58 protein-coding genes (2 of these 58 running past the window's edge) are annotated in these 57671 nt (G+C 39.4%); 44 read left to right on the top strand and 14 right to left on the bottom strand.

Going from position 1 to position 57671, the window contains the following annotated elements; genetic code table 11:
• On the bottom strand, positions 1 to 498 hold the 5' portion of the coding sequence (locus COE25_RS03340) for a spore coat protein (protein ID WP_098931256.1). The gene continues 168 nt to the left of window position 1, outside the view; the window shows 498 of its 666 coding nt (coding positions 1-498); its start codon is at positions 496 to 498; the stop codon falls past the left edge of the window.
• Between the two features lie 438 nt (positions 499 to 936).
• On the opposite strand from COE25_RS03340, the gene COE25_RS03335 reads away from it, so the two are divergent.
• From COE25_RS03335 to COE25_RS03225, 23 genes are all read left to right on the top strand, one after another.
• Positions 937 to 2109, top strand: coding sequence for an iron-containing alcohol dehydrogenase (locus COE25_RS03335; RefSeq protein WP_098930966.1), 1173 nt, complete (start codon positions 937 to 939; stop codon positions 2107 to 2109).
• Positions 2096 to 2854 (top strand): SDR family NAD(P)-dependent oxidoreductase, encoded by a 759-nt coding sequence (locus tag COE25_RS03330; RefSeq protein WP_098930954.1) that lies wholly within the window; start codon positions 2096 to 2098, stop codon positions 2852 to 2854. Before COE25_RS03335 ends, COE25_RS03330 begins: the two co-directional genes overlap by 14 nt.
• 21 nt (positions 2855 to 2875) lie before the next feature.
• Positions 2876 to 4117: an ABC transporter substrate-binding protein gene (locus tag COE25_RS03325; RefSeq protein WP_098930952.1), complete on the top strand. Its 1242-nt coding sequence runs from the start codon at positions 2876 to 2878 to the stop codon at positions 4115 to 4117.
• A 21-nt stretch (positions 4118 to 4138) separates the two neighbouring features.
• On the top strand, positions 4139 to 5380 hold the full coding sequence (locus COE25_RS03320; RefSeq protein ID WP_098930950.1) for an ABC transporter substrate-binding protein: 1242 nt from the start codon (positions 4139 to 4141) through the stop codon (positions 5378 to 5380).
• A gap of 173 nt (positions 5381 to 5553) precedes the next feature.
• The gene (locus tag COE25_RS03315) at positions 5554 to 6438 is read left to right on the top strand and encodes a branched-chain amino acid ABC transporter permease (RefSeq protein WP_098930946.1); all 885 of its coding nucleotides are present in this window, start codon (positions 5554 to 5556) and stop codon (positions 6436 to 6438) included.
• Positions 6435 to 7448 (top strand): branched-chain amino acid ABC transporter permease, encoded by a 1014-nt coding sequence (locus COE25_RS03310; protein ID WP_098930944.1) that lies wholly within the window; start codon positions 6435 to 6437, stop codon positions 7446 to 7448. The genes COE25_RS03315 and COE25_RS03310 overlap by 4 nt, the downstream gene beginning before the upstream one ends.
• Positions 7432 to 8154 (top strand): ABC transporter ATP-binding protein, encoded by a 723-nt coding sequence (locus COE25_RS03305; protein WP_098930942.1) that lies wholly within the window; start codon positions 7432 to 7434, stop codon positions 8152 to 8154. The genes COE25_RS03310 and COE25_RS03305 overlap by 17 nt, the downstream gene beginning before the upstream one ends.
• Positions 8147 to 8851 (top strand): ABC transporter ATP-binding protein, encoded by a 705-nt coding sequence (locus tag COE25_RS03300; protein ID WP_098930940.1) that lies wholly within the window; start codon positions 8147 to 8149, stop codon positions 8849 to 8851. The genes COE25_RS03305 and COE25_RS03300 overlap by 8 nt, the downstream gene beginning before the upstream one ends.
• Positions 8852 to 8862: 11 nt before the next feature.
• The gene (locus tag COE25_RS03295; protein ID WP_098930938.1) at positions 8863 to 9864 is read left to right on the top strand and encodes a zinc-dependent alcohol dehydrogenase; all 1002 of its coding nucleotides are present in this window, start codon (positions 8863 to 8865) and stop codon (positions 9862 to 9864) included.
• Positions 9865 to 9898: 34 nt separating this feature from the next.
• Positions 9899 to 10636, top strand: coding sequence for an NADPH-dependent oxidoreductase (locus COE25_RS03290; RefSeq protein ID WP_373605337.1), 738 nt, complete (start codon positions 9899 to 9901; stop codon positions 10634 to 10636).
• A 27-nt stretch (positions 10637 to 10663) separates the two neighbouring features.
• A complete protein-coding gene (locus COE25_RS03285) occupies positions 10664 to 11437 on the top strand; it encodes an acetoin reductase (protein WP_098930934.1) in 774 nt (257 codons plus the stop codon).
• A 40-nt stretch (positions 11438 to 11477) separates the two neighbouring features.
• A complete protein-coding gene (locus COE25_RS03280; protein ID WP_098930932.1) occupies positions 11478 to 12944 on the top strand; it encodes an NAD-dependent succinate-semialdehyde dehydrogenase in 1467 nt (488 codons plus the stop codon).
• 161 nt (positions 12945 to 13105) lie between these two features.
• The gene (locus COE25_RS03275) at positions 13106 to 14146 is read left to right on the top strand and encodes a zinc-dependent alcohol dehydrogenase (protein ID WP_098930930.1); all 1041 of its coding nucleotides are present in this window, start codon (positions 13106 to 13108) and stop codon (positions 14144 to 14146) included.
• Between the two features lie 61 nt (positions 14147 to 14207).
• Positions 14208 to 15197 carry a thiamine pyrophosphate-dependent dehydrogenase E1 component subunit alpha gene (locus COE25_RS03270; protein ID WP_098930928.1) on the top strand — a complete coding sequence of 330 codons (990 nt, stop codon included), beginning with the start codon at positions 14208 to 14210 and terminating at the stop codon, positions 15195 to 15197.
• Between the two features lie 23 nt (positions 15198 to 15220).
• Positions 15221 to 16207, top strand: a complete 987-nt coding sequence (locus COE25_RS03265) for an alpha-ketoacid dehydrogenase subunit beta (RefSeq protein ID WP_098930926.1) — start codon at positions 15221 to 15223, stop codon at positions 16205 to 16207.
• Between the two features lie 14 nt (positions 16208 to 16221).
• The gene (locus tag COE25_RS03260) at positions 16222 to 17529 is read left to right on the top strand and encodes a dihydrolipoamide acetyltransferase family protein (protein ID WP_098930924.1); all 1308 of its coding nucleotides are present in this window, start codon (positions 16222 to 16224) and stop codon (positions 17527 to 17529) included.
• Between the two features lie 10 nt (positions 17530 to 17539).
• The gene (gene lpdA, locus COE25_RS03255; protein WP_098930922.1) at positions 17540 to 18931 is read left to right on the top strand and encodes a dihydrolipoyl dehydrogenase; all 1392 of its coding nucleotides are present in this window, start codon (positions 17540 to 17542) and stop codon (positions 18929 to 18931) included.
• 220 nt (positions 18932 to 19151) lie between these two features.
• Positions 19152 to 20774: a sigma-54-dependent Fis family transcriptional regulator gene (locus COE25_RS03250; protein WP_098930920.1), complete on the top strand. Its 1623-nt coding sequence runs from the start codon at positions 19152 to 19154 to the stop codon at positions 20772 to 20774.
• Between the two features lie 221 nt (positions 20775 to 20995).
• Complete coding sequence (locus COE25_RS03245; protein ID WP_098930918.1) at positions 20996 to 21667, top strand: GntR family transcriptional regulator; 672 nt, start codon at positions 20996 to 20998, stop codon at positions 21665 to 21667.
• Between the two features lie 12 nt (positions 21668 to 21679).
• Positions 21680 to 22900, top strand: coding sequence for an L-2-hydroxyglutarate oxidase (gene lhgO / locus COE25_RS03240; protein ID WP_098930916.1), 1221 nt, complete (start codon positions 21680 to 21682; stop codon positions 22898 to 22900).
• A gap of 343 nt (positions 22901 to 23243) precedes the next feature.
• Positions 23244 to 23816 (top strand): IMEF encapsulin system ferritin-like cargo protein, encoded by a 573-nt coding sequence (locus tag COE25_RS03235; protein WP_088089543.1) that lies wholly within the window; start codon positions 23244 to 23246, stop codon positions 23814 to 23816.
• A 434-nt stretch (positions 23817 to 24250) separates the two neighbouring features.
• Complete coding sequence (locus COE25_RS03230) at positions 24251 to 25099, top strand: family 1 encapsulin nanocompartment shell protein (RefSeq protein ID WP_088090563.1); 849 nt, start codon at positions 24251 to 24253, stop codon at positions 25097 to 25099.
• 3 nt (positions 25100 to 25102) lie between these two features.
• The gene (locus COE25_RS03225) at positions 25103 to 25489 is read left to right on the top strand and encodes a 2Fe-2S iron-sulfur cluster-binding protein (RefSeq protein WP_098930914.1); all 387 of its coding nucleotides are present in this window, start codon (positions 25103 to 25105) and stop codon (positions 25487 to 25489) included.
• 41 nt (positions 25490 to 25530) lie between these two features.
• On the opposite strand, the gene COE25_RS03220 is transcribed toward COE25_RS03225, so the two are convergent.
• Positions 25531 to 25998 carry a hypothetical protein gene (locus tag COE25_RS03220; protein ID WP_098930912.1) on the bottom strand — a complete coding sequence of 156 codons (468 nt, stop codon included), beginning with the start codon at positions 25996 to 25998 and terminating at the stop codon, positions 25531 to 25533.
• Positions 25999 to 26531: 533 nt separating this feature from the next.
• On the opposite strand from COE25_RS03220, the gene COE25_RS03215 reads away from it, so the two are divergent.
• From COE25_RS03215 to COE25_RS03205, 3 genes are all read left to right on the top strand, one after another.
• On the top strand, positions 26532 to 27551 hold the full coding sequence (locus tag COE25_RS03215; protein ID WP_088089540.1) for a polysaccharide deacetylase family protein: 1020 nt from the start codon (positions 26532 to 26534) through the stop codon (positions 27549 to 27551).
• 96 nt (positions 27552 to 27647) lie between these two features.
• Positions 27648 to 28649 carry an AI-2E family transporter gene (locus COE25_RS03210; protein ID WP_088089539.1) on the top strand — a complete coding sequence of 334 codons (1002 nt, stop codon included), beginning with the start codon at positions 27648 to 27650 and terminating at the stop codon, positions 28647 to 28649.
• 63 nt (positions 28650 to 28712) lie between these two features.
• Positions 28713 to 28946 carry a group-specific protein gene (locus tag COE25_RS03205; protein ID WP_088089538.1) on the top strand — a complete coding sequence of 78 codons (234 nt, stop codon included), beginning with the start codon at positions 28713 to 28715 and terminating at the stop codon, positions 28944 to 28946.
• 36 nt (positions 28947 to 28982) lie between these two features.
• Here the strand turns inward: COE25_RS03205 and COE25_RS03200 are convergent, their stop codons facing one another.
• The gene (locus tag COE25_RS03200; protein ID WP_098930910.1) at positions 28983 to 29690 is read right to left on the bottom strand and encodes a DNA alkylation repair protein; all 708 of its coding nucleotides are present in this window, start codon (positions 29688 to 29690) and stop codon (positions 28983 to 28985) included.
• Positions 29691 to 29848: 158 nt separating this feature from the next.
• Between COE25_RS03200 and COE25_RS03195 the strand changes: the two genes are divergently transcribed.
• Positions 29849 to 30823 (top strand): cation diffusion facilitator family transporter, encoded by a 975-nt coding sequence (locus COE25_RS03195; protein ID WP_098930908.1) that lies wholly within the window; start codon positions 29849 to 29851, stop codon positions 30821 to 30823.
• Between the two features lie 192 nt (positions 30824 to 31015).
• On the opposite strand, the gene COE25_RS03185 is transcribed toward COE25_RS03195, so the two are convergent.
• Positions 31016 to 31528 (bottom strand): acyl-CoA thioesterase, encoded by a 513-nt coding sequence (locus COE25_RS03185; protein ID WP_098930906.1) that lies wholly within the window; start codon positions 31526 to 31528, stop codon positions 31016 to 31018.
• 126 nt (positions 31529 to 31654) lie between these two features.
• On the opposite strand from COE25_RS03185, the gene nadE reads away from it, so the two are divergent.
• From nadE to COE25_RS03155, 6 genes are all read left to right on the top strand, one after another.
• Positions 31655 to 32476 (top strand): ammonia-dependent NAD(+) synthetase, encoded by an 822-nt coding sequence (gene nadE, locus COE25_RS03180; RefSeq protein ID WP_098930904.1) that lies wholly within the window; start codon positions 31655 to 31657, stop codon positions 32474 to 32476.
• A gap of 160 nt (positions 32477 to 32636) precedes the next feature.
• The gene (locus COE25_RS03175; RefSeq protein ID WP_306298972.1) at positions 32637 to 33467 is read left to right on the top strand and encodes an amino acid ABC transporter substrate-binding protein; all 831 of its coding nucleotides are present in this window, start codon (positions 32637 to 32639) and stop codon (positions 33465 to 33467) included.
• Positions 33454 to 34152, top strand: a complete 699-nt coding sequence (locus COE25_RS03170; RefSeq protein ID WP_088089533.1) for an amino acid ABC transporter permease — start codon at positions 33454 to 33456, stop codon at positions 34150 to 34152. Before COE25_RS03175 ends, COE25_RS03170 begins: the two co-directional genes overlap by 14 nt.
• Positions 34153 to 34167: 15 nt before the next feature.
• Complete coding sequence (locus COE25_RS03165; RefSeq protein ID WP_088089532.1) at positions 34168 to 34902, top strand: amino acid ABC transporter ATP-binding protein; 735 nt, start codon at positions 34168 to 34170, stop codon at positions 34900 to 34902.
• Between the two features lie 267 nt (positions 34903 to 35169).
• Positions 35170 to 35712: an NfeD family protein gene (locus COE25_RS03160; RefSeq protein ID WP_098930902.1), complete on the top strand. Its 543-nt coding sequence runs from the start codon at positions 35170 to 35172 to the stop codon at positions 35710 to 35712.
• 14 nt (positions 35713 to 35726) lie between these two features.
• On the top strand, positions 35727 to 37244 hold the full coding sequence (locus COE25_RS03155) for a flotillin lipid rafts scaffold protein FloT (RefSeq protein WP_088089530.1): 1518 nt from the start codon (positions 35727 to 35729) through the stop codon (positions 37242 to 37244).
• A 35-nt stretch (positions 37245 to 37279) separates the two neighbouring features.
• Here COE25_RS03155 and COE25_RS03150 read toward each other — a convergent pair whose 3' ends face one another.
• Positions 37280 to 38641, bottom strand: a complete 1362-nt coding sequence (locus COE25_RS03150) for a HAMP domain-containing sensor histidine kinase (protein ID WP_088089529.1) — start codon at positions 38639 to 38641, stop codon at positions 37280 to 37282.
• 348 nt (positions 38642 to 38989) lie between these two features.
• Between COE25_RS03150 and COE25_RS03145 the strand changes: the two genes are divergently transcribed.
• Both COE25_RS03145 and COE25_RS03140 read left to right on the top strand, forming a co-directional pair.
• Complete coding sequence (locus COE25_RS03145) at positions 38990 to 39700, top strand: response regulator transcription factor (protein WP_098930900.1); 711 nt, start codon at positions 38990 to 38992, stop codon at positions 39698 to 39700.
• Positions 39678 to 41051 carry a HAMP domain-containing sensor histidine kinase gene (locus COE25_RS03140; protein WP_098930898.1) on the top strand — a complete coding sequence of 458 codons (1374 nt, stop codon included), beginning with the start codon at positions 39678 to 39680 and terminating at the stop codon, positions 41049 to 41051. Before COE25_RS03145 ends, COE25_RS03140 begins: the two co-directional genes overlap by 23 nt.
• A 97-nt stretch (positions 41052 to 41148) precedes the next feature.
• On the opposite strand, the gene COE25_RS03135 is transcribed toward COE25_RS03140, so the two are convergent.
• The 4 genes from COE25_RS03135 to COE25_RS03120 form a co-directional block, all read right to left on the bottom strand.
• The gene (locus tag COE25_RS03135) at positions 41149 to 41892 is read right to left on the bottom strand and encodes an ABC transporter ATP-binding protein (protein ID WP_098930896.1); all 744 of its coding nucleotides are present in this window, start codon (positions 41890 to 41892) and stop codon (positions 41149 to 41151) included.
• Positions 41889 to 42587 carry an ABC transporter permease gene (locus COE25_RS03130; protein ID WP_088089525.1) on the bottom strand — a complete coding sequence of 233 codons (699 nt, stop codon included), beginning with the start codon at positions 42585 to 42587 and terminating at the stop codon, positions 41889 to 41891. Before COE25_RS03130 ends, COE25_RS03135 begins: the two co-directional genes overlap by 4 nt.
• Positions 42588 to 42655: 68 nt before the next feature.
• Positions 42656 to 43522 (bottom strand): ABC transporter substrate-binding protein, encoded by an 867-nt coding sequence (locus tag COE25_RS03125; protein WP_098930894.1) that lies wholly within the window; start codon positions 43520 to 43522, stop codon positions 42656 to 42658.
• Entirely contained in the window at positions 43516 to 44463 is a 948-nt protein-coding gene (locus COE25_RS03120; protein ID WP_098930892.1) for a substrate-binding domain-containing protein, read from the bottom strand. Before COE25_RS03120 ends, COE25_RS03125 begins: the two co-directional genes overlap by 7 nt.
• A gap of 269 nt (positions 44464 to 44732) precedes the next feature.
• On the opposite strand from COE25_RS03120, the gene COE25_RS03115 reads away from it, so the two are divergent.
• Positions 44733 to 45395 (top strand): FMN-dependent NADH-azoreductase, encoded by a 663-nt coding sequence (locus tag COE25_RS03115; RefSeq protein ID WP_098930890.1) that lies wholly within the window; start codon positions 44733 to 44735, stop codon positions 45393 to 45395.
• A 126-nt stretch (positions 45396 to 45521) separates the two neighbouring features.
• On the opposite strand, the gene COE25_RS03110 is transcribed toward COE25_RS03115, so the two are convergent.
• On the bottom strand, positions 45522 to 46304 hold the full coding sequence (locus COE25_RS03110) for an undecaprenyl-diphosphate phosphatase (RefSeq protein WP_098930888.1): 783 nt from the start codon (positions 46302 to 46304) through the stop codon (positions 45522 to 45524).
• A gap of 204 nt (positions 46305 to 46508) precedes the next feature.
• On the opposite strand from COE25_RS03110, the gene COE25_RS03105 reads away from it, so the two are divergent.
• Together COE25_RS03105 and COE25_RS03100 are read left to right on the top strand one after the other, a co-directional pair.
• The gene (locus COE25_RS03105; RefSeq protein WP_088089521.1) at positions 46509 to 47273 is read left to right on the top strand and encodes a DUF4931 domain-containing protein; all 765 of its coding nucleotides are present in this window, start codon (positions 46509 to 46511) and stop codon (positions 47271 to 47273) included.
• A 132-nt stretch (positions 47274 to 47405) separates the two neighbouring features.
• Positions 47406 to 48575 carry an FtsW/RodA/SpoVE family cell cycle protein gene (locus COE25_RS03100; protein ID WP_088089520.1) on the top strand — a complete coding sequence of 390 codons (1170 nt, stop codon included), beginning with the start codon at positions 47406 to 47408 and terminating at the stop codon, positions 48573 to 48575.
• A gap of 463 nt (positions 48576 to 49038) precedes the next feature.
• On the opposite strand, the gene COE25_RS03095 is transcribed toward COE25_RS03100, so the two are convergent.
• On the bottom strand, positions 49039 to 50034 hold the full coding sequence (locus tag COE25_RS03095) for an ABC transporter substrate-binding protein (protein ID WP_098930886.1): 996 nt from the start codon (positions 50032 to 50034) through the stop codon (positions 49039 to 49041).
• A gap of 245 nt (positions 50035 to 50279) precedes the next feature.
• On the opposite strand from COE25_RS03095, the gene COE25_RS03090 reads away from it, so the two are divergent.
• From COE25_RS03090 to COE25_RS03070, 5 genes are all read left to right on the top strand, one after another.
• The gene (locus COE25_RS03090) at positions 50280 to 51284 is read left to right on the top strand and encodes a FecCD family ABC transporter permease (RefSeq protein ID WP_098930884.1); all 1005 of its coding nucleotides are present in this window, start codon (positions 50280 to 50282) and stop codon (positions 51282 to 51284) included.
• Entirely contained in the window at positions 51281 to 52336 is a 1056-nt protein-coding gene (locus tag COE25_RS03085) for a FecCD family ABC transporter permease (RefSeq protein WP_098930882.1), read from the top strand. The genes COE25_RS03090 and COE25_RS03085 overlap by 4 nt, the downstream gene beginning before the upstream one ends.
• Positions 52337 to 52432: 96 nt before the next feature.
• The gene (locus tag COE25_RS03080) at positions 52433 to 53251 is read left to right on the top strand and encodes an ABC transporter ATP-binding protein (protein ID WP_088090561.1); all 819 of its coding nucleotides are present in this window, start codon (positions 52433 to 52435) and stop codon (positions 53249 to 53251) included.
• Positions 53244 to 54023, top strand: coding sequence for a siderophore-iron reductase FhuF (gene fhuF / locus COE25_RS03075; protein ID WP_098930880.1), 780 nt, complete (start codon positions 53244 to 53246; stop codon positions 54021 to 54023). Before COE25_RS03080 ends, fhuF begins: the two co-directional genes overlap by 8 nt.
• A complete protein-coding gene (locus COE25_RS03070; protein WP_098930878.1) occupies positions 53983 to 54234 on the top strand; it encodes a YusU family protein in 252 nt (83 codons plus the stop codon). The genes fhuF and COE25_RS03070 overlap by 41 nt, the downstream gene beginning before the upstream one ends.
• A gap of 45 nt (positions 54235 to 54279) precedes the next feature.
• Here the strand turns inward: COE25_RS03070 and COE25_RS03065 are convergent, their stop codons facing one another.
• From COE25_RS03065 to COE25_RS03055, 3 genes are all read right to left on the bottom strand, one after another.
• Positions 54280 to 54621 carry a spore coat protein gene (locus COE25_RS03065; RefSeq protein WP_098930876.1) on the bottom strand — a complete coding sequence of 114 codons (342 nt, stop codon included), beginning with the start codon at positions 54619 to 54621 and terminating at the stop codon, positions 54280 to 54282.
• 171 nt (positions 54622 to 54792) lie between these two features.
• Entirely contained in the window at positions 54793 to 55086 is a 294-nt protein-coding gene (locus tag COE25_RS03060; protein WP_088089513.1) for a hypothetical protein, read from the bottom strand.
• 102 nt (positions 55087 to 55188) lie between these two features.
• Complete coding sequence (locus tag COE25_RS03055; protein ID WP_098930874.1) at positions 55189 to 55323, bottom strand: YuzL family protein; 135 nt, start codon at positions 55321 to 55323, stop codon at positions 55189 to 55191.
• A gap of 205 nt (positions 55324 to 55528) precedes the next feature.
• On the opposite strand from COE25_RS03055, the gene COE25_RS03050 reads away from it, so the two are divergent.
• Positions 55529 to 57671, top strand: partial view of a 3-hydroxyacyl-CoA dehydrogenase/enoyl-CoA hydratase family protein gene (locus tag COE25_RS03050; RefSeq protein ID WP_098930872.1) — the 5' portion only. 245 nt of this gene lie beyond the right edge of the window; 2143 of the gene's 2388 nt are visible here — the first part of the coding sequence; its start codon is at positions 55529 to 55531; its stop codon lies beyond the right edge, outside the window.

The raw sequence follows: 57671 nt of genomic DNA, 5'->3' as shown, positions 1-57671 counted from the left end.
GGCCATTTCAATGCAATTCGGAACAGAGGCAGCTAGCACACGACGGACAACTGGATTCGTAACTTCTAAAGCTGCCATAGTCTTCATGGATGCACCTGATTTTACACATCCAAGCATCATGCTGGAAATACATTCATCAGTAAGCTCAGAAACGGATTGTAACGGCTTTTTCGGCTGGGCTGGTTTTAGCCCATAAACAAAGTCATTTCCTTGGTTCATTTTATAGCTTTGGGTTCGTTTTGAAGGATCTTGTCCCGATTTGAAACATTCTAAAGTAATGTTATATTCATCCTGCATAAATTGATATTGGCGATCCAGAATATCAAGTAATTCTGGGTCTTTTACATGTTGGCGTAACATCATGTATTGGTCTAATGTCCCTATTGCTCCTGATAGTACCTCATGGACATCGAACACTTCATGGCCGCCGTGATTTAATTGTTGAGGTATATTCCCTGTATGCATGTTTTGGTGCATTTGTCCCTGTTGGTTTTGCATCATTTTTTATCTCCTCCTTAAGGTTTGGCATAAACATATTTATTATGTTTCAAGCAAGAAGAGTTATGCTCATAAATACTGTCAATGAGTGCTCATTTGATTGTTAAAATACGGAAACTAATTACAGCTAAATAGGTATTAAAAGCGTATACTAGCGTAAATAATGACTGTAATTCAATAGCATGACTAAAGCCTTAACAAAAGTTGAGGTTTTTTTCATGCTTTTTAAAGCAGCAAAAACAGCAGTGGTTCTTCATGATGGATAATATTTATACAAAAATAAAGAATTGTGTAAATTTTACCCATTAAGAAAAATTTAAGCTTTGTAAATGATAGGATAAAACGTTTGTTTGATCGGAATTATATGAATTTTCAATCTTGGCACAATAATTGCATTATGGTTATAGTGTAAAATCTTTTACCTAGGGGGAATTCAAGGTGCACACAATTGGCTTTTATAAAAATCCAACTCAGATTATGTTTGGTTTAGGAGTAACGGACCAACTTCGAAAAATTATCGATGAACAAAATTTTAAAAACGTTCTTATTATCACAGATAAAGGACTTGTTAAGACGGGCCTAATATATCAAATTACAAGGCAATTAGATAATATCAATTATTCTATCTATGATCAAACACAGCCTAATCCAACTGTAACCAACTGTAATGATGCAGTTAAGCTACTTCATGAGATTGATGCTGATGCGGTTATAGCGATGGGCGGTGGAAGTTCAATTGACGTTGCAAAAGCTGTGTGTCTGCTGGCCACAAATGGTGGATCCATTGTTGAATATGAAGGAATTGATACGTGTGACAATGAACTTTTGCCATTAATCGTAATACCAACAACTGCAGGAACTGCAAGTGAAGTCACAACTTTTACCGTTATCACTGATGAAGTAAGACAATACAAGCTAACGGTAGGTGGAATAAAGCTTGCACCGAAATGGGCGTTAGTCGATCCGCTTGTTACTTTAACACTGCCAAAGCATATTACCGCATCGACTGGACTTGACGCATTGGTTCATGCAATTGAATCGTATACGTCTAAAATGGCTAACTCAATTACGAAAGCGCTTGCAAGGGAAGCGATTCGAAAAATCAGTGAAAACTTGAGGCAAGCTGTTTACAATGGTGACAATATCGTAGCTAGAGAAAATATGCTTATGGGAAGTTTACTAGCCGGATTAGCATTTAACAATACGCGTTTAGGAAATTGTCATGCCTTAAGTCATCCAGTAAGTGCAATTTATGGTGTTGCACATGGGGTAGCTAATTCGATTTTAATTCCCCACATTATGGAATTTAACTCATTGGCCGTACCGGAACTGTTTAGCGATATTGCGGATGATATGGGGGAAAATCTTGAGGGATTAACGTTAATGGAAAGAGCAGAAGCTGCAGTAAATGCTGTTAAAAAACTTTCAAGGGATATTGGAATCCCAACTACTTTCGCAGAATTCCAAATTGATGAGTCTCAATTAGATCGGATGGTAAAGGACGCTATGTTAAGTGGAAATATCGCGGTAAATCCAAGAACTACTACATATGAAGATGTTATCGAACTGTATCGAAAGTCAATTGGGGGTGTATTAGTTGAGGTTATTTAATTTAATCGGTAAAACAGCACTGGTTACAGGAGGTGGACGAGGAATAGGTAAAACGATTGCACTGGCGCTCGCAGAAGCAGGAGCAAACGTAGCTGTTATAAGTAGAACAGAAAGTGAACTTAAAGAAACAGCAGAGACGATTAGGAATTTTTCTGGAAATGCATATTATGCGGCTGTAGATGCACGAAATTCAGAGGAAATCAGATCCTACGTTAAAGAAATCGTTCATCATGAAGGGAAAATAGATATTTTAGTGAATGCGGCTGGCACAAATGTACGCTCTTCGTTTTTGGAAGTAACCGAAGAAGATTGGGATTTTGTGATGGATATCAACCTAAAAACAGCCCTACTTACCACACAGGCAGTTATTCCTTACATGAAGGAACAAAAATATGGAAAAATCATCAATATCGCTTCACTGACAAGTGAAATAGCTTTTCCTAACATGTCCGCATACGCGGCTAGTAAGGGGGGGATTTCCCAATTAACAAAGGCAATGGCGGTAGAGTTTGCGGAAGATGGAATTTTAGTTAATGCAATTGGGCCAGGCTATTTCAAGACAGAAATGACAAAAGTTATTTTTGAAGACGAGAAAAAGGTAGAGTGGATGAAATCTCGTATTCCTCTAAAAAGAACCGGTGAACTAGAGGATCTAAAAGGAGCAGCCATCTTCCTAGCTTCAAGTGCATCAGATTATATAACCGGTCAAACAATTTATGTCGATGGCGGATGGCTAATCAGTTAAAAAATTAAGGGGGGACAATTTATGAAAAAGATTTTATCTCTAATAATGATATGTTTTCTATTGCTATTATCTGCCTGTAGTGGATCCAATCAGGCTAGTGGAGATGATAAAAGCAGCAAGGTGTTAAAAATTGGTGCTGTATTTCCAATGTCTGGAGGTTTAGCACTGCTAGGTGAAGAAAGCTATCGCGGAGTGGAGCTTGCAATTGAACAAAGAAATAAAAATGGCGGTGTAGCCGGTGGTAAAAAAGTCGAGCTCGTTAAAGGGGACGCACCTGACGCTGATGCTGCACAGTCGGAAGCAAACCGCTTAATAAACAAGGAAAATATTAAGACCATTGTTGGTTCTTATTCATCTGGTATCGCACAGGCAGCCAGTGAAGTAACTGAGAGGAACGGAGTCTTGTTTTGGGAGTATGGTGCCGTTGCTGATTCGATTACGGACCGAGGTTATAAATATGTGTTACGTACGAATCCGCCAGCATCCTATCTATCAAAAAAACACATTGAATTTATCAAAAATTATTTGGCAGGAAAACTTGGGAAGTCCTTAGGTGATCTTAAAGTAGCGATTGCTCATGAAGATTCATCTTATGGAACAACCATTGCAGATGAAGCAGTAAAGTTAGCCAAAAAAGAAGGCATTAACATTGTAACAGTCCAGCCATATAGTGCTTCATCAAACGACTTAAGCTCAGTCGTCCTAAACCTAAAGAAAGCTCAACCTGATGTTCTTATAGAAGTATCTTATCTAAATGATGGAATTCTATTGCAGCGACAAAGTCAAGAATTAGGATTAAAAGTTCCAGTTATTGTTGGCTCTGGTGGAGGTCATGATATGGCTGACTATATTGAGGGTGTTGGTGACAGTGGGAATGGAATCTTTGATGTCGCCTTTCCACAATACCAAATTAACCATGAATTCACTCCGGGAATGGAAGATTTCGTTAAGTTATACAAAGCAAAATATGGTGAAGAGCCGCGATCTGGGCACTCTCTTGTACATTTTATGGGAACGAATGTCCTTCTTGATCTGATTGATAAAGTTGGAGAGATTGATCCTGATAAATTACGTGCTGCAGCAATGAAATATAAAGTAGACCCTGGTAAAACCGTGACTGGCTGGGGTGTTAAATTCGATTCTAAAACGGGTCAAAACACGCTGAGCGAACCATATGTTCATCAGTGGGTTAACGGAAAACTTTTAGCTGTATGGCCAGAAAAAGTGGCGGTGCAGGAACCACAACTTAACCCAAATAAATAACTATTTTAAAGGTGGTATTCCATGAAGAAAATTGTAAGCGTTATAATGGTGAGTTTTCTTTTCCTTTTATCAGCTTGCTCGGGTGGAGCGAGTGGTGATGGTAAAGGTAGTGGTAAATCGGAAACAATAAAAGTTGGTGCTCTATACCCTTTATCAGGTGGCTTAGCGCTTCTTGGTGAAGAGAGTTTTCGTGGTGCCGAGCTTGCAGTTGAAGAAGCAAATAAAAATGGCGGTATTGCAGGCGGGAAAAAAATTAAATTAGTTAAGGGTGACGCTGTTGATGCAGATGCTGCTCAAGCAGAGGCGAATCGTTTAATTAATCAAGAAAACATAAAGTCGATTATCGGATCGTATTCCAGCTCCATCTCTTTTGCTGCCAGTGAAGTTGCTGAAAGAAGCGGTGTCTTGTATTGGGAGCTTGGGGCCGTATCTGATTCCATTACAGACAGAAATTACAAATATGTCCTACGGACTAATCCGCCTGCCTCTAATTTCTCTAAGGTGCATATTGATTTTATTAAAAATGTGGTAACAAAAAAACTAGGGAAAAGTTTAGAAGATATTAAGGTTGCTATTGCCCATGAAGATTCTTCCTATGGGACAACCATTGCAGATGAAGCTACTAAGCTTGCAAAAAAAGAAGGAATTAATGTTGTAGCAAACCAAGGATACAGCGCAGGTACTAATGATTTAAGTTCAGTCATTTTGAATATTAAAAAGGCCGCACCAGACGTAATCATTGCCGTTTCATACTTAAACGATTCCATTCTTCTTGCTAGACAAAGTGAAGAATTGGGACTAAAGGTTCCAGTATTTATTGGTTCCGGAGGTGGTCATACAATGAGTGACTTTAAAGATGCGATGGGAGAAAAAGCCAATGGGATATTTGATATTGACTTCCCACAATACCAAATTAATCGCGAAGTTACGCCTGGAATTGAACAATTTATCAAGCTGTACAAAGAAAAGTATGGTCAAGAGCCACGTTCTGGACATTCTTTAACAAACTATATGGGAATGAAAGTCGTACTCGATACAATGGATAAAGTTGGCGAAGTTGACCCGGATAAATTAAAAGAAGAAGCTTTGAAATACACAGCTAAAGTAGGTTCAACCGTTACTGGCTGGGGAGTAGAGTTCGATAAGAAAAGCGGACAAAATAAGTTGAGCCAACCATACGTTCATGAGTGGATCAATGGTGAACTTAAGACGGTTTGGCCGGAAAATGTTGCTGTAGAAGAACCCCAAATTGGAAATCAATAAAGTAATAGTTTTACAAAAAGGTAGCTAAAAGGATAACCCAGGAATAAGTGCTTGACACCAGCGGAAAATAAATAGTAGAACCAAGACCAGTCTAATCTGCCATTAGAAACTGCTAACGGGTGCTGGGCACTTATGGGTAAACCCATTTTAAAATGAAACAGCGAGGTGTAAATATGACATTAGTTCAAACACTTATCTCGGGTCTATTGTTAGGTGGTATATATTCTTTAATCAGCATGGGCTTAAATTTAATTCTTGGAGTCGTAAGAATCGTTAACTTTGCGCATGGTGAACTGCTAATGATTGCCATGTATATAAGTTTCCTATTTTATTCGACGTTGGGTTTAGATCCATATGTTTCTGCCATTCTAGTAATCATCTGTCTTTTCTTGCTGGGTGTCATAACGCAGAGAATTATGATTCAGCCAATTTTGGATACACCTGCTTCAACGAAAATATTTGCAACATTAGGATTATCGATTACACTTCAAAATCTTGCTTTAATGACTTTAAGTGCGAATCATTTTTCAGTTAAAACAAGTTATCAGACACAAGTTATAAATATAGGAGAATTTGCTATTAGCGTTCCTAGACTAATTGCATTCGGAGTTGCCGTAGCAGTAGCTGTATTTTTATATCTATTCTTGCAAAAGACGATGACTGGAAAAGCCATCCGAGCGGTTGCTATGCAAAGACAAGCAGCATTTTTGATGGGGATTAACGTCAAAAGAATTTATCTTTTAGCTTTCGGAATCGGTTCAGGTTTGGTAGGTCTTGCAGGTGCTATGCTCATGCCAATTTACTCGGTCTATCCAACAATTGGAACATCCTTCGTACTTATTGCGTTCGTTGTCGTTGTATTAGGTGGTATGGGGAGCATGTTCGGTGCATTCTTCGGCGGGTTAATAATAGGAGTAGTAGAAGCGCTTTCCGGTGTTGTGTTTGACCCAGGTCTCAAGGAAGCAATATACTTTGTCATTTTCATATTGGTATTACTAGTACGTCCAGCAGGAATTTTTAGTCTTGGTAAAGGAGCAGAGGAGGTAGGATTGAAATGATGCAGCTATTATCAAAACAAAAATTTCTTATTTTCTTCGGGATTTTTCTATTAGTAACTCCGTTTGTTGTTCAAAATAAATTCTATTTAAATATTTTCATTCTTATTTTATTGTATGCGACAATTGCTGGAGCATGGAATATTCTAGGCGGGTACGGTGGTCAATTATCACTCGGCCATGCGATCTTTTTTGGATTAGGGGCTTACTCCTCATCGCTTTTATATCTTAAATTTGGTGTTAGTCCGTGGTTAGGATTTATCATTGCAGCAGTGATTTCCATAGTGATTGGTGTCTTAATCGGATGGCCTGCTTTCAGATTAAAAGGAACATATTTTACTTTAACAACTATTGCATTTGCAGAGGTTATCCGCCACTTGACATTATATTTCAAAAACGTAACAAATGGAGCAATCGGTGTAAACATTCGTTTTGATCCAGGTATAAAAAATCTTATTTTTAGAGAATACAGCGCCTACTATTTTCTTGTGTTAGTATTGTTTGTCATTAGTATAGCAATTGCTATTTGGGTTGATAAAACAAAGGTTGGATATTACTTGAAGGCCATTCGTGAAGACGAAGATGGTGCTGAAACGCTTGGTATTAATGTAACGAAATATAAAATGATCGCCATGGCTATCAGTGCTGGAATGACGGGAGTTGCGGGTGTGTTTTACGCACAGTATATGTTGTTCTTTGAACCAATTTCTGTTTTCAACTTAAACTTTTCCATTGAAATTGCTTTGATAGCAATTATCGGCGGAGTAGGAACTGTTTACGGGCCAGCTTTAGGAGCTTTTATCATCATCCCATTAAATGAGCTTTTACGTTCTACATTCCCGTCCTTAAGTGGAATGAATTATTTAATATATGGGATTGTATTAATTTTAATCGTGTCGTTTTTGCCGAATGGATTACTTCCAATCCTTAAACGCATTCCTCACAAATTAAAAAACTTAAATAAGAAAAACATCAAAGTAGTGGAGGGTGAAAAAGTTGATTATTCAAGTTAAAGAACTCTCAAAACATTTTGGTGGGTTAAAAGCGGTAAAAAATGTTTCTTTTGATGTAAATGAAAACGAAATTGTCGGGATCATTGGGCCAAACGGGGCTGGTAAAACGACATTGTTTAACCTGATTTCTGGATCACTCGGAGTAACATCTGGAAAAGTAATATTCAATAATGAAGATATTACTAGCCAAAAACCCTACGTTATTTGCAAAAAAGGTATTGGCAGAACCTATCAAATTGTTAAGCCATTTGGCAATATTTCTGTACTTGAAAATGTGATGGTTGGAGCTTTTAACAAAGCATCCAACACAAGAGAAGCAAGAGAATATAGTATGGAAATCTTGAAAAAAGTTGGTTTAGACAAAAAGAAAGACCAAGTTGGAAAAAGCTTAACCATCGCTGATAAGAAGCGTCTTGAAGTAGCGAAAGCACTGGCAACCCAGCCAACGGTGTTACTCTTGGATGAAGTTATGGCTGGTTTGAATCCAAGTGAAGTGAAGGAAATAATGCCAATGATCAAGGGACTAAGAGACAGTGGAATTACGATTATTCTTATTGAGCATATAATGGAAGTCGTCATGAATGTTTGTGATCGGATTGTCGTAGTGCATCATGGTGAGAAAATAGCCGAGGGTACTCCAAAAGAAATCGCAAACAATCCAGAAGTAATTAAAGCTTATCTTGGGGAGGAATTGAGCTTTGCTTAACTTACAAAACGTAAACTTATTCTACGGCGAAATTCAAGCCTTATGGAATCTTTCAATGGAAATTCATGAAGGTCAAATTGCTGCATTACTAGGGGCGAACGCGGCTGGAAAGTCTAGCACAATCAATGCTATTTCTGGAATAGAAAAAATTTCGAGTGGTGAAATTACATTTTTCGGCAAAGAGATTCACAAAATGAGCCCGCATGAAATTGTTGAAGAAGGGGTCATCCAGGTACCAGAAGGAAGAAAGCTTTTTAATTATATGTCCATTCAAGAAAATTTGGAATTAGGGTCTTATTCCAAACGGGCGAAAAAAGATTTCAAAAAAAACCTCCGCTTCGTGTATGAATTGTTTCCAGTTTTAGAAGAAAGAAAAAATCAAATGGCCGGAGACTTGAGTGGCGGACAACAGCAAATGGTTGCTATTGCCAGGGGATTAATGGCTAATCCTAAACTTTTAATTATTGATGAGCTATCGCTCGGATTAGCACCGATTTTGGTTCAACAGTTATTAAAGGATTTAATTAATATAAGAAATAAGGGAATTACAATTCTTTTAGTGGAGCAAAATGTACAGCAATCATTGGCTATAGCTAGTGATGCATATGTATTAGAAAATGGGAGATTGTCGTTATTTGGAAAATCTGCAGATTTAATTAATGATCCACATCTGAAAAAAGCTTACCTTGGAATGTAGGGGTGTCATGTATGAGAGTGGCCATGAAAACAGAAAATGCTGGCGAAATTATCCTTCAAGAAAAAGAATTACCAAGTCTCTGCAGTAATGAAGTGTTAATTAAAGTAGAGTACTGCGGGGTGTGCGGCAGCGATCTTCATGCATATAAGCATTCAAAAGGCTATGAGTTTGTACATAAACCCATTATTTTAGGCCATGAATTTTCAGGTGTTGTCGTTGACTGCTTTGATGCCTCCTTAGAACACTTAAAGGGAAAACGTGTCATCGTGGAATCAATGAATTATTGCGGCCTCTGTGAAAACTGCCTAAAAGGGCGGAAATCTATCTGCGCTCAGAATAAAGTCATAGGTCTTCATTACGATGGCGGCATGGCACAATATGTTAAAACAAATGTGCAATATGTAAAAGAAGTTCCAGAGGATTTACCGCTTCATTTAGCAGCGTTAAGCGAGCCAATGGCAATTGCAGTCCATGCTGTACGTCAAGCTGAAGAAATAGCGAAATCTGATTCAATTCTCGTTCAAGGTCCAGGAATAATTGGGTTTTTTGTAAGTTTAATACTCGCCCAGAAAGGTGCGAAAGTTTATTTGTCGGGTCTAAAGCGTGATTATGAAAGCAGATTGTCAAAATGCCAATCATTTGGAGTCACCTCACATATTGTTGAATCAGGGAATTTGGAAGAAAAGGTAGACATCGTTTTCGAATGCTCCGGATCCAGTGCTGCGGTAAGGTCAGGATTCGGTAGTTTAAAAAAAGGGGGAAAAGCCATTTTTGTTGCTTTGTACGAACATGAAACGACCCTCTTTTTAACGGAATTAGTAAGAAATGAGGTACTCATCAATACAAGCTATGGTTGTAATCCCGAAGACTATAATGAAGCATTTGAAGTTTTAAATTCATTATCAGAGAAGTTAATGGATATAATGACCATTTATCCTTTGACAGATGTATCACAGGCTTTTGAAGATGGTCTTAATCAAGTTGTCCTCAAGCCGGTACTGGCAATAAGTTAATGAAGGGGGTAGTTATATGACTATTGAACAACAATTGGATACAACACTCGAACTTTTACGCAGTCATACTTCTATAAGAGACTATAAAAAGGAAGGCCTGCCTTTGGGAATGCTAGAAAAATTGTTGGTTTCGGCGCAACATGCTGCATCCTCTCATTTTGTTCAAGCATATTCAGTTATTAATATTACAGACCCAGAGAAAAAGGAAGCTATTGCATCACTTTCAAATAATAGAAGGCAAATCGAATCAGCACCTGTTTTGTTATTATTCTGTGCAGACTTGAAACGCTTGGAATATGCATGTGAAAAACAAGGAACAAGCATACAAAATGAAATTCTTGAAAATTTCCTTGTCGCAGTCATTGATACAGCGCTATTTGCTCAAAATTTTGTTGTTGCTGCAGAATCTCAAAACTATGGCATTTGCTATATTGGAGGGGTCCGAAATAACCCTGAAGAAATTAGTAAAGTTGTTGGTTTACCAGATAAAACAATTCCTTTATTCGGTATGACAGTTGGAATCCCGAATGAAACTCAATTGGTTAAGCCACGTTTACCAGTAGAAGCTATCCTTCATGAAAATCTATATAACGAAGAAAAATATCATTTGGTTTTGGAACAATATGACTCTCAGTTAAAAGAATACTACAGAAGTCGTCTGACAAACCAAAAAGAGGCAAATTGGACAGAATCAATGAGTGATTTTTTATCCACTCCCAGAAGAAAACATATGAAAGACTTTGTGAATTCAAAAGGCTTTCAATTAAAATAACCTTTCTGAAAAATCGAGGTATGTAAAATGAAAAAAAATAAAATAGCTTTAGTTACGGGTGGCGGGGCAGGTATCGGACGAGCGATTGCACTAAGATTAGCTAATGATGGCTTTGATGTAGCTCTGAATGACATTAGTGAGGTATCTATTAAACATGTAGCTTCAGAGATTGAAAAGTTAGGACAAAGAGCCTTCCCTGTTGTCGCAGATGTCAGCAATAGAGAACAAGTTTTTTCGATGGTTGATCAAGTGGTAGAACATTTTGGACGTCTTGATGTCATGGTTTCAAATGCTGGCATTGTCCAAGTAAAGCCATTGCTTGAAATTACAGAAGAAGATATGGAAAGAATTTTTCGTATCAATGTGTTCGGAACGATGTTTTGCATGCAAGCAGCAGCAAAAGTGATGATCAAACAAAATGGCGGAAAAATTATCAATGCAAGCAGTACTTCCGGAAAAAGAGGTGTAGAATTTCTGGGTCACTATTGTGCGACAAAATTTTCTGTCATCGGTCTGACTCAAACTGCCGCAAAAGAACTTGCAAATCACGGAATTACGGTTAATGCATATTGTCCAGGTATTGTAGGAACAGGAATGTGGGAAGAAATTGATCGTAAAATGAGTGAATATATGAATGTGCCTTTAGGAGAAACGTTGAAAAATAAAATTAATGGAATTCCTTTAGGGAGAATTGAAGAACCGACAGATGTTGCAAACTATGTTTCATTTCTGGCATCTGAGGATTCAAATTATATGACAGGACAAGCGGTAGTAATTGATGGCGGGATGGTATTTTCCTAAAAGTTAATTTTTTATCAAATTAAGAATGGGAGGAATTACAATGTTACAAGCTACAAAACTATTATCTTTGATTGACTTAGAGAATATTAAATTATTCATTAACGGTGAGTGGAAAAGGGCAAGTAACGGTTCTACATTTTCAGTGAAAAATCCAAACACCGGTAATGTTGTTGCTGAGGTTCCAAGAGGTGCAAGAGAAGAAACGAAAGCCGCTATTGAAGCTGCAAATGTAGCATTTCCAAAATGGTCTAAGCTTACAGCAAATGAAAGAGCGGATTATTTATTAAAAGTACGTGATTTAATGCTGGAGCACGAAGCTGAACTAGCAACTATTATGAGTATGGAAATGGGTAAAGCCTACTCAGAAGCATGTGGAGAAGTGAAATATGCTGCTAGCTTCTTATCGTGGTATGCAGAAGAAGGCCGCCGTATATATGGAGAAACGGTTCCAGCTTCCTCTCCAAATAAAAGATTGTTTGTTGTGAAGCAACCAGTTGGTGTAATTGCTGCCATTACCCCTTGGAATTTCCCGTTAGCCATGATGACTCGAAAGCTAGGACCTGCTTTGGCTGCCGGTTGTACCGGAATTGTTAAACCTGCAAGCCAGTCACCGCTTTCAGCCCTAGCTTTTGCTAGCCTTGTTGAAAAAGCTGGTATTCCAAGTGGGGTAGTAAATATTGTGGCAGGTGCTACAAGAGAAATATCTGATGAAATCTTTGAAAACCCAGTAGTTAAAAAAATTTCATTTACAGGATCTACTGAAGTGGGTAAAAAATTAGTGGAAAAATCCGCAGAACAATTGAAGAAGCTTTCTTTAGAGCTTGGCGGACATGCACCTTTCATCGTCTTCGAAGATGCAGATTTAGAAAAAGCAGCTGAGGGAGCAGTAGCTAGTAAATTCAGAAATGCAGGTCAAACATGTGTTTGTGCAAATCGGATTTATGTTCACGAAAATATTAAAGATGAGTTTTCAAAGCTGTTTGTTGAAAAAGTTCAGGCGTTAAAAGTGGGTAATAGCTTGGATCAAACTGTACAAATTGGACCACTAGTAAGTAAAGATGGTCTAGATAAAGTGCAAGAGCATGTTGAAGATGCTAAATCAAAAGGTGCGGAAGTTTTGATTGGCGGTAAAGTTACAGGGGATCCAAACGGTTTTTATTACGAACCGACTATTCTTGCTAATGTTACAAAAGATATGATTATCATGACAGAGGAAACATTCGGTCCAGTTGCACCTATCACAGCTTTTAATAATGATGAAGAAGTGATATTCGAAGCGAACAATACAGAGTACGGATTAGCCGCTTATCTTTACACATCAAACATTCAACGTGCAGTTACTGTTTCTGAAGCATTAAACTTTGGTGTGATTGGACTTAATGATGCTGTTCCTGGCGTACCTCAAGCTCCATTTGGCGGGATGAATCACAGTGGATATGGCCGTGAGGGCGGTCACCAGGGAATTAGAGATTACCTAGAAGAGAAGTTTATTTCTTTAGGACTATAAGAGTTGAAAAAAGGGCCTTCTGAAAATGTAATATGACTTTTTCAGAAGGACAATGTTAACCTCAAAATAAATTAAACAAATAAAGACATAATCATCCTTTTAACCCAAGTGACAACATGTTAGCCGCAAAAAATTACTAACTAATAAGCGAGTGGATCAGAATGAAAGCACTTATGAAAACGGAGCCTGGTTTCGGAAATTTAAATATACTTGATATTCCTGAACCAGTTTGTGATGCAACAGGAATTAAAATAAGAGTGCGTTATTCCGGAATCTGTGGAACCGATATGCATATTTATCATGATAGTTATAAGAGCTATCCTCCTGTTGTGATTGGACACGAATTTTCAGGAGAAGTCGTCGAATCTGGAAAAAATGTTAAAAACATTAATCCAGGGGATATTGTTATGGTGCTTCCTTCAATTGCTTGGACATGCAAGAACTGCATGTACTGTAAACAAGGCTATTATATGTTTTGTTCTGAACGGAGAAGTCTCGGCAGCGGAGTAAATGGAAGTTTCTCAAAATATGTAGTTGTAAACGAAGAAATGGTATATAAGGTACCGTCTACCATTTCATTACAAGAGGCCGCTCTTGCAGAACCATTAGCATGTGCTGTGCAGGCTATCGAAGAATTGACGGAGATTAACGCAGGTGATTGGGTCTTACTTTCGGGCCCAGGACCAATCGGACTAATTTCTTTAAGTTTACTACTGAGTAAAGGCTGCAATGTGATCGTTACCGGAACAAGTCAGGATATTACAAGACTGAACATTGCTAAAAAACTTGGAGCACATACAACGGTTGATGTTTTTACCGAAGATCTGCATGAAATTATAGAAAAGTTGACGGATGGCGTAGGTGTAGATATTGCTGTGGAATGTTCTGGTGCCCCATCGGCAGTAAACAATTCCATTAAAGTATTAAAGAAAATGGGGAAATATATCCAGATTGGAATTATAGGAAGTAATGTAGAAATGGATATGGACTCCATTTTGTATAAACAAATTCAATTGTACGGATCCTTTGCTCACTCCATGAAAACTTGGGAAAAGGTAAAGAAAATCTTATCGACGAATACGATTGATTTAAAGCCAATTATTACTGATGTTATTCCACTAAGTGAATGGGAAAGAGCTTTTGAAATCATCGAATCAAGAGAATGTGGAAAAGTGTTATTGTATTACGATTATGAAGAATAAAAGAATTTATCATCATATATCGAAAAAGTAAAACAGTTCAAATGTGAAGGGGGTTTCCCTTATGGAGACGAGCACAGTAGGTAGCATACAAAAGCTGGGGAAAGAAAAATTGAAGGAATTATTATATCAAATGATTCTAATTCGTGACTTTGAGGAAGCGGTTGAAAAACAGTTTATGCAAGGGAAAATTCACGGAACGATGCATCTTTGTATCGGACAAGAGCCCACCGCAGTTGGTGCATGTGCGGTGTTGACAATTCAAGATAAAATTACGAGCACACATCGTGGACATGGACATTGTATTGCAAAGGGATCGGAAGTTAAATACATGATGGCTGAGCTATTGGGTAAAGAAACAGGGTACTGTAAAGGAAAAGGCGGATCCATGCATATTGCAGATTTAGAAATAGGAAATATTGGGGCGAATGGTATTGTTGCAGGTGGGCTGCCAATTGGTTGTGGTGCGGCATTAACTTCTAAAAAGAAGAATTTAGGATATGTTGTCGTTTGTTTTTTTGGTGATGGAGCGACCAACGAAGGAGCCTTCCATGAAGCGATTAATCTAGCGTCTGTTTGGAATTTACCAGTTATTTTCTTCTGTGAAAATAATCAGTATGGAATGTCAAGTTCCATTAAAGAAATGACAAACATAGAGAATTTATCAGAACGTGCAAGTTCATACGGTATTCCAGGAGTTACCGTGGACGGTACGGATGTCATTGCCGTAATGGAAGAAACACAAAAAGCAGTAGATCGTGCTAGAAATGGAGAAGGCCCAACTTTAATAGAAGCTAAGACTTATAGATGGAGAGGACACTCCAAAAGTGATGCCCGAAAATACAGAAATCGGGATGAAGAACAAGATTGGATGACAAATAGAGACGGAATCAAGCTGTTTAAGGAAAGACTACTGAACGAAGGTATTTTTTCAATAGAAGAAATAGTGGAAGTAGAAGAAAAAGTTAAGCAAGTTATTGATGAAGCAATTGAGTTTGCAGAAAATAGTCCTGAACCACCACTTAGCTCACTTGAAGAAGACGTGTTTGCATAATAAAAAAGGAAGGAGGAAGATTTATGCGTAAAATTACTTATGCAGAAGCAATTAATGAAGTTATGTGCCAAGAAATCGAAGTAAATGAAGACGTTTTCATTTTAGGTGAGGATATCGGAATTTATGGCGGTGCCTTCGGATTAACCAGAGGAATGATTGAAAGGCTGGGACCAGAAAAAGTATTAAATACTCCAATTTCAGAACAAGCCATTACTGGAGTTGCGATTGGGGCAGCCTTGATGGGAATGCGTCCAATTTTAGAACTCCAATTTTCCGATTTTGTGACGGTTGCGATGGACCAAATCGTAAACCAAGCAGCAAAATTACGTTATATGTATGGAGGAAAGGGAAAAGTTCCTATTGTTATCCGTACTCCTGGTGGCTCTGGAGCGGGTTTTGCAGCTCAGCATTCACAAAGCTTAGAGGCTTGGATGACACATGTCCCAGGATTAAAAGTGGTTCAGCCATCTACAGCTTATGATGCGAAAGGTTTGTTTAAAGCGGCATTAGAAGATGATAATCCTGTTATTTTCTATGAACATAAGCTTCTATATGGTATGAGGGACGACGTACCTGAAGAATCCTATGTTATCCCACTTGGAAAAGCTGATATTAAGCGAGAAGGTAACGATGTCACTGTCGTTGCAACCTCCATTATGGTTCATAGGGCATTGCAGGCAGCGGAAGAACTTGAATTAGAAGGAATTAGTGTAGAGGTTATCGACCCGCGCACGTTAGTTCCGCTTGATACAGAAACAATCGTTGAATCTGTGAAAAAAACCGGACGTGCTGTCGTAGTATATGAAGCGGTTCAACGTGGCGGATACGGTGCTGAGATTGCTAGTATCATTAATGAAAGCGAAGCATTTGATTACCTTGATGCGCCAGTAGTAAGACTAGGAGGGAAAGCTGTGCCGATTCCATATAATCCTAAACTAGAAAAACAAGCAGTTCCCCAAGTTGAAGATATAAAAAATGTTATTAAATCAATGATACTAACGTACGCCTGACAGGAGGATAGAACATGGCTGAACAAGTGTTAATGCCAAAACTCGGAGCAACTATGGAAAGTGGAACGATTTTGGAATGGATGAAGAATGAAGGGGATCGAGTTGAAAAAGGTGAACCAATTCTTGAGATAATGACCGACAAAATCAATCTTGAAGTAGAAGCTACAACGTCAGGCATCCTATTAAAGAGATTATTTAATGTTGATGAAGAAGTACCTGTATTAGAACCCATCGCTTATATTGGACAAGCGAATGAAAAAATTGAGAATCTAAAAATTAGTCGTATAGAGGAACCGAAGGAAGAGGTAGAGCGAGTAGCAGAAAACACTGCATCCACAAACAGTACAGAACAACAACTTCTTTTTAATAGAATAAATAAACCAAGAAAAACGCCTGCAGCAAATAAGCTAGCAAAAGACAATGGCATTGACTTACACCAAATTAAAGGTACAGGTCCCAATAATCGCATCCAAGTAAAGGATGTTGAACTTTTTATTAACACTCAACAAAAAGTAAGTCCCCTTGCTAGTAAGCTTGCTCATGACAAAAATATTGATTTAGCGAACATCCAAGGTACCGGGGCTAACGGAAAAATTGTATCCAGAGATGTGGTGGGCAACCATCCAATCCCTCAAAATCAAACCATTCAATATAATGGGATGCGAAAGGTTATTGGAGAAAGAATGGTACAGAGTGTTACTACAGTACCGCATGTAACGCTGACAGCTGAAGTCGAAATGACAGCGGCAATTGAATTAAGAACGAAATTATTAGATAAAATCAAGAAGGCATCGGGGCAGCGCTTATCCTATACCGAAATTTTTATAAAAGCTACAGCAAATGCATTAAAAGCACACAAAATGGTGAATGCTTCTTTAAATGGTAATAAAATTGAAATTCTATCTGAAGTCAATATCGGGGTAGCTGTTTCAGTTCCGAATGGGTTAGTAGTACCAGTTATCAGAAATGCAGATAGTAAGGGACTATTAGCTCTTACGGAAGAAAATAAGCGAATTGTCAAACAGGCTAGAGAAAATAAACTGGCTCCAGAAAGTTTGACTGGTGGAACATTTACGATTAGTAATTTGGGGATGTATGCGGTTGATGCGTTTACGCCAATTATTAATCAGCCACAATCTGCGATCCTTGGAATCGGAAGAATTCGGGAAAAAGTTGTTTCTGAGAACGGATCATTTGCAGCAAAGCAATTCGTAACCCTCAGCCTTTCATTTGACCATCGAGTGATTGATGGGGCTCCGGCAGCTGAATTTCTCACTGAACTGAAAAATTTGTTAGAAAATCCTTATGAATTAATGGTTTGAGGTGAGTTAGATGAAGATGTACGATTTAATTGTAGTCGGAGGGGGTCCGGGCGGTTATGTCGCTGCAGATTACGCCGGGAAACTGGGACTGTCGGTGGCCCTCATTGAAAATCAATATCTTGGTGGAACTTGCCTAAATAGCGGGTGTATTCCTTCAAAAACGCTTCTTAGGCATTCAGAATTCCTCGACTTGTTAGAAAAGGCAAAAAAGTGGGGAATAGAAGTAGAAAACGTTCATCTATCTTTCGAAAAAATGATGAAACGGAAAACCACGGTTATAGAGAATTTACGAAAAGGGGTAGAATCCCTCCTTAAAAGTGCAAAAGTCGATCTCTATAATGGTTTGGCAACCGTTCTACCCGATTATCGAGTCAACATTGAATCAAATGGTATTCAATCTGAGGTGTATGGTAAAAAAATTATTATTGCTACTGGTTCAAAACCCTATATACCTCCTATTAAAGGTGTTGAACATATACAGGCCCATACGAGCGATACGATTTTTGATTTAACTAACATACCAAAATCGATCGTCATTATAGGCGGAGGAATTATCGGAGTGGAATTTGCCTGTATTTTTTCCAGTTTGAACGTTGAAGTAACGATCATCGAGATGGGAGAAAGGTTAATTGCTGGAGAAGATGAAGATGCGTCAAGGTTAATGACGAAAGAACTTAAGAAGAAAGGTATCACCATTCATACATCCGCAAAAGTAGTTGAGGCAGGTGAAATCGATTCAGAAAAGGCCATAACTGTTGAGCTTAAGAATTTGGAGCGGGTGACAGTTTTAGCGGAAGAAGTTCTGTTTGCCTCTGGACGCAATCCAAATGTAAGTTGTGTTAATAAGTTGGGATTGAAGATGAATGGTCCATTTATCGCAGTTAACAAGCAAATGGAAACAAGCTTTCCGAATGTTTATGCTGTTGGCGATGTCATTGGCGGTTGGCAATTGGCACATGTTGCAAGTAGTGAAGGAATTGTAGCAGCGTCGAACGCTTCTGGTATATTCAAGGAAGTTGATTATAAAGTGGTACCACGTTGTATCTATACTTTTCCAGAAATTGCCAGTGTTGGGCTATCCGAAAAGGAGGCAAAAGAAAGAGGCTATTCTTATCGAAGCGAGACACTGCAGTTAAGAGCAAACGGCAAAACATTAGCAATGGATGAGTCATCTGGATTTATTAAGCTTATTGCAGATGATCGATATGGCGAAATTCTTGGAGCAGTGATGGTTGGTCCTCATGTAACCGAAATGATTTCTGAGGTATCCACAGCAATTTTTCTAGAAGGAACTATGGGTGAATTAGCTTCACTAATCCATCCACATCCTACTGTAACAGAAGGAATTTGGGAAACTGCAAGAGCTTGGCTAGAAAAGAAGAAGAGTTTAGTTATTCATTAATACTAATAAAAAGCTGATACAAATTGTTTTATGAAATTTATATCAGCTTATTTTTTTTGTGTAAAAACCACCAAGTATTCTAGTATTTCCCATTCTTTAATCCCATTTTAAGGATAAATCCTTCCGAAACCTACAAATGTCTGTTATTATTTAATAGTGATTATTCGGAATTTTATATCTTTTATTTTAAAACCCATTATTACAGACGGGAGGAATTTTATTGCCATCCGATTATTCTTACAAAGAACTTTATAATAAATGGGACCAATTTATTAATGGCGGAAATGATACTTCCCATCTGAGGAAAGAGGTTGCAGATTCATGGAAGCGCTGCCGAAGATTAAATGTGAATCCCTTCAAAAAACCTCCTTTAATGGATAAGGATGAAATTCAAAAGTTAATAAGCAAAAATCAATTATTAATCAACGAAGTTGCTCCATTTATTAACCTCATTAGCGATATAACAAAAGAAACCAACTTTTTGTTTGTTTTAACGGATAAATACGGAAATGTATTAGATGTTAGAGGCGACAAACATGTGGTCGAGCAAGCGAAAAAGAGTAATTTCGTAATTGGGGCAAATCGTTCTGAAAGTGCCGGTACAAATGCAATTAGTGTCACCATTACAACAAGGAAACCTATACATATTGGTGGGCCGGAGCATTACAACGTACTTTTTCATCAATGGTCATGTGCAGCTGCTCCGATTCATGATGGAAATGGGAAATTAATAGGAGTCCTGACACTTTCAGGACATTATTCATTAAAGCATACTCATACTCTTGGGATGGTGGTCTCCCTTGCTAAAGCTATAGAAAACGAACTTCTTGTGAAAGAAAGAAATGTAGAAATAAAAAAGAACAACCAGCCTTCAGAGGGTAGTTATTTTTCATTTGAAGACATTATTGGCAGTGGAGAGGGAATACGATCTGCTATTAATATGGCAAGAGTAGTATCGAATTCAAACTCAAGAATCATTGTCGAAGGCGAGAGTGGAACTGGTAAAGAATTGTTTGTACAAGCCATTCACAATGCAAGCGAGAGAAGGGGAAACCCATTTATAGCAGTAAACTGTGGTGCCATTCCTGATCAACTTATTGAAAGCGAGTTATTTGGATACCAGGAAGGAGCTTTCACTGGGGCAAAAAAGGGCGGTATGGCAGGCAAGTTTGAGTTGGCTCATGGCGGTACGTTATTCTTAGACGAAATCAACAGTATGCCTGAGGATATGCAAGTTAAATTACTGAGGGTATTGCAGCAGAATGAAGTGACGCGTGTGGGCGGATCGACCCCCATTCCTATCAATGTTAGAGTAATAGCGGCATCTAATGAATCTCTTGAAAATTTAGTTGACAAAAGTATTTTTCGAAGAGATTTATTTTATCGATTAGGAATCATTGTATTTCAAATTCCGCCACTACGAGAAAGGTTGGAAGACATTCCAGAGTTATTTAATCACTTATTAAATAAAATTAGTAAGGGATTGAATCAAAAATGTCCGGAATTTGAACCATCTATCTTAAAATATTTAAAATCATATCATTGGCCAGGTAATATAAGAGAGCTAGAAAACTATATAGAAAGAGCAGTCGTGCTCTCTCAAGGGAAGAAGATTACTATAGAACATTTTCCTTATAAAGTAATTGAACATATGTTTTTGCCTGAAAGAGTGGAATTGACCACATTGGAGAAGGTGGAAAAGGAATTCATAATCAAAGCTCTAGATGTCTATGATGGGAACATTTCAAAAACTTCTGAGCTCCTTGGCATTACTAGAAAAACATTATATAACAAAATGAAAACGTTTAATCTGAAAAAAACTAGGGAGAGAATTTCACTCTAAATTAAAAAAAGGAATATATGGATAAACGGACAAGCTGGAAGTTCAGCATTGTCCGTTTTTTATTTTATATATTTCATTTCTGGGGCCATTATCGATATATAAGATTGGATCCTAAATAAATTTGATTGGATACAAAATTATGATAATACAGGCGTTGATGTGTTGAAAATGGTGTGATAAACTTATTATTGTATCCAAAATAAAACGAGGTGGATATTCTGATGACTGAAATAACTCCAAATAAATCTACGATAGTAAAGACAGTAACGAAGTCTCTTAGACAAGTTATATTAGATGGGACATTGAAAAAGGGAGACCGGCTTATTCAAGAAGAATGGGCGGAGCGGCTGGGTGTCAGTCGCATGCCTATACGGGAAGCACTGACGCAACTGCAAATGGAAGGTCTGGTAGAGCTAGTACCTCATAAAGGGGCAATAGTCACGCCGATTACACATGATAATATTGAAGAAATTTACCAAACCCGTTCGATACTTGAAGGCTTAGCTGTTGAAAAATCGCTACCCTTCTTAACTGAAGATGATAAACAAGAATTAGAAAACATCTTACTTCAAATGGAAGCGCTTAAATTAACCGACGAAACGAATGATGAATATATTCGACTAAACGCCTCATTTCACGAAACTCTTAGGAAAGGTTGTCCATGGCCAAGGGTCCTTAAAATTGTTGAGACGCTTGGAATTTCACCAATAGCGCCTAATTTATTAATTGATGAGTTTCAGGAAACACAACGTGAGCATCGATGCATTTATGAAGCGGTGTTACGCGGGGATCCTTATGAACTACGGGCGGCGGTGGAGTATCATATTTTTCGCACCAAGAACAATTTAATTAATTATATGGAACGTTTAAAGAGCAAAAATCTAAATAAATAGGGGGCGTTGAATATGTATGATTTTGCAATTGTTGGTGGGGGGATAGTCGGTTTATCTACAGGAATGGCACTTTACGAGCGATACCCGAATGCGAAAATTGTTGTGATTGAAAAAGAAAAAGCAGTAGCTGAGCACCAAACAGGCCATAACAGCGGTGTCATTCACTCAGGTATTTACTATAAACCTGGAAGCTTTAAAGCAAGATTCGCTAGGCAAGGAAGTCAGTCGATGACAGAATTTTGTCAGATTCATGGGATTGAGCATGATATTTGTGGGAAAGTTATTGTCGCCACGAAGCAGGAAGAATTGCCGCTTCTTGATAATTTATATAATCGTGGACTTCAAAACGAACTGACTATTGAAAAGATTGGTGCGGATGAATTAAAAGAAATAGAACCACATGTACGCGGACTTGGAGCGATTAGGGTTCCGCAAGCCGGCATTGTGAATTATCGACAGGTTAGCGAAAAGTTTGCAGAGATTATCCAAGCACATGACGGTGAAATTCAGGTTAATACTAAGGTTGAAAAAATGCAAGAAGATGTTGACGCTGTGCAGATTGAAACAAACCGTGGCACATTGAAAGCTCGTATTGTGATTAATTGTGCAGGGCTTCATAGTGATCGTGTTGCGACAGCGTCAGGGTATAAAACAGATATGAAAATTGTCCCTTTTCGCGGAGAATACTATAAATTAAAGCCGGAAAAACGTTATCTAGTAAAAAATCTAATTTATCCAGTACCTAATCCAAACTTCCCGTTCCTCGGTGTTCATTTTACACGGATGATTGGAGGCGAAGTCGATGCGGGTCCTAATGCAGTGCTTGGGTTTAAACGGGAAGGGTATAAGAAAACTGATTTTAGTCCGCGTGATTTAGCTGAAACCCTTTCATATGGAGGATTCTGGAGGCTAGCAAGAAAATTTATGAAAGAAGGACTTGAGGAATATATTAGATCCTTTAGTAAATCCCAGTTTACCAAGAGTCTTCAGGAATTGATTCCAGAGGTTAAGGAAGAGGATTTAATTCCGGCTCCTTCGGGCGTACGGGCACAGGCACTAAAAAGTAATGGTACCATGGTTGATGATTTCCATATTATTATAGGCAAAAGAACTGTGCACGTATGCAATGCCCCCTCACCGGCTGCAACCGCTTCAATTGAAATTGGTAAAGAAGTTGTCAGAAGAATACCTAATCAAACGCATTTAATAGAAAATGTTACAAAAATAATATAAAAAACGATTGAAAGAAATCATGTTCAATTCAAGGATGATGTTTATTGCAAACCAAGCTCCTTGGCGCTATAACAGGATTCAAAAATATATTTACCCTTAGAATCGTAGCAGAAATGATTTTAATAGAATAGTTATTTTATAGCGAGGAAACGCAATTCTTTCTTACATTTAAAATGATAAGAATGGATAGCGTTTTTTTTGATTCATAGTGTTATAAATTAAAACTTGTTCTTTAAGGGTATATCAGGGGAGAATATGGTGTATTTAATTTTATCGTTAAATTGTTTGAAAACTCCATTCAACGTCAATAATGACAGTAGTTGAGGAACTAGGGGTGCTTAATATGAAAGAGGAATTAAAGATTTTTTATCAAATTTTTACGACAACCAAAGATGCGATTGAAAAATTTATGAATATGTTGGATCCGGTCATTCAGAACGCTACCGATGACCATGAACGACTATATTATCATCATATTTTTGAAGAAGAGGAGCAGCGGCTTTCCCGATTAGTAGAGCTGATTCCGCTGATCAGTAAATTTGAAAAGGAAAAAGACGAGAAAGATTTTGCGCCGACCAATAATGAATTTAATCGGCTCTTGCAAGAGTTGAACCTCGAAAAATTCGGGTTACATAATTTTGTAGAACATCTCGATTTAGCCCTGTTTCGCTTTACCGATGAGGAACGCAGCACGATGCTGAACCAATTACGGGAAGTCTCCTACAGGGATTATCAGCAAGTAAAGGCGATGTTACTGGAGATTAATAAACGTTTCGATAATGACTACATAGACCCGCATGCCCATCATGATCACGATCATGACCACTTAGACCGGTCTGGTACAACATCGGCTGCTGCCCCAGTCGTGTCTTCAGCTAAATATAAAAAGGGGTTTACTGTTGGGAGCTTAATTTAGGCAGTACTTACATAAGTAAATAGACTCAAACTCATACGATTTATGATGTTTGGCGGAATAAGTTTAGAACTTGGCGGAATCTCGAACAATTTTGGCGGAATTCCTTCCAGGTTTGGCGGAATCCCAGCTCAAATCGGCGGAATAAACTCCNNAACTCCGAAATCGGCGGAATCCCGCTAGGTTCCAAGTGTCAAAGCTGCGAATGGCGGAATCCTTCCAAAGTTAGGCGGAATCCTCGCTCTAATCAGCGGAAAAAACTCCGAAATCGGCGGAATCCAGATAGGTTCCAAGTACCAAGTCTACGAATAGCGGAATCCTTTTAAAGTTTGGCGGAATCCCCGCTCAAATCGGCGGAATAAATCCCAGACTCGACGGAATCCACACCTACAGAATCAACCTAAAAATAAATACCTAAAAGAAGAGAGGATCGAAACATGAACAAATCGCAATTATTTCCGGATTCACCGATAACAGACCAAGAATTCGCCCAATTAGACAAAACGGTCATCGAAACAGCACGCAGACAGTTGATAGGCCGTCGTTTTATCGAACTATATGGCCCCCTCGGACGAGGTATGCAAAGCATCTCAAATGACATCTTTATCGAAAACCAAGAAGCGAAAATGGACTTCCAAGGATCTTTTGATACCACATTCGAAACAAGTAAAAGGGTAAACCATACGATTCCTTTACTCTACAAGGATTTCATCCTATATTGGCGCGATATAGAACAAACCAAGGTACTCGATATTCCAATTGATTTTTCTCCAGCTGCAAATGCGGCCAGAGACGTCGCTAATCTGGAAGACCAGATGATTTTTCACGGAGCAAAAGAATTTGATATCCCTGGAATAATGAATGTCCAAGGACGGCTGACGCACTTGATTGGGGAATGGTATGAATCAGGAACCGCATTTCAGGATATTGTCGATGCAAGGAATAAACTGCTCGAAATGAACCATCATGGACCGTTTGCACTTGTCCTAGCACCAGAGCTTTATTCACTCATACATCGTGTCCATAAAGATACCAATGTCTTAGAAATTGAACATATTCGTGAGCTTGTGACAGATGGCGTGTTCCAATCACCAGTTTTAAAAGGGAAAACAGGAGTGATCCTTAATACAGGGCGAAATAACTTGGATCTTGCCGTATCAGAGGATTTTGATACAGCCTACATGGGCCAGGAAGGGATGAATCACCCTTTCCGTGTATATGAAACCGTAGTATTAAGAATCAAGCGTCCTGGGGCAATTTGCACACTCGAGTCAATAGGAGATTAACGTGTGAACATACGAGTTTTTACGGTTGGCTCACTCATTCCGGGTTCATTGGCGCCTGATCTGAATCCACCTGCAAGTCCCCTTTTTGAAAAAGAAGAACCTAAACAGCCATCCGATACGATTAGGAAAGAACCTCACTCTGAAAAAATAATCGTGCTCCAAGGCGAGAATAAATTCGAAATAACACCTGATAAAGGGAAGTTGCTAGATGTCGCTCTAAACCAAGAGAAGCCCATCAAATACAAATGCCGTAAAGGAACCTGCGGACAATGTACCGTACAGGTCCTGCAAGGTCCAGGACTATCGAAGCCAAATGAACAAGAGCATATCAAGCTAGGGAACGAATTAAACAATGGCTATCGATTGGCTTGCCAAGCGGACATCCTATAAATAGCAAAACGCGGTCCAGCACAAGGCGGACCGCGTTTTTATTAAGCAAATAATTGAACTAATTTATCTTCCACAGGGAATGGAAGCGAAACATTATGGTTTTTCAATTCTTTTACACTGATATCACGCACAAGTTTCAAGGCTTCTTTTTTAAATGAGCTTGTTACAAAACCAGCATTCACTTCACATAACTTTTGTAAATATTTCAATGTATCGTGCAGCAGATATTGCTTAATATAAGTATTATTGAGCTGGCAAATTAATTTGTGCTGCAAGCCTTTAATAACAGCAATTTGATCGACATGTACGATGACATTTGCACCATCTTGGTCAATAAAACCAACAGAAACATAATGACCTTTTGAGATATCAACATTAGTAAACACAGGGTTTAAATAGGTTTCACCTGATGATAACCGAATCGAATCAGCCTCAGCCGCACCGCCGATTTTACGTTGATTTGAAATAACCGTGTGAATATCCTTCAACCCATAAAGCATGTTAAACATGTTGTATCCCCCTCCAATATAATCTCTATAAGGTAATATTATAGATAATGAGAATCATTGTCAATGGGTGTCAGGCACCAAATTGTGGAGGTTGTTTGAACAAAAAAATGAGTGAACGTTCTTCTAAATGATGACAGATTGCCCTTCCAAAGAAATGCAAAACCTCTTGTAACAACATCACCATTCCTTAAATAAAGACCCAATTCTCCTTGAAGAATTGGGCTTTTTGTCTTTTCCGAACTTAAGTACTTATTGCCTTGACCTAATATAAGGTAATTTCCCGTCATAAATGCAGTGGCGAGTGAGAGAGCAGTAAGTGAAAATCAACATATACCGCTTAAGACTACCCATCTTCATTCCTGAGGTTAGCAAAAATAAAATAGTAACAGTTAAAATGCATGTATTTAGCTTGTTTTATGCCGATATGCACCTTTTATTAATATTGTAATATTTTCATAGTTTGGTAACACTTTGGTTAAAATTTCGTCTATAATGGAGAAAGAAAATAATAAACATCAAAGAGGGATTGATCGATGGGGAATCTTAAAAGCGGTTGGTCGAAGGGGACATTAATTGCTGTCATTGCCGTTGTTTTTTTGTTTACAGGGATATTTGTTAGTAATTATTTTCAAGCAAAAGCTGCAGGCGATGAATCTAAAAATCATCAAAAAAATAAAGATACTAATCTACCTGTGAAAAAAAATGTGTCAGCGGAGATGATTGTTCGGAACACAAACGATTTAAAATTGGAAAAAGAATTAATAAGAAAGCAACAAGACAAAGCCGTGATATGGAGTAATCAGCAAGAACGAGAGACTAGTAAGGTGCCAAACAATCATACTACAAATAAAGCTGTGGCACACCCCACCACAAAAGATAAAACTACTTCTCAACCACCGACAAAGGAATCCATTGCAGCTCCGTCTAAACCAAAAAATACACAACCAAGAAATAGTGGTAAGAAAATTGTCTATTTAACATTTGATGATGGTCCAGCAGCTTTTTCCGATAAGATTATTGCGCTTCTTGAAAAGTATCAATTTAAAGCAACATTCTTTATGATTGATGGGAATATAAAGAGATATCCTGAAGCGGTTAAATTAATGACCAAGACAGGTGAAACGGTTGGACTACATAGTGTATCTCACAGTCAAAAGAAATTTTATAAATCTAAAGAATCGGTGCTTAGTGAATTAACCCAAAACCGTAACACCTTAAAGGAAGTGTCAGGTGTCGATTCTTTTATTATGAGAACGCCCTATGGCAGCGTACCAAACATGACAGACGAGTATAAAAAGGCCGTCAAGGAAAATGGGTATTTAATGTGGGACTGGAATATTGATAGTAAGGATTGGTACTATAAGGATAAACGCTATGTCAACAGCGTTATCGACCAAATAAACCAGAAGAAAGACCATAATGGACCGCTAGTTATCCTTTTACATGAGCGAAAGGAAACTCTTGCTTATTTACCATTACTTCTAGACTATTTAAAGAAACAAGGCTTTGAAGGTAAACCAATTGAAAATACTACTACTCCAATCCAATTTTGAGATAAGACAAATATCTGCAGATTTGGTAAACTAACCGTATATTAAAAATTCTTTCATGTGATTTATAGTGAATATAATGGGGATCGATAATGGCCTATGATGAATAAACTATTGCAGAGCACCGGTTTCAAGAGAATATCAATTTTTGTCTTAATTGCCATTGCTATTTATGCAATGAAGTCAATGATTAATCTAATCTTACTTACGTTCATACTTACTTTTTTAATGGATCGGTTAGTCCAATTCATTGAAAGGAAAATTCCGCTTAACCGAAAGTTAATTGTTGTGATATCTTATGCGAGTATTGTCGGTTTGCTTTCTTATGGATTGGTCATGTATCTTCCAATGATTGCAGGCGAAATTACCGCATTAATCAAGCAATTAACCGCCTTTTATACAACTAAGCATGATAATATTGTACTGAATTATATAATGAGTCGAATGGAAGAAATAAAAATCTCAAGCTATTTAGAGCAAGGCTTTACCTTTGTATTTAAATATTTTACTGATATTAGTAAAATTGGTTTGCAAATTTTATTGGCTCTGTTAATGAGTTTGTTCTTCCTGTTGGAAAAGCCGCGTTTGATTGCCTTTACAAAGAAATTTAGAACCAGTAAAGTTTCACCCATTTATAGTGAAATTGAATTTTTTGGACGAAAATTTGTTGGAACGTTTGGTAAAGTGATTGAAGCCCAACTAATCATTGCTGTTGTGAACTGTATTTTGACAACCATCTCCTTATGGATCCTGGATTTCCCACAGCTTGGCGGGTTATCCATCTTGATTTTTATTTTGGGTCTTATTCCTGTTGCAGGTGTGATTATTTCATTAATTCCGCTTGCAATTATTGCCTATAGTATTGGCGGTTTGATCAAAGTCCTTTATGTCGGCATTGCCATTATGATTATTCATGGTATTGAGGCGTATATTCTCAATCCAAATTTAATGAGTTCAAAAACAAACCTTCCAGTTTTCTATACATTCATTGTCTTGATATTCTCCGAGCACTTTTTTGGTGTTTGGGGATTGATTGTCGGAATTCCCGTCTTTGTGTTCCTTTTGGATGTACTAGAAGTGACTGAGAATAAGAAGGCATAAAAAAAGCCCATTTTTGGGCTTTTTTGTTTATACTAAGTGTATTAACTGTTAGGAGGAGACTTTATGAGCGAATGCAAGCTAGACCATACCCATGAAGATGTAAAAAGTAAATACGTATCTCTTGCTGCTTTTTTGCCTGAAGATATGAAGCCATTATTTAATCAATTCTTTGAAAAAGAGCATACACAGGACCTTTTAAACGAGGTATTCCATTTGCTAAAAAAATACGATTTAGCTCCAGAAGATGAACAAGCTCACAGGAACAACCGCTTATATATGGTCCTTAAGAACGTATAATTAATAAGGGTGCCCCAATAATTGGGGTCCCTTATATTAACAAATACATGTTTTTCTTTTGACGCCAATTTTATCGCGGAGTTCGATTTTTTTTATATAATCAGTTGCTAATGGCACTTTACAAGCTGTTTGGCCGACATTCACATGAACCTTGCCGATTTTTTCAGCTACCTTGATTGCCTCTTCATGTAGAGCAGTAAAATAGGCACCGGTACTTATGACAAATCCATTCATTACATAGCGGACCCGGTTTTTTTCTTCATGAATAGTTGTTTCCACCTGATGGAGTAGGTTGCGAATTTCCTCGATGTCGAGCTTTTCGTCAGGAGTGATCGACAAATAATTGGCATACGTATTCCATCCGCAGACGGCAACCATTTCTTTTTCGGATTTTATCCATTCTCTTGCCAACTCAAGGGCAAAGTTACTTTCCGCCGCCACTCCGGCCACCGTATATTCTGCAAGCATATACCAATTTGCTTGATTAACCCACTCTTGAAGTGTCTCTTTTTCCATCAATTTTGGATTCACAGAAAGTCCCGCTAAATACATGGCATCATGATTGCCGGTGTTATATAACGCTAGCGCTAATTCTTGATCCTTTTTCACATACTTCACTAGCTTTTTTAAATCGCCGACCTTTACCCCAAAGAAAGTTCCCTGTACGCCGTGATTGATAAAGGTTTTCTTTGTTTGTTCCGACCCCAGTTCAGCAAGTTTCCACATGATTTCATCTAATGTCATTCTCTATCCTCCAAATATACTCATCATTTCTCTTATTTTATCATCTTTTTGGAAGATTTTCCTTTTGTTGTCATTGTTAATCAAAGTTATTTATAATGAAATGAGTTGTTTTTGAAAATATTAAGAAAAGCAAAGTTTAACAAAGAAAAGAGGATATGATGGGCGAACTACTGCATTTATTAAAACGTGGTAATAAATCTGCCATGCTGGCGGCAATAATTAATACGATCATTTCAATTATAAAAGGTGTTGCTTTTATGTTTACAGGCAATGTGGCGATGTTCGCTGAAACGATGCACAGCCTCGGTGATGCTGCGAACCAGTTCTTTGTGTTTATCGGCTCCGCCTTAAGTAAGAAGGCACCGACTGAAAAATATCCAAATGGGTTCGGGCGCTTAGTGAATCTTGTTCTTTTGGGTGCTGTGTTAATTGTCGGAATTATGGCATTTGAAACCATAAAAGAAGGCTACCACCATGTTGTACATCCTACAGAGTCGGGCGGTTTTATCATTAATTTAGTAGTTTTAGCCGTTGCGACGCTTCTTGAAACGTTTGTTTTATTTAAAGCAATGAAAGAGATTTTACATGAAATTGAGATTGAAGCAAGTGGGTTTCAAATTTTTACTAAAAGCTTTGCCAATATGGGTAGAGCTAAACCTGCGACAAAGCTTGTTTTCATGGAAGACCTTGTTGCAACCTTGGGCGGCTTGTTAGCGATTATTGCAGTCGTCATTTCTCACTTCACTGCATTCCATCAAATAGAGGGTTTGGCCTCGATGCTTATTGGTGGGATGATGCTCTTTGTTGTTGGAAGAGTCTTTTTGGATAATGCGGCAGGAGTCCTTGGTCAAGCAGATGAAGAGATGGAGAATAAAATCGGCACTCTTGTTATGGAGGACCCTGATGTCAAAGATGTTCAAGGGATAACTGTTATTAAAGAGGGAGAGGACCTGCATGTGGAGTTAGAAATCGAGGTCGATCCAAAATTAACGGTGGCCGCGGCTGATAATATTAAAGACCGTTTACACGAAAAGATTATGGCAGAAAAAGGTGTCGTCGATGTCACCATTGAGATTGATGAAGAAGATGGCGTAATGAGTTGGAAGGCGCGCAGTGAATCAGTTGTAGATTAGTATATTTTAGATATTTTGGTGTATTCCTCTAAAGGGTTCGATCGAATGGTCGATCGTGGCTGGGCCCCGCTGCCTCCTAATGCACCAAGTCGAAGGGATCTACAGAAATTAAAAGGTTCGCGAATTTCGCGAACCTTTTCTGTTCTATTCTTTCTTTTGTTTAGCTCCAGCCCCTAGGCGCTTCCGCTTTTCTTATTCCCAAGGTTTATGTATGGTCAGGACGCTTGCCAGTTCTTTGCTGCTTTTTCTGTGTTCTTTTCTTTTTTCAGCTCTTTCTTTTCCTGTTTCAAATAGTTTTTTCTCTTCTTCGGTTTCAGGGATGATTCCTGGAACCTTTGTCGGTTTTCCATTGTCATCCAATGCAACAAATGTTAAAAAAGCAGTCGCGGCAATTTTTCTATTCCCGGACATCAGGTTCTCCGCAATAACTTTGACGAAAATCTCCATGGAAGAAGATCCTGTTGACGAGACAAACGTTTCGATACAAACTGAATCCTTCGGTGTAATTGGACTAAGGAAGTCGACCGAATCAATTGAAGCAGTGACACATTCCGCTCTGGAATGCCTTACTGCCGAAATAGAGGCAATCATATCAATATCACTGATTAACTTTCCGCCGAACAAGGTATTATGGTTATTTACATCATTAGGAAAAATCCGACTCGTTCTCACTACTCGAGATTCATTACACGTTTTTGCTTCCATCCAATCCCTCCAAGAACTTTTTTTATAATATACCCAAATCACTAACTTTCTTGTAGTTTTTAGTGAAATAGAGATATTTGTGGTACATTATTTAATATATCAATTGTGAGTCAGGAGGAACACTAAATGAGTTTGCAAGCACAGATCATGAAGGAGTTAAACATAAGTCCGACCATTCAACCGCAAGAAGAAATTCGGAAACGGATTGATTTTTTGAAAAATTACATAATCAAAACAATGGCAAAGGGCTATGTTTTAGGGATTAGCGGCGGTCAAGACTCTACTCTTGCAGGCCGCCTCGCTCAACTGGCAGTTGAGGAGCTGCGCAACGAAGGACTGGATGCCTTGTTTATCGCTGTTCGTCTCCCTTACGGTGTCCAGCAAGATGAGGAAGATGCTAAGCGTTCATTAGCCTTTATCCGTGCAGATCGTGAGACAGTCTTTAATATCAAAACAGCCGTTGATGATGTACAAAAGGAATATGATACAAGTTATCAAGGGGCACCTTTAAGTGATTATCAAAAAGGAAATGTAAAAGCTAGGATGAGGATGATTGCTCAATATGCAATCGGGGGCATGGAGGGACTGCTTGTTATTGGAACGGACCATGCAGCAGAAGCGGTCACGGGTTTCTATACGAAGTATGGCGATGGAGGGGCTGACATCCTTCCGCTCAGCGGCTTAACCAAGCGGCAGGGGAAAGCCTTGTTAAAAGAGCTCGGTGCGGATGAACGTTTATATTTAAAAATACCTACCGCAGACTTACTGGACCAAAAGCCTGGACAGGCCGACGAAACAGAGTTAGGGATTACATATGATGAACTCGATGATTATCTGGAAGGAAAACCAGTTTCAAAAGAAGTCGCAGAGAAAATTGAACAGCGTTATCTTATGACAGAACATAAACGCCAACTACCAACCACCATGTTTGACGAGTGGTGGAAATAAAAATAGCTACCTATCATAAGAAACATATCTGATAGGTTTTTATTTTATAAAAAAGGGTAAAATAATTTTAATTTCGTTCACATCTTTTCCTTTGACAGAAGCGAATCTGTGTAATATGATTAAATCCGATAAAAACAATCTGAATTAGGGGGTTTCACCAGTGAAAAAACTTACTATTATTTTTGCACTCTTATTAAGCTTTATGTTTGTACTAGCAGCATGCGGCAAGGATAATGCCGATAAAGATAATAAAAAAACTGATAACAAAACTGCTGAAAAAGCAGATAATGATTTATTGAAAAAGGTAAAAGATGAAGGAACACTTTTAATTGGAACAGAAGGTACATATCCTCCATTCACTTTCCATGATACTAGTGGCAATCTAACTGGATTTGATGTGGATCTTGCGACTGAGGTGGCTAAACGTATCGGGGTTAAACCAGAATTTAAAGAAACCCAGTGGGATGCGATGTTTGCTGGATTAGATGCGAAGCGTTTTGATATAATTGCTAACGAAGTTGGGATTCGTCCAGACCGTCAGGAAAAGTATGATTTCTCAGACCCATATATTACTTCAGCAGGTGTCCTGATTGCTCATAAAGATAATGATAAGGTTAAAGCATTTGAAGATATTAAAGGATTAAATGCAGCTCAATCGATGACAAGTAACTACGCAGATATGGCAAAGAAATATGGAGCTAAGATTGTTGGAGTGGATGGTTTCCAGCAAGCAGTTGAGCTCCTTGCTCAAAAACGTGTGGATGTGACCATTAACGATAAGCTTTCATTTTTAGACTATAAAAAGCAAAAGCCAGATGCGCCAATCAAGGTTGTTGCAACCGCAAATGATGCTTCTTCAAGCGGCTTTATGTTTAGAAAGAAAAGTGACACACTTGTTGACGAAGTGAATAAAGCGCTAAAAGATATCGTCGACGATGGTACTTACAAAAAAATCTCTGAGAAATGGTTTGGTGAAGATGTACTTAAATAGTATTTTTGCTGACCCAGAAAGAACGGCAAGATTAATCGATATTGCAAAAACTTCCCTCCAGCCACTGCTGGAGGGTGCTATTATGAATACCATTCCATTAACAATCATTTCGTTTATCATTGGGATTATTCTGGCGGTGTTAACGGCTCTTGCCAGAATTTCTCAGGTTAAATTCTTTCAAGGGATTGCCAGATTTTATGTTTCGGCGATTCGCGGAACACCATTGCTTGTTCAGTTATTCATTATTTTTTATGGACTTCCGAATATCGGAGTTACCTTAGATCCGTTTATATCCGCGGTGATTGGTTTTTCTCTAAGTGTTGGGGCCTATGCTTCAGAAATCATTCGAGCAGCGATTATCTCCATTCCTAAGGGCCAGTGGGAAGCCGGTTATTCGATTGGAATGACCTATACCCAGGCGTTAAAAAGAATCATTCTTCCGCAGGCAGCAAGAGTATCCATACCGCCATTATCGAATTCATTTATTAGTCTTGTAAAAGACACTTCTCTTGCGTCAGTTGTTCTTGTAACAGAGATGTTTCGCCGGGCCCAAGAAATTGCTTCAACAACCTATGAATTTCTATTGGTATACGTAGAGGCAGCGCTTCTTTATTGGGTCATTTGCTTTTTCCTTTCGATCTTGCAAGGATACTTGGAAAAGAGAATGGACCGGTACACGTCTTAATGAGGGAGTTTTACGATGATTTCAATTAAAGGATTATATAAGCAATTTGGTCAGTTAGAGGTGTTAAAAGGGATTGACCTCGTCGTTGAAAAAGGAAAAGTGGTCGTTGTCATCGGTCCATCGGGATCCGGTAAGACAACGATGCTCCGCTGTTTGAATGTGTTGGAAACTCCGACAAAAGGTGTCATTTCCATCGAAGGTCAAAGTTTAGATTTTTCTAAAGCTGTACCTAAAAAACAAATTGCCTCGTTTCGGCGCCTAACCGGAATGGTTTTTCAAAGTTATAATCTCTTTCCTCACAAAACAGCTCTTCAGAATGTCATGGAGGGACCAATCATTGTAAAAGGAGAGGGGAAAGAAGCTGCAAGGAAAAAAGCACAAGCATTACTTGAGAAAGTGGGCCTTGGTGATAAAATTGATTACTTTCCCGCCCAGCTCTCCGGTGGTCAGCAGCAGCGTGTCGGCATTGCCCGGGCACTAGCAATGGAACCAGAGGTAATGCTCTTTGATGAGCCGACGTCCGCACTTGATCCTGAACTGGTTGGTGAAGTATTGAAGGTCATGAAGGACCTTGCTAGGGAGGGAATGACGATGATCGTTGTTACCCATGAAATGCGCTTTGCCCGCGAAGCGGCCGATGAAGTCATTTTCATGGACCAAGGTGTGATTGTCGAGAGGAACAAGCCAGAAGAAATTTTCACCAATCCAAAAGAAGAACGAACAAGGAAGTTCTTGAATATGATTCAATAAGGTGTTGTAGCCATGTGCTATGGCACTTTTTTATTTTTAAGTGAAAATGTTCAAAGATTCTTCTTAATAGCACGGCAGGTTTTCGACAAGCATTATCGAAGTATAAAATAAATCCGGTAAATTTTAATAAAAAAGTGAAACTTTTCCATAATTTAACCGTATTTAAGGTAGATACATAGAAAGGATGATGCTTATGGATGAGGAGTGGTGGTTACGTAGCAAAAAATGAAAAAATGCCTTTTATATGAATGATAAGGATTGATGCGCATGGAACCATTTAGCATTCCTTTAGAAACGATTTATTTATATGGGTTAATCATTTCCGGGGTATTAACCTTAATTTATGTCTTGTTTGCCGATGTCTTTCATTTTCATGGGTTTGGAGACGGACTCGATTTTCTTAACCCAGTCTTGATCTTCGCTTTCGTAACCATCCTATCGGCAAGCGGTTATTTATTTGAGCGACTTTCTTCATTACATTATTTACTCATTTTAGGCATCTCGGCTGCTGCATCCTTGATTGTGGTGACGTTATTAAATGTCTTTGTTCTTGTCCCGCTGTCGGGTGCGGAGGAGTCACTAGTCTATAAAGAATCAGATTTGCGTGGCCGGACTGGGACAGTAATTACCACCATCCCTGTTGACGGGTATGGGGAAGTAATGATTGACAGTACAAGCGGCAGAATTGCCAAGCCAGCATCAAGCTTTGATGGGGACACGATCCCAAGCGGTACGAATGTCCTTGTGGTCCAAGTAGAAAATGGTGTCCTGCAAGTAACGGTTCATCATCAATTAGAGAGTTTTTTATAGGGAGGTTTTAGGATATGGAATTTAACATTATCTGGGTTATTATTGGGATTGTTGCACTTATTTTTCTAGCTTTAATTGGCGTTTTTATTACCAAGTACAGAACTGCAGGGCCGGATGAGGCCTTGATTGTGACAGGAAGCTTCCTTGGCAACGGAAATGTCCATGTGGACGAATCCGGAAACAAAATCAAAATTATCCGCGGCGGCGGTACGTTTATTTTACCAGTTTTCCAACAGGCAAAACCACTCAGCTTGCTATCTAGTAAACTAGAAGTAACGACTCCAGAGGTCTATACTGAGCAAGGTGTTCCAGTCATGGCCGATGGGGTAGCGATTATTAAAATCGGCGGTTCGATTAGTGAAATTGCGACTGCTGCCGAGCAGTATCTTGGAAAGCCAAGGGAAGATCGCGAAAGTGAAGCCAGGGAAGTTCTTGAAGGCCATCTTCGCTCGATCCTTGGCTCAATGACCGTAGAAGAAATCTATAAAAATCGCGATAAATTTTCACAAGAGGTTCAAAGAGTTGCCTCACAAGATCTGGCTAAAATGGGCTTAGTGATTGTCTCGTTTACGATTAAGGATGTTCGCGATAAAAATGGATATCTTGATTCCCTTGGGAAACCGCGTATCGCTCAAGTTAAACGAGATGCCGATATTGCCACAGCTGAAGCGGATAAAGAAACCCGTATTAAAAAAGCAGAGGCTTCTAAGGAAGCAAAGCGGAATGAGTTAGAGCGGGCCACAGAAATTGCTGAGGCGGAAAAAATCAATCTTTTGAAAATTGCCGAGTACCGCCGTGAACAAGATGTCGCCAAAGCACGTGCTGACCAAGCCTACGACCTTGAAAGTGCACGTTCGAAACAAGAAGTAATGGAACAAGAAATGCAAATCAAGATTATCGAAAGACAGAAACAAATTGAATTGGAAGAAAAAGAAATTCAACGTCGCGAACGTCAATACGATTCGGAAGTGAAGAAAAAGGCGGACGCCGACCGTTATTCTGTGGAACAATCGGCTGCCGCAAATAAGGCAAAAGAAATGGCAGAAGCAGAAGCAAATAAATATCGAATCGAAGCAATGGCTAAAGCCGAAGCAGAGCGGATTCGATTGGATGGTCTCGCCAAAGCGGAAGCGCAAAAGGCACAGGGTTCGACGGAAGCAGAAATTATTCGCTTAAAAGGTTTAGCAGAAGCCGAAGCCAAGGAAAAAATTGCCGAAGCATTCGAGCAATTCGGCCAAGCGGCAATCCTAGACATGATTATCAAAATGCTCCCAGAATATGCGAAGCAAATCGCTGCCCCCTTATCCAATATTGATAAAATTACGGTTGTCGATACGGGCGGTTCTGGAGCGAATGGCGGTGCCAATAAAATCACCAGTTATGCAACTAATTTAATGGCTAGTCTTCAAGAATCATTAAAAGCATCAAGCGGGATTGATGTTAAGGAATTAATTGAAAACTACTCTGGCAAGTCGAATGTAAGAAAAAGCATTGAGGAATTGACAGATGAAGTGAAGAAAAAAGCAGAATAAGAAAAAAAATCCTTATCGATGGCGATAAGGATTTTTTATAATATGATTTCAAAGGTCGTTCCTAGATTGTGGCTGCTTGAAACTTCAATGGTTCCGCCGTGGGCCTCCACTAATTGTTTGACAATTGAGAGTCCGAGCCCGGTACCGCCGAGAGCACGCGTTCGTGATTTATCGACACGATAAAATCGCTCGAATATTCGCGGTAAATCTTCTTCGGGGATACCCTTCCCTTCATCCTGAACAATCATGTGAATCGCTCCGTCGATTCTTTTAACGACGACGTCTATTTTAGTTTTCGGCTCCGAATATTTCCGTGCATTATCAAGCAGATTGAGGATCACTTGTTCAAAGCGCATCGGGTCAATTTTTGCATAAAGATGATCCGTGCATTCGAGAACGATTTCGATCTGGTACTTCAAGAAAGCCGGTGAAACTTTTTCAATGATTGTTTGAAAATAAGATAATAGATGAACCTCTTCTTTTTCTATTGAAAAAGTATTTTCATCCATTTTTGCGAGATTAAATAATTCCTTCACTAGTTTCGATAGCTTGCCAGTCTCTTCAAAAATAATTCCTAAATATTTATCTCTGTCCTCATTGTTCGTTCCTTGTCGGCGGGCAATGTCTGCATAGCCCTTAATATAAGTCAGTGGAGTACGGAGTTCGTGCGAGATGCTTGCGAGGAACTCATTCCGTTCATTTTTTAGAATTTCTAAATCACTTGCTAACACCTTAATGGATTCCCCGAGCTCTCCGATTTCGTCTTTACCAACGTTTGGCAGGGAGACGGAGAAATCACCCTTGCTGATCCGTTTTGTTACTTCACTCATTTGAATAAGCGGGTGAGTGACAAACCTGGTCAAAAAGATAATGATAATAATCATAAACAAGAGGGAAAGCAGGCCAGCAATCAGGAAATGCTGGTTAAGTCCGGAAATTAAATCTTTGATTTTTTTTGTATTTTGAAACATATAGACATAACCGTTGATTTTATTATCAACAATTACTGGGCTAATGGAAGCGATATAAGCTTCGTTTTTCCAGTCGTCTTCTAAAATCAAACCCTCGTGTGGCACACTTTTTGGCTTAATATTCATGATTTTTTTCATTTCATCTGCAACCTTATTGGACGACATATAAATCGTTCCATCTGGTTTTGTCAGAATCACCTGTGTATCGGTCTGTGCCTCCATTATGGCAATGTGCCGAATGGTTTCATCATGAAATGAAGCCTCGAGGATCTCACGGTGATTATTCCCTCGTGTCTGGAGAGAAGATAACTCTTCATGCACCCGGGAATGAATGATATTATTATGCAAAAAAAACATCGAAATGCCTTCTAGTATAAAGATTGCAATAAAAAATAGAACGCCTATTTTAACTGATATTTTATTCATATGTCCAAGCACCTCACTCCCTAAGCATACTATAGAGTTTGCTGTACTAGCGCCTTATTTTGTAGCAAATTTATTAAAAAAAATGGACGCCCCACCGATTGGGACGTCCGAACTATATAAAAAAGAGAGGTTAAATTTGGGATGAGTAAGATGGGTTTGAACCAACTACTGCATCAATGAGGTGATAACAAACACTTGGGAGTCCTTTTAGTTATTCCCTCATTCCTAACTACACTCACATCTTACCGAGAAAGATTGAAGATGTTATGAAGAACTTGTGGTGAATTTGTGAAGTTACAAACATCACAGACTTGAAATGATATAGTTATTATGTGGGGAGTGGTAAAAATGAAGATATTATTAGTAGATGATGAACGTAGAATCATAGAGGTTCTTGAAGCCTATTTAGTAAGAGAAGGCTATGAAATTCATAGTGCCGATAATGGAATAGATGCCTTGAAAAAAGTAAAAACACTAAACCCTGATTTAATCATATTAGACTTAATGCTGCCCGATATATCTGGTGAAGAAGTTTGCCGGCTGGTCCGAAAAGAATCGGACGTGCCAATCCTGATGCTGACCGCCAAATCGGCTGAAGATGACCGCATCAACGGAATCGTGATGGGGGCGGATGATTATTTAACCAAACCGTTTAGCCCGCGGGAAGTCGTTGTTCGCGTGCAAGCTATTTTAAGGCGTGTGAAAAAGTCGGAGAAAGTAGAACGACTTGAATTCAATGGAAAAAGTCTTGTCATTGACTTAATAAAAAAGGAAGTAACCGTAAACGGAGACTATATTACCCTAACACCGATTGAATATAAGCTGTTAACCAATATGGCGGTGAATCCGGGCCGGGTTTACAGCCGGATGGATTTGCTTGAAAAGATTCAGGATGAAGGTATGTATTATGAGGGCTATGAACGCAGTGTGGATACCCATATCAAAAATCTTCGTAAAAAAATTGAGATGGATTCACGGCAGCCAGATTTTATCGTGACGGTATTCGGGATGGGTTACAAATTTGGAGGCGTATTAGATGCTGCAAACGCTCCGGTCTAAAATTCTCTTTTATTTAATACTCATCTCCATGATCGCCATCATCATTGTGAGCTTTTTTATCCAGTATGGATTTGAAGAGAGTTTCAGCAGCTATTTAGATCACAATCGGGAAAAAAAGATTGATCGGATTATCACGGAAATTGAAAAGGATTATAAAAAAAATGGTCATTTCACCAGTGACCCCGTGTTTGGGCTCTTGCACGAACATGCGATGACCGAGCAGCTTTACTTCCAATTGTATGATCGGCTGGGGCAATTGCAAATGGATTCCTCGAACATCCGTGGCATGTTGAATAGCTTCGGGTTAGCTGAACCTGCTCCAAATGGTGAAGAATGGCATTCCAAAACCTATACACTAAGGGTAGATGATAATATCATTGGGAAACTTGTCGCCATCTATCCGAAAGGTTTAATCGATGATGAGTATACATTTATCCAAACGATTCAATTGTACATTTATGCAGCCGTTTGTTTGACGATCGTGCTGGCGATTATCTTTAGTATGCTTTTTTCAAAAAAACTCACTTCAGGATTACAGAAACTATCGTTTGCGGCAAATGAGCTGCAGAATCATAATCTTGATATTCGGATTCCATTATCGGGCTTGCCTACCGAGGTAAAGGACATTGCGATTTCGTTTAATAATCTTGCGGTGTCGTTGGCAAAGGAAGAAAACTTAAGAAAGCATTTTACGGGTGATTTGGCTCATGAGCTTCGCACACCGCTTGCCACATTGAGAAGTCAAATTGAAGCATTTCAGGATGGCATTTGGGAGCCGACTCCACAACGGTTGCAGACAACCCATGAAGAGCTAATGCGGTTGGTTAGGCTAGTCAATGAACTAGAAAAGCTTCTTGCTGCTGAAAATCCGCAGATTCGACTGGAAAAAATGGAATTGGATGCAGGAAGTGTGCTGGCAGCGTTATTTGAGATGTTTCTGCCGTTGTTTACAGAGAAGGGTGTCCATCTCCATATTGAAGAACCTATTCAGGACGAAATGTTTGAAGCAGACAGGGATCGCTTGATGCAAATCCTATCAAACATTCTCAATAATGCCCTAAAGTATACGCCAGAAGGAAAAAACGTCACCATTTCTGTCCAAACGGATATGTCTGGCTATGTCGGCTTCAAGATTCAAGATGAGGGATCAGGAATGGCTGAGGAAGATATTCCGCATATATTCGAACGCTTCTATCGCGGGGACAAATCACGAGACCGCAAAACCGGAGGAGTTGGAATTGGACTCTCGATTGTAAAAGCCTTGATGGATGCGCATAGAGGCGTCATAAAAGTAAAAAGCAAGTTAAATAAGGGAACAAGCGTTACTTTGTGGTTCCCGCAGGAAGACTAACCCTAAATAATAAAACAGAAGGCCTCTGTAATACGCAGCGGCCTTCTGTTTTTTAATCCAAGTGAAGAAAAAAACAGCTCCAAACCGGAACTGTCAATTAACGTGCAAGAAGGTAAAACTTTTTCCACTCATTTAGGAAGGATGCAGTGGAGGAATTCGGATGTTCTAGGACGCGTGGGGTTAGTCCTACTTGTTTCACTTCACCATTTACAATGATTGCAAGCTGTTTCGTGAGATAATTGACCTCCATCAGATCATGGCTGACAAAGACAGCCGTTGTTTTGGCATTTTCAATAATTTGTTTGAAATCTTCCATTAACCTTATTTTTGTTGGAAAATCTAAGGCGGAAAAAGGTTCATCTAAAAACAGAATCTCTGGTTCAACAATCATCGCCCGCGCTAAGTTTACCCGTTGTGCCTCGCCGCCGGATAAATAAAGCGCATTTTTTTTCGCCAAATGACTGATCCCAAATAACTCCATCCAGTGCCCCACTTTTTCCTTGATTACCGATTTGGAGACTTTTCGTAAGGTTAGACCTATCGCAATGTTATGAAAAACAGTTCCATCTAACAGTAAGGACTGCTGAAGAGCAATAGAGAATTTCCTTCTCAGCTCAAGCGGTGCATTTCCATTAGGAATGGCCTGTCCTCGGTAAAGGATTTCACCACTATTTTGTTGCTCAAGAAACGCCAGCACCTTTAGCAGCGTACTTTTCCCCGCACCATTTGGTCCCATGATACCGAGAAATTCCCCAGTCTGAATCTGAAATTCAGGAATATCAAGAATGATTCTATTATGGGCTTTATAGGTAAAGTTCTGCAGCTCAATTAAGGGGTTCATGATATTCGCCTCCTTTGCTGTAAAAATGTTAACGCTGCCGTAATCAACAGGGCAACCGATAATAATATGAACGATAGCGCTAAGGCAATATCAAAGTTCCCCTTTGAAACTTCCATCACAATCGTCGTCGTTAAAATGCGCGTGTCGCCTTGGATATTCCCGCCGACCATCATCGCAGCACCAACCTCAGCGATGACCCGGCCAAAGCCAGCCATGATTGCCGCCAATATAGCAATTTTTAATTGTTTAATGAGAATCCATAAGGTCTGTAGTTTCGTTGCTCCAAGTGCTTTAATTTGCAGAAGCATTTTTTCACTAATTTGCTGAAATGCTGTGCAGGTTAGACTGGTGACAATCGGCAAACTCACTAATATTTGTGCCAGCACAATCGCTGTTGGTGAATAAAGCAGGGTGAGGTCCCCCAGCGGTCCCGAGCGCCATAAAAGCATCGTAATCCAAAGTCCGGCAACAACAGGAGGCAGCCCCAAACCAATATTGATGAATAATAATAGAAGTTTACGGCCTTTAAATCTAGTTAATCCAAGAAAAATGCCAAGCGGCAATCCTATCAAGGTACTAATCAGGATGGAAATTAGACAAACTTTAAGAGTGAGCCAGGTAATCGCAAATACTTCCTGATCACCAGAAAGGAGCATCTCTATCGCTTTTTTTAGTCCATCAATGAGTAGTTCCATTTAAAGTGCCTCCAGGATTTTCTATAGCTTTATAAACAGAAGGACCCTTAAAAAAGGGCCTTCATCTACTATTCTGTATACTTAATAAATAATGATTGACCGTATTCTTTCTTACCGAAATCTTCAATCACATCTTGTGTTTTCGCATCTACCATAAATTCTACAAATTTTTCAGCATCTTTGCTATTAATTTTGTCATGTTTTTCAGGATTTACTTGCATCACGTGGTAAATGTTCATTAAATCTTTGCCGCCTTCAACGACGATTTGAAGGGTATCCAAATTTTTCTCTTGTGCCAGCCATGTAGCGCGGTCAGTTAAGACGTAGCCTTTTTTCTCTGCGGCTACTTGTAAGGTTTGCCCCATGCCTTGTCCAGTTGAAACGTACCATTCCCCAGCTGGCTTAATGCTTGCCGCCGCCCAGATACCAAGTTCTTTTTTGTGTGTGCCAGAATCGTCACCTCGTGAAACGAAAGTAGCTTTCGAATCAGACAATTTTTTGAAAGCTGCGTTAATGTCGTCACCGCTGACACCTGCTGGATTTTCCTTTGGTCCTACGAGGATAAAGTCATTATACATTACGCGTTTGTAGTTTATGGCATCGCCGGCATCAACAACTGCCTTTTCAGCTGCTGGAGCATGAACAAGAAGGACATCTGCTTCCCCTTTTGTTCCCATTTCTAATGCCTGCCCTGTACCAACTGCAATGGTTTTTACTTTTACATTGTTTTCTTTTTCAAACATTGGGATCAGGACATCTAGTAAGCCGCTGTCCTGTGTGCTTGTTGTTGTGGCAAGGATCATTTCAGTTGGTGCTGCTTTAGGTTCAGTCTTTTTTACTTTTTCTGCTGAATCTTTTGTGTCAGAATTTCCGCACGCGGCTAAAATTAATAGCAGCATCGCCAATAAGAATCCAAGATAACGATTTTTTAACATGTTTTTGTTTCCTCCGTTTGACTAGTTTGATAGGTGATTTTTCCTAATTCTGATATATTATATCCTTCCAATTCCGTTAAACTTTCTTTGAAACTAGCAGATTGTAAATACTGAATTAGGTCTGTTAAACTTTGTTTATTTTCAGAGGTAAAGCGGAATACAAGGTCAAAATGTTCTTTCGCTACAGGGAGGAAGTCCAATCCTAAATGGCTTGCCGCCGACTGAATTCCGAAGGTGACATCAGCCATGCCCCTGCTAATGTGCGAGGCAGCAGATAAATGATTCCACTCCTCCTTGCTATACCCGCTAATTTTACTAGGATCGATTCCATAGCTGGAAAGCTTTGAGTCAAGTAAAAATCGTGTTCCTGCCCCTTTCTGGCGATTAACAAATTGAACATCATTTCTCGTCAGGTCAGGAAAATCATGAATATTTTTCGGATTACCTTTTGCGACAATAAAGCCTTGTTGTCTTGCCGCTAATCTAAGCACTAAAATTGATTCGTATACAAAAAGTTGATGAATGAATGGCAGATTATATTCTTGTGAGTTTGGATCGAGTAAATGAATAGCAGCAATATCACATTGGCCCCGGTATAGCATCATTAACCCTTCAAGACTGCCTATGTATGAGGGCTGGATTTGCAAGTATAATGCTGTAGCTGCTTGTTTCGCGAAATGTTCGACCAGAAAGTCGTGACTGCCTGATAATCGAATGGATTGGGACGGATTACATGGAGTCTCTGTTGGTTCAGATAGACTTTTTTTGGCGGGAGCCTTTGTGTTCTCTTTAAATCTTTCCAGCTCAGCTTGTTCAATTCTCATTTTGTTCCCAATCTTAAATGCCTGCAGATCACCTCTTTTAATTAACTCATAAACCGTATGCTTTGAGATTTGAAAGATTTGGGCCACTTCATCGGGTGTATAAGCCTTCTCACCCATATGTCACCCTCCTTTTTCCAGTTTTTATTTTATAAAAAGAATAGCATAATAAAAGTGACTTTTGTTAAGTTTTGTTAAGTTTTGTTAAGTTTCGTTAAGTTTCGTTAAGTTTCGTTAAGTTTCGTTTAGGATTGTCATGAGTTGTTCAAAAAACAATCAAGTTTTCACAAGATTTTCACAAACTTCACTCATTGTTCAATCGTGAGAATAGACAAATATTGTACTATAAGAAGAGGATATTAAATTTGCGAAAAAGGGGACGGATCTAAATGTCTAAGCTTCTATATATAACAGCAAATCCAAAAAATGATAGTAAACTTTCAAAAGGAATGCAAATTGGGGAAGTATTTTTAGAAGAGTTCAAAAAGGAACAGCCTGATGTGGAAATTGAGCATATGCACTTATATAGTATGGATATCCCTGAGATTGATATGGATTTACTTTATGCACGTGCAAAACTATCATTTATGGGCTATACAAAAGATCAGCTTACTGAAGGAGAGCGGACGAAACTAGAAAAAATGCATGCGCTGGCAGACCGTTTTATTGATGCGGATTACTATGTGTTTGTTACACCGATATGGAACCTTGGTGCACCCGCAATTTTAAAATCCTTCATGGATTGCTTATTTATTGCGGGGAAAACATTTACTTACTCTGAACACGGTGCAGAGGGACTTCTTACCGGAAGAAAGGCAATTCACATTCAAACACGCGGAGGCATTTATTCCATCGGAAGAATGGTTGATTTTGAAATGGGTGACCGTTATTTGAGTAAAGCCCTTGAATTCCTTGGCTTTGAATTAATGGAAACGGTATTTGCCGAGGGAATGGATCATAATCCAAAGATGATTCCTGAAATTATGGCAAAAGCGAAGGAACAAGCAGCAAAGGCAGCTAAAGAAATGGCGAAATTGCCTGTTTCATTATAAAAAAGAGCGACTCGAGTGCTGTCGAGTCGCTTTTTCGTTGCTTTTTATAAATATCGCATGAGTTCTCATCCTATTTGCGGAAAACCCACTTTTGTTTGCGAAACTATTTTTCTGAACCTTAACTTACTAAAATTTACCTATAAATTGGAAAACTAACACAAGTACTCCTAATGCCCAAACATAAATTGCAAATGGTTTTAATGAATGATTTTTCAAATAGCCAATCATCCACTTAACGGCAACATAACCGAAGACAGCAGAAGCGACAATACCAACGAGCAATGCCGACAAAGAGATTTCTTCACCTTGACCGCTGAGTAAATCCTTCGTTTGCAGGACAATCGCGCCAGCAATGGCTGGTGTGGACAATAAGAAGGAAAAATAGGCGGCTGTTTCACGATCTAATTTTCGCCAAAGAGCGGCAACGATCGTCATTCCTGATCGTGAAATCGCAGGCATAATCGCAACGGCCTGAAAGGTACCGATAATGAGGGCATCTTTATAGCTAATCTCATCCATTTTCTTGTAGCCATTTTTTGCTGAATCAGCGATCCACAGGAAGATCCCCGTAATTAAAAACTCCCAGCCAATCGTAACCCCAGTTTTCGAAATTTCATCAATATAATCTTTAAACGCAAGTCCAAAGATTACCGCTGGGATGGTACCAACAATCAACAAAAAGGTTAACTTACTAAACGGGTTTTTGATAATTTTAATAAATTCATCCTTATAAAAAACAAAAACAGCCAGCAATGTGCCGACATGAAGCATCGTATCGAGCAAGAGTCCGGCTTCCTGTAAGCCGAATAAATTTCTTCCTAAATAAAGATGGCCAGTACTGCTGATCGGCAAGAATTCGGTTAAACCTTGGATAATCCCCAGAATTAGTGCTTCTAATTTTGTTAACATAGTTACCCTCACATTCTAAAGAAATGTTAAGCCTGTACATTTAAAAGATATGCTAAAATTACCTATTTAATGAAATCCTATTCTATTTTAGGATTCCGTTTCCAATTAGGCAATGAAAATATCTAATGTCTAAACAAAATAAGTGCAATTGGATGGCATCCTCCCATAAAATAGAAATATACTCGTTCGAGAGGAGAAACGCATTTGGAAAATTCACATCTTCATTTTAATACGTCGATCGGTGTTATGAAGCCCGAAAATATTCGAAACAAAGACCAGGCCTGTCCATTTTGCGAAAGAGATCAACTAACGAACCTCATCGCTGTGGACGAACCGATTATTCTTTTGAAAAATAAATATCCTGTTTTAGAAAATACCTATCAAACGGTGCTAATTGAAACGGATGATTGTCATGGTGAATTATCGACCTACCCAAAAGAGCATTTACATAAATTGATGAGATTTGGAATCAAGCATTGGTTAGCTATGGAGGAAACTGGCCGCTATCAATCTGTGATCTTCTTCAAAAACCATGGACCTTTGTCAGGAGGTACTCTCTCCCATCCTCATATGCAAATCATTGGCTTGGATGATATTGATTATAAAGAGAAGGTAACCCATGAAATGTTTGAAGGGATTGTAATTGATGAAACAGCGGAAGCCCGGTTTACGCTGTCGACAAAGCCCCGTGTTGGATTTTATGAATTCAATATTGAAATGGATGATTCGAGTTACCAGGAAAAGTTTTCGGATTACCTGCAAACGGCTGTTCATTATATTTTGAACCATTTTCCATTCAAAGCAACGAGCTATAACTTGTTTTTTCATCATATTGAAAATAAAATCTATGCAAAGGTTGTTTCGCGCTTTGTGACCACCCCGCTTTTTATTGGATACGGCATTCCACAGGTTCCAAGTAATCTGGAATGGATGGCTATGGAATTGCAGCGGATCTACTTTAATAAATAAGAAGAAAAAACTATGGGCGCTTCCGCTTTCTAATTTATGTAAATTAAACCATTCACAGTTTAGAAGTTGTGATTTGCTGATAATAAAAATATAATGAAGGAATGCAGCATTTCATAGTAAGGTGGAACTGATATGACTTCAAATAACGACAAAACTTCAAAACTTGATTACAATCTTGTTTTTATATTGATATTACTGTTTTTAGCGAGCTGTTTAGCAATTTTTAGTGCGCAGGCGAGCGGACAATACAAGGAGAATTTTTTAATCAAGCAAATTGTTTGGTACGCGGTTGGTGGAGGGATTATCACTGGGGTTATGACCCTCGATTCAGATCAACTCCGAAAGCTAACCTGGTATGCTTATGGGTTTGGAATACTTATGCTTGGATTTTTAATTGTTGCCCCGGAAAGCATCGCACCAGTTATCAATGGGGCGAAAAACTGGTTTAAGGTTCCTGGCATTGGTACCCTCCAACCATCTGAGTTTGTTAAAATCTTCATTATATTGGCTCTTGCGCGCGTGATTGAAGATCATCACCTCAAAACTCAAATAAAAACCATGCAAACGGATTTTTGGCTTTTAGTTAAGCTTGGCATTGTAACCATGGTCCCTTTAGCACTTATTATCAAGCAGGACTTAGGGACATCGCTTGTATTCTTAGCGATATTATTAGGAATGGTCTTTATTTCGGGGATTTCGTGGAAGCTGCTCACACCATTGTTTGCAGTAGGTATGGCGTTAATTGGAACGATTTTTTACTTTGTATTATGGCATCCAGAAGTTTTGGAAAAGTACCTTGGGGTGGGCCAATATCAGCTTCGTCGGATTTATTCTTGGCTAGATCCTTATAGTTACCAAGGATCGGACGCCTATCAGTTGACAAAATCATTACTTGCGATCGGATCAGGTCAAACGGGCGGTAAAGGATTGGGAAACCGTGAAGTTTATTTGCCTGAAAGTCAAACGGATTTTATTTTTAGTGTCGTTGGCGAGGAATATGGCTTTATTGGGGCAAGTGTGTTAATTAGTTTGTTTTTCTTGTTGGTTTATCATATTACCAAGGTAGGAATGGAAACAAAAAATAATTTTTATACGTATATTTGCGTAGGGGTCATCAGCATGATCACCTTCCACGTCTTCCAAAATATTGGGATGACGATTGGCGTTCTACCGATTACAGGGATTCCTCTACCGTTTATCAGTTATGGCGGCAGCGCCTTAATGGGGAACATGTTCGGGCTCGGCTTAATTTTTTCGATTCGCTACCATTATAAAAAGTACATGTTTTCGACAACAGCTTAATATAGAAAAAAGAGCGAAGTGGGTTCGCTCTTTTTTTGTGCTTGAAATTGGTGTTTGGCGGAATAAATCAGGGAGTCGGCGGAATTGCGGTTTAGTTTGGCGGAATAAATTGAGAAGTTCGCGGAAATCCGGATAAGTTTGGCGGAATAACCAGAAAAGTTAGCAGAATCCCGCCAGGATAAGAGAACTATACCGCATTTTATGGGGTGTCTATTCTGGCTTGGCGGAATAAATTGAGTAGTTCGCGGAATCCCGGATAAGTTTGGTGGAATAACCAGAATAGTTAGCGGAATCCCGCCAGGATAGGAGAGCTATACCACATAAATTAAGGTATCTAGGCTAGGTCGGCAAAATCCCCGTACAAATCAGCAGAAAAAATATTCAAAGTAAACAAAAAGAGTGAGGCCATGGCAAGTCTCGCTCTTTTCATATATATAATGGGAGGTTTTTTTATAAAAATTGCTTATTTCTTTAGTAAGATTTTCTCAAGGTCATCGAGCATAATATTTGCAGCCAGAACACCGCCCGCAGTATTCCAAGTTGCGTCACTTACCTCATGAACATTTCCACTCTTCACAGCATTTAAATTTTTCCAAAGTGGATCGTTTGTCCATTCTTTTGCAGTATCTAAGGCTGCTTTATCACCTGGTGGCGCATAGGTGAAGTAGAAAAGCAGGTCTCCATCCATTTTAGGAATGACTTCTTTGCCTACCTCTACAGCGAGTAAACCAAGCTTATTATCCGGAGTGAAAAGTGCTTCCTGCTGGGCAGCACGTTTGAAGCCTAATTTATCAAAAATAACACCAGAAAAAGAATCAGTGTAATAAATACGAGATTTACCAGCCATAAAACGAACAACAGAAACCTGTTGATTTACTTTATCGCCGAGTTTTCCTTTTAAATCTGCTACATGTTGATCAAAATCACCTAAGACTTTGTTCCCTTTTTCTTCAAGGTTCAAAGCTTTTGCATATAATTTAAAGTTTTCTTGCCAATCGCCTCTAAGTGTTTCGGAAAAAACTGTAGGAGCAATTGCACTTAGTTGGTCATACACTTTTTCTTGACGCAGCTTGTTTCCAATAATCAAATCAGGTTTTAACGAGGCAATTTTCTCCACGTTTACTTCACCCTCAACTCCAACAACCTCTACGCCATCCATATCCTTTTTAATATGATCATACCATGGATCTCCAAGCCAAGATTGTACAGCCCCTACAGGTTTTACACCTAAGGCCAGAAGAGCTTCTGTTCCTTCATTTGTGAGAATAACGACTTTTTTAGGCGTACCTTTAATTGTGGTTGATCCCATCGCATGCTCAACCGTATAAGATTTTTCTGTAGTAGTTTTTGCTTCATTTTTCTTTTCACCAGTTTTTGCCTCATTACCGCCGCCGCAAGCAGCTAATAAGAAAATGGTCATTACTGAAAAAAGAGTAAGTATTGTCTTGATTGCATTCATTGTTTATGTATCCTCCTTAGCTAATTGTTAATGATAATCATTTTCAATGACAACTTAATCATAAATTGAGTAGTACCGATATGTCAACGGTTTAATTGAAAATGATTATCAAAAGTATTTACATTTTTGTGAACAGAACACGATATAATTGAAAATGATTTTCAAAGTCATTGACAATGATTATCAATTGGAGATAGACTTAAATTAATTAATTCTAGTAAGAAGTTAGAAAGGTTTCCATAGATATGCTCTTAAAAAGTACTTCATCAAAATGGATTGGATTAATAATTGCCGTCTTGGGAATGGTGTTATTTATGTGTGCCAGTGTCATTTATGGTTATACCGATACCAGCTGGCAAACAGCAGTAGATGCCTTTACTAAAAATAACGGATCCAATGAACATATCATTATTCAAACCGTCAGGCTGCCTAGAGCGTTAATCGCCTCAGCCGTCGGGGCTAGCCTGGCAATTGCCGGTGTCCTCATGCAAACCTTAACAAAGAATCCGCTTGCATCACCTGGAATATTTGGGATTAATGCAGGTGGAGGATTTGCAGTTGTCGTAGCGATGACTGTGTTTTCTGTAAATAGTTTAAATGCGTTTAGCGTTCTTGCTTTCTTAGGAGCTGCCGTTGCAGCGATAAGTGTTTACGCCATTGGTTCATTTGGCCGTGAAGGTTTAACGCCAATGAAACTAACATTAGCAGGGGCTGCGATGTCAGCGATGTTTTCCTCCTTTACTCAAGGATTACTAGTATTGGATGAGGTCATGCTTGATCAGGTATTGTTTTGGCTGGCAGGCTCTGTCCAGGGTCGAAAATTAGAGACGCTTGTCTCAGTTTTACCTTATATTGGGATCGGCTGGATTGGTGCCGTGTTAATTGCTGGTAAAATGAATATCCTGTCCATGGGGGAAGATGTTGCCAAGGGGCTTGGTTTAAACACAGGACTTATCAAAATCGCCATAGGCATAATTGTTATTTTACTAGCGGGCGGTTCTGTAGCTGTCGCAGGTCCAATTGGTTTTGTGGGTATTGTGGTCCCACACATTACTAGATCGATTGTTGGGATTGATCATCGTTGGGTCATCCCATTTTCAGGCGTATTAGGAGCGATCCTATTAATCGCGGCAGATATCGCCGCAAGATACATTTTCATGCCGTCTGAGGTACCTGTTGGTGTCATGACAGCCATCATTGGAACTCCATTCTTCATTTACATCGCAAGAAGGGGGTTCAATGGACGATGAGTAAATATAAAAATTTCCGCCTTTTTAATGGCAAAATGTCCTTTTTAGTTGATCGAAAAGCATCATTAACTTTTTCCATCCTTCTCGTCGTTGCATTCTTTGTTTTTGTGGTTAGCACGGGAAGCGGTGAAATGAAGATTAATCCTTTTACAGTTATAAAAGTGTTATTCGGCGGCGGACCTGAGATGGAAAAGCTTATTATTACATCTTTTCGCCTCCCAAGAATTATTGTCGCCTTAATGGTTGGTATTTCACTAGCGATTGCAGGCGGTATTTTACAAGGAATGATCCGAAATCCGCTAGCTTCCCCAGATGTTTTAGGGATTACAGGTGGAGCAGCGGCTGCCGTTGTAAGTTTTTTAGCGATTTTTAGTGATAAAAATCATTCATTAACGGTAAGTATCGCCTGGCTGCCATTAGCAGCTTTTATAGGTGCAACAGTGATAGGATTTTTAGTGTATTCCCTTGCTTGGAAAAATGGTGTTTCACCGATCAGGCTTGTGTTGATTGGAATTGGGATCTCGACGCTAATGCAAGCGATTACCACTTTAACCATGGTAATGGGCCCGATTTATCAGGCGAGCCAAGCTAATATATGGATTACCGGAACCGTGTACGGTTCCAATTGGAGTAATGTTGCAATTCTTGTCCCGTGGACGGTTGTCTTCGTGATTATTGCTTTGGCAGTGGCACGGACGATTAATCTCCAAGAACTCGGTGATGAGGTTGCAACTGGATTAGGCGGCAAGGTGCAAAAACAACGGTTTCTCTTATTAATGATCAGCACCGCCTTGATTGGAGGTTCCGTTGCTTTTGCCGGGGGCATCGGTTTTGTCGGCTTAATGGCACCGCATATGGCGAGAAGGTTAGTGGGTTCATCGTTTGGAGCATTGCTTCCAGCGAGCGCCTTGATTGGCGGGATTCTTGTCATGATCGCTGATTTAATTGGCAGAACGATGTTTTCACCGTTAGAAGTCCCAGCCGGTGTGTTTACCGCAGGCATCGGAGCACCGTATTTTATTTACTTACTTTTTAAAACAAGAAATGCCTAGAAAAGCGGAATCGCCCGTTTAGCGAAGTACACTTGTCGCTGGGCGCTGGAGCTAGACAAGATGCAAAACAAAAAGTCGAAAAGGAGCTGTCAGATGATGAATGCGATTGAAACGAAGAATTTATCACTATCCTATGGGGAGACTCTCATTATTGATGAATTAGATTTGAAGATTCCAAAGGGTGAAATTACCGTGTTTATTGGCGGAAATGGCTGCGGAAAATCAACTCTGCTTCGTTCAATCGCTCGTCTCTTGAAGCCAAAGTCTGGCGCTGTCTTGCTTGAAGGGAAAGCGATTGCCAAGCTGTCGACGAAGGACATTGCGAAAAAGATGGCAATTTTACCACAATCGCCTGCAGCACCTGAAGGGCTAACCGTCCTTCAGCTCGTCAAGCAAGGCCGCTATCCACACCAAACATGGTTAAAACAATGGTCAGAGGAAGATGAGAAAAAGGTCAATGACGCCCTCAAGGCAACTCGATTAGAAGACCTAAAAGAAAGAACGGTTGATTCGCTTTCTGGAGGGCAGAGACAGCGTGCCTGGATTGCGATGACACTGGCTCAGGATACTGATGTCATTCTATTAGATGAACCGACTACCTACCTGGATATGACCCACCAAATCGAAATCCTTGATTTGCTGTTTGAACTAAATGAAAAGAAGAAGCGGACCGTTGTCATGGTACTTCACGATCTCAATCTGGCCTGCCGTTATGCCCATAATGTCGTGGCTATCAAGGATCAGAAGGTATATGACCAAGGAAAACCGGAATATGTCATTAATTGCAGCCTCGTCAAAAATGTTTTTGGCATGGACTGTGAGGTAACAATAGACCCACTATTTGGGACACCGCTCTGCATTCCTTATGGAAAGGGAAGATGTATCCTCGAAAAGGCGGTAGCAATGAATGGTTAAATTATTGGTGGAAAATCAATTGGAAAAATACAGATTCAAGGCAAACTTAGATCATTCATTCAATGTTGCCGATCTCTTAGATGAATCGTACCTCAAGGATTTTTTGAAAAATTTAACCGATGCCATTGAGGCTCCATCTGAAAAAGTAGCTGCTTCCATTTTTATTAAACGGTATGCCTTTTTAGTAGTGATGTCGCTTTATGCGATGACTGCTTTGAATAAAAAGCTAAATGTATCGTTGGATAATATAAAAATGGAGTCGGCTGTTCGAGGGAAAGATTGGCTTCCGGCGATTTCATTTAACGATGTTACAGTTAAGGACTGGGATGGCAACGACCGTTCTGAATGGCGAGCCAGCGTTTTGAAAGATCTTTTTGCGAAGAACATTTTTCCACTGATCTCACAACTGGAAAAAACAATCGGAATTTCGAAGTTAATCCTGTGGGAAAATATCGCTGTCTACTTATTTTGGCTCTATGAAACCGAACTAAAAGATTATGATCAAGTTGGAGAGGATTTTCGCTACTTAATTTTAGAAGCCGAAGGGCCGTTGTTTGGTCGCTACAACTTAAATCCACTGCAAAAGTACTTTGCTAAAAAGACATATTTGGAAGAACGGGATGAAGAAGTTAGAGTAAGAAAGACCTGTTGTTTTACATATCAACTGCCGGCAGGCAAACGCTGCAAAACTTGCCCATGTACCCAAATTACTAAAGACAGAAGGTGTCATGATGGAGAAAGCATTTGTGAAGCAGTTCGAAGCTTTGCTTGAAAAATATAGTGAACTTTTGGTTGGAGAATCCACTGATGAAACGAAGGAGAAGGTGAAGGTATGGGCATTGTATTCCCATATTGCCAAGTCGATGCCTGCTCTGGCTAAGCACTGGAATGGGCTCTACCCGGATGCTAAGGAAGAAATGATGCAGATTATTAATGAAATAAAAGTCATGAATGAACAACATCGCTCATCTTCTCAAAATTAAAATTCATACAAAAACCGGAGGCGGTGATGCCTCCGGTTTTTACAATTATTGAATAGTCCCGCCACTTGGTAACTGATTCGTGTATCCTTGAAACTGTTGGTAGGACTGCTGCAGCTTTTGCTGATCAGCTGCTTCAACTGAATACCAGCCCTTTTTAAACATGAGGTCATAAAGGTTGCGCTGGCATTGTTGAGTTTCTGTAAAAACCTGCATAATGTCCTGATACAATCCTTCGTGGCTTGCTTCATGTAAGGCCATACTGTAAGCACTTGTCATATACTTTTCCGTTGTTAGTAAATCATTGATGAAATCGCGTTCGTTCATTTGCGGCGTTTTTGGTACCTGGGTCTCAGGGTTTTTAATCTTTTGTTGTTGGTTTTGATTCATTGAAAAGTATCCTCCTTTTTAATTGTCTAGCTACAGCTCCCAGCGGCTAGTGTACTTCGCTCTCTTCCCTACGATAAGTCAACATCGAATCGCTTACGCTCTTCGTGTTTCCTTTATCTCAGTCAGAGCGCTTCAGTCCATACGCCGCTAAACGGTCGCTTCCGCTTTTCTTTATTGCATATTATTGAGTGGCTGCTGTTGGTTGGCATGCTGGCCTAGGTGACCTAGCAGTTGTTGGTAGTGGCGCTGATGCATTTGTCCCACTTTTTCTGCTTCCGCTTTTAATTCAGGGTCCTGACACTGCCCGGCAAAAAAGTGTGCTTTTTTAGCAGAGAGCAAATTCCATGACATCATATCTGTTAAATAAAGGGCATCTTTTGTTGATACAACTCCGGGTGGCTCTGGCATCCTCGTTTGTTGATTTTGCATGTTCATATTGGGCATATTCATATTTTGTTGCTGCATAATAACCCTCCTAATTCGTGTAATCTTTACGACTTTATGGTCTCTCAAACAGGAATTTTTATACAAAAAGAGAAACAGGCTGACGTGCTCAGCCTGTTTTCTTCATCCTCGTTTAAATTGATTGTTTTGGCTGTTTTTTTTGTCAACGTGAGCCACTTCGCCGCCTGGCCCGCCATTGCCCTTCACACTTGCAGCACTAACGCCTGCTTTGGAAGGTTCCTTCTTCATTTTCGCCATTGTTATCACCTCGGATATTAGGGTGCCCTTTTATAGCCAAATATTTAAAAATTTATTTTTAAAAAAAATTATAAAATTCCACGTTTATGGATTGCACAAATTTTCAAAATATTCTATAGTAAGTAATAATAAGACTCATTCATATGTGAATTTTTTTTGGTAAAAAAATGAATGAGTATTCATTCAAAGTTTGAAGGGGGAGACAATGTTGAACCAATTAATTAAAAAAGCAGCTGTCCTAGGGTCTGGAGTCATGGGGTCAGGAATTGCTGCCCACCTAGCGAATATCGGTATTCCTACACTATTATTGGATATTGTGCCACGTGAAGTAACAAAAGAAGAAGAAGCAAAGGGACTGACTTTAGCGGATAAACAAGTTCGTAACCGCATCAGTGCCGCGTCCATTCAAAAATTATTGAAGCAAAAACCTGCCCCACTAGCGGTGAAAAAGAATTTGGCCCTGATTGAAGCAGGTAACCTTGAGGATGATTTAGTCAAACTGAAAGATGTGGACTGGGTCATTGAGGTGGTTGTGGAAAACCTCAACGTCAAGAAACAGGTATTTGAAAAGGTCGAACAATACCGCAAACCTGGCAGCATCATTAGTTCCAATACCTCAGGAATTTCTGTAGAAGCGATGGTTGATGGCCGTTCTGAAGATTTCCAAAAGCATTTCCTTGGCACACACTTCTTTAACCCGCCGCGCTATTTGAAATTGCTTGAAGTGATTCCTACTCAATATACGTCTCCAGAAGTACTTTCATTCATGAAAACTTTCGGTGAGGATGTCTTAGGAAAAGGTGTGGTTGTCGCCAAGGATACACCAAACTTTATCGCTAACCGGATCGGGACTTACGGACTGCTCGTAACTGTTCAGGAAATGTTGAAGGCGGGCTTAAGTGTCGGCGAAGTAGACTCCATCACAGGGCCACTCATTGGCCGGGCAAAGAGTGCAACCTTCCGAACACTAGACGTCGTTGGATTGGACACCTTCTATCATGTGGCTAATAACGTCTATGAAAAAGTCGAAGGCAAAGAAAAGGAAGTTTTCGAAATCCCTCCCTTTATAAAGGGAATGGTTGAAAAAGGCTGGCTTGGAAGCAAATCGGGTCAAGGCTTCTTTTTGAAAAAGGGGAAAGAAATTCTTGAATTGGATCCAAGCTCGTTGGAGTATGGTCCACGTAAAAAACTATCGACACCTGCGGTTGAACTTAGCAAGCAGGAAAAGGGTACAGCGAATAAATTGAAAGCGCTTGTATATGCCAATGATCAGGCCGGACAATTCTTATGGAATACAATGGCACAGTCGCTTGTATACTCCGCTCAGCTATTAGGCGAGATTGCTGACGATATCGTTTCCATCGACCGTGCAATGAAATGGGGCTTTGGCTGGGAAACAGGCCCATTCGAAACATGGGATGCGATTGGTGTAGAAAAATCCGTTCAAAAAATGAAGGAATCCGGTCTTGAAGTTCCAGCCTGGGTAACAGAAATGTTAGAAAAAGGACATTCATCTTTCTATTTAGAAGAAAATGGCGAGTTGTTCTTCTATGATAACGGCCAATATCGATTGGTTGAACTTAATCCAAAGGCACTCGACCTGAAAAAGATTAAGAAACAAAAAGGTGTTATTAAAAAGAATAGCGGGGCAAGTCTGATTGATATCGGTGATGGCGTAGCCCTATTAGAGTTCCATTCACCTAACAATGCCATTGGTCTTGATATTGTTCAAATGATTAACTATGCCGTGGAAGAAGTTGAGAAGAACTATAAGGGGCTAGTCATCGGGAACCAAGGAAAGAACTTCTGTGTCGGAGCGAACCTAGCGATGATGCTCATGGAAGTGCAGGATGACAATATTTATGAGTTGGATATGATTGTCCGTAACCTTCATAGTGCCTTGCTGAAAGTGAAATACAGTCCTAAGCCAGTCGTCGCTGCCCCGTTTGGGATGACACTTGGCGGCGGTGCAGAGGTGTGCCTGCCGGCTGCGCACATTCAAGCTTCAGCCGAAACGTATATGGGTCTTGTTGAAGTCGGTGTCGGCTTACTTCCAGGCGGCGGCGGAAACAAAGAGCTTTATATGAAGCACTTAGAAAACCTTCCAAATGGTGTACCATTTGATCTGCAGAATGTCGCTAATAAAGTGTTTGAAACGATTGCCACTGCAAAAGTTTCCACATCCGCTGAAGAAGCACGTGAAAATAATTTCTTGGATTCTTCTGATGGTATCAGCTTTAATAACGATCATCTGCTTTATGATGCGAAGCAAGCCGTGTTAGCCTTACACGAACAAGGCTATAAGCCAAAAGTACGCAGAAAGGTGCCGGTCGTTGGTGAAACTGGCT

The organism is Bacillus sp. AFS031507, from assembly GCF_002584635.1.
Taxonomy (GTDB): domain Bacteria; phylum Bacillota; class Bacilli; order Bacillales; family Cytobacillaceae; genus Neobacillus.
The sequence above is the reverse complement of the archived record's forward strand: the minus strand, read 5'-3'. Positions and strand labels throughout refer to the sequence as shown.

Coding starts and splice junctions, on each gene's coding strand:
- COE25_RS03325 (WP_098930952.1), top strand. CDS start 2,876: ATGAAAAAGATTTTATCTCTAATAATGATATGTTTTCTATTGCTATTA.
- COE25_RS03320 (WP_098930950.1), top strand. CDS start 4,139: ATGAAGAAAATTGTAAGCGTTATAATGGTGAGTTTTCTTTTCCTTTTA.
- COE25_RS03315 (WP_098930946.1), top strand. CDS start 5,554: ATGACATTAGTTCAAACACTTATCTCGGGTCTATTGTTAGGTGGTATA.
- COE25_RS03310 (WP_098930944.1), top strand. CDS start 6,435: ATGATGCAGCTATTATCAAAACAAAAATTTCTTATTTTCTTCGGGATT.
- COE25_RS03295 (WP_098930938.1), top strand. CDS start 8,863: ATGAGAGTGGCCATGAAAACAGAAAATGCTGGCGAAATTATCCTTCAA.
- COE25_RS03285 (WP_098930934.1), top strand. CDS start 10,664: ATGAAAAAAAATAAAATAGCTTTAGTTACGGGTGGCGGGGCAGGTATC.
- COE25_RS03280 (WP_098930932.1), top strand. CDS start 11,478: ATGTTACAAGCTACAAAACTATTATCTTTGATTGACTTAGAGAATATT.
- COE25_RS03275 (WP_098930930.1), top strand. CDS start 13,106: ATGAAAGCACTTATGAAAACGGAGCCTGGTTTCGGAAATTTAAATATA.
- COE25_RS03270 (WP_098930928.1), top strand. CDS start 14,208: ATGGAGACGAGCACAGTAGGTAGCATACAAAAGCTGGGGAAAGAAAAA.
- COE25_RS03265 (WP_098930926.1), top strand. CDS start 15,221: ATGCGTAAAATTACTTATGCAGAAGCAATTAATGAAGTTATGTGCCAA.
- COE25_RS03260 (WP_098930924.1), top strand. CDS start 16,222: ATGGCTGAACAAGTGTTAATGCCAAAACTCGGAGCAACTATGGAAAGT.
- lpdA (WP_098930922.1), top strand. CDS start 17,540: ATGAAGATGTACGATTTAATTGTAGTCGGAGGGGGTCCGGGCGGTTAT.
- COE25_RS03245 (WP_098930918.1), top strand. CDS start 20,996: ATGACTGAAATAACTCCAAATAAATCTACGATAGTAAAGACAGTAACG.
- lhgO (WP_098930916.1), top strand. CDS start 21,680: ATGTATGATTTTGCAATTGTTGGTGGGGGGATAGTCGGTTTATCTACA.
- COE25_RS03235 (WP_088089543.1), top strand. CDS start 23,244: ATGAAAGAGGAATTAAAGATTTTTTATCAAATTTTTACGACAACCAAA.
- COE25_RS03230 (WP_088090563.1), top strand. CDS start 24,251: ATGAACAAATCGCAATTATTTCCGGATTCACCGATAACAGACCAAGAA.
- COE25_RS03220 (WP_098930912.1), bottom strand. CDS start 25,998: ATGTTTAACATGCTTTATGGGTTGAAGGATATTCACACGGTTATTTCA.
- COE25_RS03215 (WP_088089540.1), top strand. CDS start 26,532: ATGGGGAATCTTAAAAGCGGTTGGTCGAAGGGGACATTAATTGCTGTC.
- COE25_RS03210 (WP_088089539.1), top strand. CDS start 27,648: ATGATGAATAAACTATTGCAGAGCACCGGTTTCAAGAGAATATCAATT.
- COE25_RS03205 (WP_088089538.1), top strand. CDS start 28,713: ATGAGCGAATGCAAGCTAGACCATACCCATGAAGATGTAAAAAGTAAA.
- COE25_RS03200 (WP_098930910.1), bottom strand. CDS start 29,690: ATGACATTAGATGAAATCATGTGGAAACTTGCTGAACTGGGGTCGGAA.
- COE25_RS03195 (WP_098930908.1), top strand. CDS start 29,849: ATGGGCGAACTACTGCATTTATTAAAACGTGGTAATAAATCTGCCATG.
- COE25_RS03185 (WP_098930906.1), bottom strand. CDS start 31,528: ATGGAAGCAAAAACGTGTAATGAATCTCGAGTAGTGAGAACGAGTCGG.
- nadE (WP_098930904.1), top strand. CDS start 31,655: ATGAGTTTGCAAGCACAGATCATGAAGGAGTTAAACATAAGTCCGACC.
- COE25_RS03170 (WP_088089533.1), top strand. CDS start 33,454: ATGTACTTAAATAGTATTTTTGCTGACCCAGAAAGAACGGCAAGATTA.
- COE25_RS03165 (WP_088089532.1), top strand. CDS start 34,168: ATGATTTCAATTAAAGGATTATATAAGCAATTTGGTCAGTTAGAGGTG.
- COE25_RS03160 (WP_098930902.1), top strand. CDS start 35,170: ATGGAACCATTTAGCATTCCTTTAGAAACGATTTATTTATATGGGTTA.
- COE25_RS03155 (WP_088089530.1), top strand. CDS start 35,727: ATGGAATTTAACATTATCTGGGTTATTATTGGGATTGTTGCACTTATT.
- COE25_RS03150 (WP_088089529.1), bottom strand. CDS start 38,641: ATGAATAAAATATCAGTTAAAATAGGCGTTCTATTTTTTATTGCAATC.
- COE25_RS03145 (WP_098930900.1), top strand. CDS start 38,990: ATGAAGATATTATTAGTAGATGATGAACGTAGAATCATAGAGGTTCTT.
- COE25_RS03140 (WP_098930898.1), top strand. CDS start 39,678: ATGCTGCAAACGCTCCGGTCTAAAATTCTCTTTTATTTAATACTCATC.
- COE25_RS03135 (WP_098930896.1), bottom strand. CDS start 41,892: ATGAACCCCTTAATTGAGCTGCAGAACTTTACCTATAAAGCCCATAAT.
- COE25_RS03130 (WP_088089525.1), bottom strand. CDS start 42,587: ATGGAACTACTCATTGATGGACTAAAAAAAGCGATAGAGATGCTCCTT.
- COE25_RS03125 (WP_098930894.1), bottom strand. CDS start 43,522: ATGTTAAAAAATCGTTATCTTGGATTCTTATTGGCGATGCTGCTATTA.
- COE25_RS03120 (WP_098930892.1), bottom strand. CDS start 44,463: ATGGGTGAGAAGGCTTATACACCCGATGAAGTGGCCCAAATCTTTCAA.
- COE25_RS03115 (WP_098930890.1), top strand. CDS start 44,733: ATGTCTAAGCTTCTATATATAACAGCAAATCCAAAAAATGATAGTAAA.
- COE25_RS03110 (WP_098930888.1), bottom strand. CDS start 46,304: ATGTTAACAAAATTAGAAGCACTAATTCTGGGGATTATCCAAGGTTTA.
- COE25_RS03100 (WP_088089520.1), top strand. CDS start 47,406: ATGACTTCAAATAACGACAAAACTTCAAAACTTGATTACAATCTTGTT.
- COE25_RS03095 (WP_098930886.1), bottom strand. CDS start 50,034: ATGAATGCAATCAAGACAATACTTACTCTTTTTTCAGTAATGACCATT.
- COE25_RS03090 (WP_098930884.1), top strand. CDS start 50,280: ATGCTCTTAAAAAGTACTTCATCAAAATGGATTGGATTAATAATTGCC.
- COE25_RS03085 (WP_098930882.1), top strand. CDS start 51,281: ATGAGTAAATATAAAAATTTCCGCCTTTTTAATGGCAAAATGTCCTTT.
- COE25_RS03080 (WP_088090561.1), top strand. CDS start 52,433: ATGAATGCGATTGAAACGAAGAATTTATCACTATCCTATGGGGAGACT.
- fhuF (WP_098930880.1), top strand. CDS start 53,244: ATGGTTAAATTATTGGTGGAAAATCAATTGGAAAAATACAGATTCAAG.
- COE25_RS03070 (WP_098930878.1), top strand. CDS start 53,983: ATGGAGAAAGCATTTGTGAAGCAGTTCGAAGCTTTGCTTGAAAAATAT.
- COE25_RS03065 (WP_098930876.1), bottom strand. CDS start 54,621: ATGAATCAAAACCAACAACAAAAGATTAAAAACCCTGAGACCCAGGTA.
- COE25_RS03060 (WP_088089513.1), bottom strand. CDS start 55,086: ATGCAGCAACAAAATATGAATATGCCCAATATGAACATGCAAAATCAA.
- COE25_RS03055 (WP_098930874.1), bottom strand. CDS start 55,323: ATGGCGAAAATGAAGAAGGAACCTTCCAAAGCAGGCGTTAGTGCTGCA.